A 57671-nucleotide genomic window follows, 5' to 3' on the forward strand; every position below is an offset into this window, starting at 1 on the left:
GCCGAAGGCTGCGATCTTTTAACCCCCTGTGATTCCCTCGAAACAATGCTAAACCGAAATATTCAGACTACTTTGTAGGATTCTGAGACATCCTGGCGTTTGGTGATCGGGGAGCTGGCACGTATGATGCTTCACAAACTTCCGCAGATTAGAAGCCTATGTCCCTGATAGTTCTACTGCTTCTGCCATTCATTGGCAGCTGTCTGGCAGCGGTGCTGCCACACAACGCGCGTAACACCGAATCCCTGTTGGCAGGTCTGGTCGCTCTGATCGGTACCGTCCAGGTCGCGATGCTGTACCCGCAAATCGCCCACGGCGGCGTCATCCGCGAAGAATTCATGTGGCTGCCCAGCCTCGGTCTGAACTTCGTGCTGCGCATGGACGGCTTCGCCTGGCTGTTCTCGATGCTGGTGCTCGGCATCGGCACACTTGTTTCTTTATATGCCCGTTATTACATGTCGCCGGATGATCCGGTGCCGCGTTTCTTCGCGTTTTTCCTGGCGTTCATGGGCGCCATGCTCGGCCTGGTCATCTCGGGCAACCTGATCCAGATCGTGTTTTTCTGGGAGCTGACCAGCCTCTTCTCGTTCCTGCTGATCGGCTATTGGCACCACCGCGCCGACGCCCGACGTGGCGCCTACATGGCGTTGATGGTCACCGGTGCCGGCGGGTTATGCCTGCTGGCGGGGGTCATGATTCTCGGCCATGTCGTTGGCAGCTATGACCTCGACAAGGTCCTGGCCGCCGGCGATCTGATTCGCGCACATGCCCTCTACCCTATCCTTCTGCCCCTCATTCTTATCGGCGCACTCAGCAAAAGTGCGCAGTTCCCGTTCCACTTCTGGCTGCCCCACGCGATGGCGGCGCCGACCCCGGTTTCTGCTTATCTGCACTCGGCGACCATGGTCAAGGCCGGGGTGTTCCTGCTTGCGCGCCTGTGGCCGTCGCTGTCCGGCAGCGAAGAATGGTTCTACATCGTCAGCGGCGCCGGCGCGTGTACGCTGCTGCTCGGCGCGTATTGCGCGATGTTCCAGAATGACCTCAAGGGATTGCTGGCCTACTCGACCATCAGCCACCTCGGCCTGATCACCTTGCTGCTGGGTCTTAACAGTCCGCTGGCCGCCGTCGCGGCGGTGTTCCACATCCTCAACCACGCCACGTTCAAGGCCTCGCTGTTCATGGCCGCGGGCATCATCGACCACGAGAGCGGCACCCGTGACATCCGCAAACTCAGCGGCCTGATCAAACTGATTCCCTACACCGCGACCCTGGCCATGGTTGCCAGCGCCTCGATGGCGGGCGTGCCGTTGCTCAACGGCTTCCTGTCGAAAGAGATGTTCTTCGCCGAAACCGTGTTCATCAACGCCACGGCCTGGGTAGAAATGTCGTTGCCGATTGTCGCGACCATCGCCGGCATGTTCAGCGTCGCTTACTCACTGCGCTTCACCGTTGATGTGTTCTTCGGCCCGCCGGCCACCGACCTGCCGCACACCCCGCACGAACCACCGCGCTGGATGCGCGCGCCGGTTGAGTTGCTGGTGTTCACTTGCCTGCTAGTGGGGATTTTCCCGGCGCAAATCGTCGGCCCGCTCCTTGCTGCTGCGGCGCTCCCCGTGGTCGGTGGCGTGCTGCCGGAATACAGCCTGGCGATCTGGCATGGCCTGAATGCACCGATGGTCATGAGCCTGATCGCCATGTCCGGCGGCATCGTTCTGTACCTGCTGCTGCGCAAGCAGTTCAAACTTGGCCGATTCAAATACCCGCCACTGGTGGGACGCTTCAACGGCAAGCGCCTGTTCGAACGCAGCCTGGTAGTGATGATGCGCATGGCCCGGCGCGTCGAGCGACGTTTGGGCACCAAGCGTCTGCAAATGCAATTGTTCCTGATGGTGCTGGCCGCGGTGCTCGCCGGTCTGATCCCGATGCTGCACAGCACGCTGAGCTGGGGCGACCGGCCGAAGATTCCCGGCTCCATCGTCTTCGTGACCCTGTGGCTGCTGGCGATCGCCTGTGCCCTCGGTGCCGCTTGGCAGGCCAAGTATCACCGTCTCGCCGCACTGACCATGGTCAGCGTTTGCGGCCTGATGACCTGCGTGACCTTCGTCTGGTTCTCCGCACCGGATCTGGCGCTGACGCAACTGGCTGTTGAAGTGGTCACCACGGTGCTGATCCTGCTCGGCCTGCGCTGGCTGCCACGACGGATCGAAGAGGTTTCACCTTTGCCGAGCACCCTGCGCAGGGCCCGCATTCGTCGTCTGCGCGACTTGTTGCTATCGATTGCCGTCGGCGGCGGCATGGCGCTGCTGTCCTACGCGATGCTCACGCGGCAGACGCCGAACGACATTTCCTCGTTCTACCTCAGCCGCGCCATGCCCGAGGGCGGTGGCAGCAACGTGGTCAACGTGATGCTGGTGGATTTCCGTGGTTTCGACACCCTCGGTGAAATCACCGTGCTGGTCGCCGTGGCGCTGACCGTATTCGCCCTGCTGCGCCGCTTCCGCCCACCAAAAGAAAGTATGCAGTTGCCGGCTCAGCAACGCCTGCTGGCACCCGACGTGGTCACCGATCTGGTCAACCCGCGTTCGGCCAGCGACACCGCGCTCGGTTTCATGATGGTGCCGGCGGTGCTGGTACGCCTGCTGCTGCCGATTGCGCTGGTGGTGTCGTTCTACCTGTTCATGCGCGGGCACAATCAGCCGGGCGGCGGTTTTGTCGCCGGTCTGGTGATGTCGGTGGCGTTCATCCTGCAATACATGGTCGCCGGCACGCAGTGGGTCGAGGCGCAAATGAGCCTGCGACCGTTGCGCTGGATGGGCACCGGATTGCTGTTCGCCACCGTCACCGGTTTGGGGGCGATGCTGGTCGGCTATCCGTTCCTGACCACGCACACCTGGCATTTCAGCTTGCCGGTACTGGGTGACATTCATATCGCCAGCGCGCTGTTTTTCGACGTCGGCGTATACGGCGTGGTGGTTGGGTCGACGCTGTTGATCCTCACCGCCCTCGCCCACCAATCGGTGCGGGGCCACAAGACCGCATCGCTGCCCAAGTCCGTCGCCAGCAAAGGAGCCGTCTGATGGAAGAAGTCATCGCAATCGCCATCGGCGTCCTCGCGGCGTCCGGCGTCTGGTTGATCCTGCGGCCACGGACGTTCCAGGTGGTCATGGGCCTGTGCCTGCTGTCCTACGGCGTCAACCTGTTCATCTTCAGCATGGGCAGCCTGTTTATCGGCAAGGAGCCGGTGATCAAGGACGGCGTGACTCAGGACTTGCTGCACTACACCGACCCGCTGCCACAGGCGCTGGTGCTGACCGCAATCGTTATCAGCTTTGCCATGACCGCGCTGTTCCTCGTCGTTCTGCTCGCTTCGCGCGGCTTGACCGGCACCGACCACGTTGATGGCCGGGAGCCTAAAGAATGATGGCGATGACTCACCTGATCGCCGCACCGATTCTGCTGCCGCTGCTGACCGCCGCCATCATGTTGATGCTCGGCGAACGGCACCGGCCGCTGAAGGCGAAGATCAATCTGTTCTCCAGCCTCGTCGGTTTGTTCATTTCGGTGATGCTGCTGCAATGGACACAAACCACCGGCGTGCCCGGCTCCATCGGTGTGTACCTGCCGGGCAACTGGCAGGCACCGTTCGGCATAGTCCTGGTGGTCGATCGACTGTCGGCGCTGATGCTGGTGCTGACCGGGATTATCGGCGTCAGCGCCCTGCTCTTCGCGATGGCGCGATGGGACGGCGCCGGTTCGAGCTTCCACGCGCTGTTCCAGATTCAATTGATGGGCCTGTACGGCGCCTTCCTCACGGCGGATCTGTTCAACCTGTTCGTGTTCTTCGAAGTCTTGCTCGCCGCGTCTTATGGCCTGTTGCTGCACGGCTCGGGTCGGGCGCGGGTGTCGTCGGGGCTGCATTACATCTCTATCAACCTGTTGGCCTCGTCGCTGTTCCTGATTGGCGCGGCGCTGATTTACGGCGTCACTGGCACGCTGAACATGGCGGATCTGGCGCTGAAAATTCCGCTGGTGCCGGAAGCCGACCGTGGCTTGCTGCATGCGGGCGCGGGCATTCTCGCTGTCGCGTTTCTGGCCAAGGCCGGCATGTGGCCGCTGAACTTCTGGCTGGTGCCGGCCTATTCCTCGGCCAGTGCGCCGGTGGCGGCGATGTTCGCGATCATGACCAAGGTCGGCGTCTACACCCTGCTGCGTCTGTGGACGCTGCTGTTCTCCGGGCAGGCCGGCGCTTCGGCGTACTTCGGCGGCGAATGGCTGATCTACGGCGGCATGGTGACCATCGCCTGCGCCGCGCTGGCGATTGTCGCGGCGCAACGTCTGGAGCGCATGGCCAGCCTGAGCATTCTGGTGTCGGCAGGGATTCTATTGTCGGCGGTCGGTTTCGCTCAGCCGAACCTGATCGGCGCGGCGCTGTTTTATCTGGTCAGCTCGACGCTGGCCTTGAGCGCACTGTTCATGCTGGCAGAGTTGATCGAACGTTCGCGCTCGGCCAACGAAATCCCGCTGGAAGACGAAAGCGACATGCTGCCGCGCCCGCAAGAATCCTTGCAACCGCCCAAAGGCATCAACCTCGACGACGAGCAAAAAGCCGTGGTCGGCCAGGTCATCCCGTGGACGATGGCGTTTCTCGGTTTGAGCTTCATCGCCTGCGCCCTGCTGATCATCGGCATGCCGCCACTGTCCGGATTCATCGGCAAACTCAACCTGATCAGCGCCCTGCTCAATCCATTGGGACTGGGTGCCGGGGAGCCGATTTCGATGGCCGCATGGGCATTGCTGGCATTGCTGATTCTTTCTGGGCTGGGCTCGTTGATGGCGTTCTCGCGCTTGGGTATTCAGCGTTTCTGGACGCCTGAGGAACGACCTTCGCCGCTGCTGCGCAAACTCGAATGCGCGCCGATTTTCCTGCTGCTGGGTTTGAGCATCGTCCTGACCTTTAAGGCTGAGCCGCTGATGCGCTTCACCCAGGCCACCGCCGATGCGCTGAACAATCCGCAGCAGTACGTGATGGCGGTGCTGGGCACCCGCGCCGTACCAAGTCCGGAAGCCAAAGCGGCGATGCTGGAGGTGCAGCCATGAAGCGCATTTTTCCTGCACCGTTGCTGTCGCTGGCGCTGTGGCTGCTATGGCTGGTGCTGAACCTGTCGGTCAGCCCGGGCAATCTGCTGATCGGTGCGATCCTCGGTTTTTGCGCGCCGTTGATGATGCGCAAACTGCGCCCGAAGCAGGTGCGCATTCGTCGTCCGCTGACAATTCTGCGCCTGCTATTGGTGGTAGGACGCGACGTGGTGGCTTCCAACCTGATCGTGGCCTGGGGCGTACTCAATGCCGGGCGCCGCCCACCTCGCTCCGGGTTTATCAAAGTGCCGCTGGATCTGCGCGACGCCAACGGTCTGGCTGCGCTCGCGGCAATCTGCACCGTGGTGCCCGGCACGGTGTGGTCGGAACTGGCGCTGGATCGCAGCATTCTGTTGCTGCACGTTTGGGATCTGGACGATGAGGCGCATTTCATCGAGCACTTCAAAACCACGTACGAGCGGCCGTTGATGGAGATCTTCGAATGAGCCCATTACTGTCGAACGCGATTTTGTTGACGCTGTTCCTGTTTTCGCTGGCCATGGTGCTGACGCTGATTCGCCTGTTCAAGGGCCCCTCGGCGCAGGATCGGGTACTGGCGCTGGATTACCTGTACATCGTCGCGATGCTGATGATGCTGACGCTGGGCATTCGCTATTCCAGTGACACGTATTTCGAAGCGGCGCTGCTGATCGCGCTGTTCGGCTTCGTCGGCTCGTTTGCCCTGGCGAAATTCCTGCTGCGTGGCGAGGTGATCGAATGAATGCTGAATTGTCTCTGTGGGTCGAGATTCCGGTGGCGATCCTGCTGGTACTCAGCGGTGTGTTTGCGCTAATTGGTGCGACCGGATTGCTGCGGATGAAGGATTATTTTCAGCGCATGCACCCGCCGGCACTGGCTTCGACACTGGGCGCCTGGTGTGTGGCGCTGGCCTCGATCATTTGCTTTTCGGCGCTGAAATCGGGGCCGGTGCTGCATGCATGGTTGATCCCGATTTTGCTGGCGATCACGGTGCCGGTGACCACGTTGCTGCTGGCGCGGGCGGCGTTGTTTCGCAAGCGTATGGCGGGGGATGATGTGCCGGCTGAGGTGAGTAGTCGGCGGACTGAGGGTGGTAGCTGATTCAGGATTTTGGTTGTCTGGACTGGCGCCTTCGCGAGCAAGCTTTGCTCCTACAGGGGCATGCATTCCGATGTAGGAGCAGAGCTTGCTCGCGAAGGCGTCGGGACATCCAACACAAATCTCAGAGCCCCGACTTCAACCGGCTAAACGCCCGAATCAACGCCCGGTTGAACGCCTTGCCATTGTCATTCTTGCTATACAACGTAGTCCGAACTTCAGCCGAGGGATACGTCCCCGGATCATTGCGAATCGATGCATCCACCAAACCATCCGCCGCCGTGATCGCATTGGCGTAATGGATGGTGTCAGTAATTGGCGCCATCACCTCAGGCGTCATCAGATAATCCATCAACGCCAGCCCGGCTTCGGGATGCGGTGCATCCTTGGGGATCACCATCGCGTCAAACCAGATCAAGGTGCCTTCTTTCGGAATCCGGTAACTGAGCTTGAACGGCTTGTTCGCCGCCTCCGCTTGCCCAGCGGCAATCGCCACGTTGCCGTTCCACGACATCGCCACGCAAGTGTTGCCGTTGGCGAGATCGCTGATGTTCAGGTCATTGTCGAAGTAGCGAATATACGGACGAATCTTCGCCAATTGCTGCTCGGCGAGTTTCAGGTCATCAAGGTTCTGCCGGTTGATGTCCAGGCCCATGTACTTCATGACCGCCGCAAACACTTCATTCGGATCATTGAGCAGGCTCACCCCGCAGTCGGCGAATTTCGACACCACCGCCGGATCGAATAACATCGCCCAGCTGTCTTCTGGCGCATCGGGCAAACGCTTTTTGACCGCCTCCTCCTGATAACCCACGCCCGTGGTGCCCCACGCGTAAATCCCCGCGTAACGATTGCCCGGATCGAACACCGCCATGTGCTGACGGAACTCTTCCCCGACGCCGGCAAAGTGCGGCACCCGCGCCTTGTCCAGCGGCTGGATCGCACCGCTGTCGATGGCTCGCGACAGATGCTGCCCAGCGGTGAGCACCAAGTCGTAGCCACTGCGCCCGGTGAGCAGTTTGGTTTCGACGGTTTCGAGCGAGTCGAAATGATCGGCAACCACATGGATGCCGGTTTTCGCCTCGAAATTCTTTAAGGTGTCCGGGGCCAGGTACTCGCCCCAGATGTATAGGTTAACCACCGGTTTGGCGGTGTCGGCAGCCTGCACACACAAGGGTGCAAGCACCAGCAATAACGCTTGAGTCAGTTTGTGCAGGCGCATGGTCACGCTCCCTTCTTATGGTCAGGGGTGCCGGCGTACTGCGGCATGGTGATGCACGCCACGTTGCCGCCGCCAAGGAGAATTTCCCGGGAGTTTTCAATGCCGACGATCTTGTGCTGCGGGAACAGTTCGGCCAGCGTCGCCATCGCGACTTCGTCCTGACGATCACCAAACAGCGGCACCACGATCGAGCTGTTGCCGGCGTAATAGTTGATGTACGACGCGCAGATTTTCGTGCCGGCCTGACGGGTGTGGGTGCTGTCCTGCTGATCCAGGCCTTCGGCTTCTTCGGCGGTCCATTCGAGCACGTTCGGTTGCGGCAGTTTGTGCACGATCAGTTCACGGCCACGGCTGTCGCGGGTGCTGCGCAGAATGTCGTAGGCCTCTTGATAGATTTCCCATTGCGGATCGTCGCGATTGTCGGTCCATTGCAGCACCACTTCACCGGGGCGGACAAAGCAGGCGAGATCGTCGACGTGGCCATCGGTTTCGTCGAACTTGCAGCCGCGTGGCAGCCAGATCACTTGTTCGGCGCCGAGGTAATCGGTGAGTCGGCGGGTGACTTCCTCTTTGCCCAGATGCTGATTGCGATTGCGGTTGAGCAGGCACTGTTCGGTGGTGAGGATGCTGCCCTGACCGTCGCTCTGGATGCCGCCGAGTTCAGCAATCAGTGGCGCGCGATAGCGGTCGAAACGTTCGATTTCGAGGATTTTGCTGGCGATCTGATCGTCTTTGTCCCACGGGTAATAGAGGCCGCCGTCGAGGCCGCCGTAAGCGTTGAATTCGAAATCAACGCCGCGCACTTCGCCACTCTGATCATTGACCACAAAGCACGGGCCGCTGTCGCGGAACCAGGTGTCGTTGCAGGTCATCTCGACCACGCGCACTTGCGGCGGCAACTGGCGACGGGCCGTGGCGAATTGTGCAGCGGAGGCGCAAACGGTGACCGGTTCGCTGTGGGAGATGGCGGTAACGATCTGCACCCAGACTTTCTGCGCAGGCTTGGCGCCGTTGCGCCAGACGTCAGTGCGCTCCGGCCAGCCGAGCCAGCAGCCGGACTTGCTTTCGAATTCGCCGGGCAGACGGAAGCCGTCGTGTTTTGGGGTGGAGTCGAGCAAACGTGCCATGGTCAAACCTCGTCTTCGCGATGGGAATGACCACACAGTACGGGCGTTGGCGAAGGGCCTGCCAACGATGAATATTGCGGAACAGTTGAATTCAACTCATCAATCAGCGAGCTGATCGTTGAACCATTCAAGCATCTGCGCCACGGCCGGACGCTCCATGCGCACCCGTTCGCAGACCAGCGCGTATTGGCCGAGCGCAGTCATGCTGGAGGTAAAGGGCCGCACCAGCCGCCCGCTCTGCAAATCTTCCTGCGCGGTGAGGTTGTCGCCCATCGCCACGCCCTGCCCTTGCGCCGCGGCTTCCAGCGCCAAACCCGCGTGAGCGAAATACAACTGACGTTGCGGACGCTGATCGCCGGCGTGACTCGTCAGCCACGCCGTCCAAGTCTTGCCGTCCTGATCGTCATGCAGCAGGCAGTGGCGGGCCAGATCCTTGGGGGTTTTAAGCGTGCCCTGGTTAAACAGGCCGGGGCTGCACACCGGGAAGAATTGCAGCGCCGGCAACGGTCGAACGAAGTAAGCGCTGCTGTCGACCGGGCCGGTGCCGTAGGTGATCGCCAGGTCGATGTCTTCGCCGGGGCCGCTGGCGTCGATTGGTTGTTCGTAGAGGTGCAACGTGATGTGTGGATAGCGCGCGTAGAAATCGGTGAGGCGGCTCATCAGCCACTTTTGCGCAAGTTCGGCGGTCACGGCCAGGCGCAGCACGGCCAGCGAGGATGGATCGCGCAACTCATCGCAGGCGTCGCCGATCAATTCGAAAGCTTGCTGCAGGCTTTGCATCAGGCGGCCAGCGGCGATGGTCGGGCGGATTTGCCGGCCTTCGCGGATGAACAGAGAGACGCCGAGTTGTTCTTCGAGCTGGCGGATCTGGTGGCTGACGGCGCTGTCGGTGACGCACAGTTCGGCGGCGGCGCGACCGAAATGCGCGTGACGAGCGGCGCACTCGAAGGTTCGCAGGGCGGCCAGTGAGGGGAGTCGTCGCATGGGTTGTTGATCCCTGTTTTTAGGCGGACATGCTGACCGGCCGGACTGCGCCAGTCCAGTAGGAGCTGCCGCAGGCTACGATCTTTTGATCTTGTTTGACTAACCAAAGTCAAAAGATCGCAGCCTGCGGCAGCTCCTACAGGGGGAATGCATTTCAAATTGTGTGCGGGCTTGCTCGCGAAGGCGGCGGCACATTCACCACAACTCTTCTAGGCTAACCCGAACCATCCCAGCCAACCGGAGGCCCCCATCATGCACCTCGAAGGCTCCTGCCACTGCGGCGCGGTCACGTTCAGTCTGACCAGCGCCCACCCCTACCCCTACCAACGCTGCTACTGCTCGATCTGCCGCAAAACCCAGGGCGGTGGCGGTTACGCGATCAACCTCGGCGGCGACGCGACGACGCTCAAGGTGCAGGGTCGCAAGAACATCACGATTTACCACGCAAAGATGAAAGACCCAGGCGAAAAACGCGCCCACCGCAGCACCGCGGAACGGCATTTCTGCGCATTGTGCGGCAGCGGTTTGTGGCTGTTCAGCCCGGAGTGGCCGGAGCTGATCCACCCGTTCGCCTCGGCCATCGACACCGCGTTGCCGGTACCGCCGGAACACACGCACTTGATGCTCGGCTCGAAGACATCGTGGGTCGAAGTCGACGCCAAAGCCAAGGACAAGCAGTTCGACGTCTACCCCGAAGAATCCATTGCGCAGTGGCATGAACGCCTCAACATAACCTGCTAACCACACCCTGTGTAGGAGCTGCCGAAGGCTGCGATCTTTTGATCTTGATTTTAAAGATCAAAAGATCGCAGCCTTCGGCAGCTCCTACACAGGGGGCATTAATTTTATGTACGCAGTTCCCCTTTGCCGTTCTCGTTCGGTTAACCCCTCAGAAGCACTTCAACTACCGATCGATTCGATGCAAAGGGATCTCCATGTCGCACGTCCGTTTTCGTTTTGCCTTGTGCCCGTTGGCGCTGGCCCTGCTGAGCCTCCACGCGCACGCCGCTGAAACTGTCGCTAAAACCGATGAAGCCCTGCAACTGGGCGCCACCAATATTTCCGCGCAAGGCCTCGGTGCGGTCACCGAAGACACCCATTCCTACACCACCGGCGCGACGTCGTCGGCCACCGGCTTGCCGCTGTCGATTCGCGAAACACCGCAATCGGTCACGGTCATCACCCGCCAGCAAATGGACGATCGCGGCGTGCAAAGTGTCGGTGATGCACTACGCAACACCCCCGGCATTTCCACGCAAAAGTACGACAGCGACCGCACCGAGTTTTCCGCGCGCGGCTTCGCCATCACTAACTTCCAGTACGACGGCGTGAACATTCCGTACGACGGTGTGTACGGCGAAAACCCGAACAACGGTGACGACGCCGCGAGCATTGATCGCGTCGAAGTGATCAAAGGCGCGACCGGCCTGATGACCGGTAACGGCGATCCATCGGCCACCGTCAATCTGATCCGCAAGAAGCCGACCAAGGAATTCAAAGCGTCAATTAGCGGCACCGTCGGTTCGTGGGATGCCTATCGCACCGTCGGCGATATCTCCGGATCGCTGACCGATTCGGGCAACGTGCGCGGGCGTTTTGTCGGTGCCTATTCGGACAAGAATTCCTACCTCGATCACTACAGCCAGAAGAAAGACCTGTTCTACGGCATCCTCGAAGCCGACCTGAGCGACGACACCCTGCTGACCTTCGGCATCGACAAATCCAGCACCACGCCGCGCGGCAGTTCCTGGACTGGCAACCCGGTGTACTTCAGCGATGGCGGCCGCACCGAATTCCCGCGTCATTTCAACTCCGGTGCTGACTGGAGCCGCCGCGATTTCGACAACATCACCTACTTTGCCTCGCTGGAGCAGGCGCTGGCGAATGACTGGAAATTCAAGGTCAGCCTCGACCAGAAAACTACCGATCACGATACGCAACTCGCCTCGGCCAGCGGTGGCAATCCTGATCGCGCCACCGGCGAGGGCATGTTCTTGTATTGGGGCCGCTGGGAAGGTCATCGCGTGCAGAACACCGCCGACGTCAACGTCTCCGGCCCGTTCACCTTGGGCGGTCGCGAGCATGAGCTGATTGCCGGCGTGATGACCGCGCACTCGCGCCAGACCGGTTCGACCTACGACACCAGCGCCTTCGCGCAAGTACCGGGAAGCATTTACGACTGGAACGGTGAACTGCCGAAACAGCAATTCCCGAAGAACGGTAAATACGAGCGCACCCAAAGCCAGAACGGTGTGTACCTGGCCACGCGCCTGCACCCGACCGATGATCTGTCGGTGATCCTCGGCAGCCGCTTGAGCACCTTCAAATACAACGAAGATTACGGCTACATCCCCGGCGCCGGGCTGGACGATACCCACGCCAGCTACAAGGAACACGGCGTGGTCACGCCTTACGCCGGGCTGGTCTACGACCTCAACGACACCTACTCGCTGTACGCCAGTTACACCAGCATCTACCAGCCGCAGACTTACAAGGACATCAACGGTTCGACCCTTGCCCCGGTCGAAGGCGACAGCTATGAGGCAGGCTTGAAAGCGGCGTATTTCGACGGTCGATTGAATGCCGCGCTGGCGTTTTTCCGCATCGAACAGGACGGCGTCGCCGAATCGATTGGCACCAACCCGGTGACCAACGAAGGCATCTACAAATCCATCGACGGCGCGACCACCCAAGGCGTGGAACTGGAACTGGCCGGCGAACTGGCCGAGGGCTGGAACGTCTCCGCCGGCTACACCTACGCGCGCACCCGCGATGCCGATGAGCAGCGCATCTATGGTTATCCACTGTCGACCACCAAGCCGGAACATGTGGTGCGCACTTTCACCACCTATCGACTGCCCGGTGTGCTGGACAAGGTTACCGTCGGTGGCGGCGTGAGCTGGCAGAGCGCGTTCTACGGCAACGTCTACAGCGCCCCGGCCGGCGATTACACGCGCATCAAGCAAGGCGGCTACACCCTCGTCGACCTGATGACGCGCTATCAGTACAACGAAAACCTGAGCTTCACGGTGAATGCCAACAACGTGTTCGACAAACAGTACCTGACGGGGCTGGGCAACTTCGACACCACGTTCTACGGCGAGCCACGCAATGTGATGCTGACGACGAAATGGGATTTTTGATCCAGGGCTGAATTGGTTTTTTCAGGGCTGGCCTCATCGCGAGCAGGCTCACTCCTACAGGGTTTGGTGGTGCCTACAATATTTGGACACGACAGATAACCCATGTAGGAGTGAGCATGCTCGCGATGGCGGTGGGTCAGTCAGAGTTGTTTTGACTGGGCTGACGCTTTCGCGAGCAAGCCCCACAGGGGGGATTTTGGTGTGTCAGGCTAGCCGCGCAGCAGGTGCTGTTCGGCTTCACACAACCCCACCACATAGTCCCAAACCACCCGCAGCCGCACCGACTTGTGCAGTTCCCGCCGTGTGCTGATCCAGTAGCTGCGCTCGATGCTTTCATCCGGCAGTAACGGCACAAGATCAGGATCCGACGCCGCCATGTAGCAAGGCAACACCGCAATCCCCAACCCCGACCGCGCCGCTTCCTGCTGGGCGATGACGCTGGTGCTGTGAAACACCACCCGAGGGCTGCGGCAGAAGCTGTTGAGGAACATCAGTTCCTGGCTGAATAGCAAATCGTCGACATAACCGATCCACGCATGCCTTCCCAAATCCTCACGGCTGTTCAATGGCGGCGCCTTGTCGAGGTAGCTTTGGCTGGCATAAAGCGCCAATCGATAGTCAGTGAGTTTGCGCGTGACCAGCATGTCCGCCGCCGGCCGTTCCAGATGAATACTGATCTCCGCCTCGCGGTTAAGAATGCTGACAAAACGCGGCACGGCGACCAGTTCCACTTCCAGTCCCGGATAGCGCTCGAACAAGCCGATCATGCGGCTGGCGAGGAATTTGATGCCGAGCCCCTCAGTCACGCCCACGCGAATCTTGCCCAGCGGCGCCGTCGATTGAGTGATCTCTTCCTGCGCCAGCAACGCCACGTTCTCCATCGCCTCCGCATGCTTGAGCAGCGCCTCCCCCGCCGGGGTCATCTCATAGCCCTGCGCATGCTGGACAAACAACGCAGTGCCGAGGCTTTTTTCAATGGCTTCGATGTGGCGGGCGACGGTGGCGTGGGTGGTGTTGAGGCGCCGGGCGGCGGTGAGCAGGCGGCCGCTGCGTTGCAGTTCGAGAAAAAACCGCAGGTCGTTCCAGTCGAACATGCTGTGTCCTTGTCGGCTATTGTCTAGTGTGGCTGTTTAAAAACGCACAGCGGCTGCGCAAAAACTAACATTCTTTTGACGAAAGCTAACAACTAGAGTGTCCGACAACAAAAACAATAAGTGAGGTCAGGGAATGCAGACTTTCCTCGATGAGTTCGACTACATCGTGGTCGGCGCCGGCCCCGCCGGGTGCTTGCTGGCCAATCGGCTGTCGGCCGATCCGCAGCAGCGCGTGTTGCTGCTCGAAGCCGGTGGACGCGACAACTATGCGTGGATTCACATTCCTGTGGGTTACCTGTTCTGCATCGGTAATCCGCGCACCGACTGGTGCTTCAAAACCGAACAACAAACCGGCCTGAATGGCCGCGCGCTGAGCTATCCGCGCGGTAAAGTGCTGGGCGGCTGCTCGTCGATCAACGGCATGATCTACATGCGCGGCCAGGCCAACGACTACGACGGCTGGGCGGCCGAGGGCAATCCGGGCTGGGCCTGGAACGACGTGCTGCCGCTGTTCAAACAGAGCGAAAACCACTATGCCGGCGCCGCTGATTTTCACGGCGCCAAGGGCGAATGGCGGGTTGAACAACAGCGCTTGTCGTGGCCGATTCTTGATGCGTTTCGCAGTGCCGCCGAACAGAGCGGCATCGCCAGCATCGATGACTTCAATCAGGGCGACAACGAGGGTTGCGGCTACTTTCAGGTCAATCAGAAATCCGGCGTGCGCTGGAACGCGGCGAAGGCGTTTCTGAAACCGGTACGCGACCGGGCGAACCTGACGGTGCAGACCGGGGTTGACGTGGATCGTGTTCTGCTGGAGAACGGTCGCGCCTCAAAAGTCAGTGCGCGGCATGAAGGTCAGGTCAAACAGTTCAAGGCGCGTAAAGAGATCGTGTTGTGCGCCGGATCGGTCGGTTCGCCGAGCATTTTGCAGCGCTCCGGGATTGGCCCGCGACCGCTGCTGGAACGCCTTGGTATCGGCGTGATTCATGAGTTACCGGGCGTCGGCGGCAATCTGCAGGATCACCTGCAATTACGGCTGATCTACAAGCTGGAAAACGCGCGCACCCTGAATCAGATCGCCGGCAGTGTGTGGGGCAAGATGGGCATGGGTCTGCGTTATCTGTATGACCGCAGCGGGCCGCTGTCGATGGCGCCGAGTCAGTTGGGCGCGTTTGCGCGTTCGGGGCCGGAGCAGACCTCGGCGAATCTGGAATACCACGTGCAGCCGCTGTCGCTGGAGCGCTTTGGCGAGCCGTTGCACAGCTTTCCCGCGTTTACTGCTTCTGTCTGCGATCTGCGTCCGCAGAGTCGTGGGCGCATCGACATTCGTTCGGCGGATCCGCAGGAAGCGCCGCTGATTCAACCCAACTACCTTAGTCATCCAGAGGATTTGCGTGTGGCGGCGGATGCGATTCGTCTGACCCGGCGCATCGTCAGCGCCCCGGCCCTGCAAGCGTTCAAACCGGTGGAATATTTGCCCGGCGCGAGTTTGCAAAGTGAAGAGGAATTGCATCAGGCAGCGGCGACGATTGGCACGACGATTTTCCATCCGGTCGGCACGTGTCGGATGGGTAACGACGGTGATTCGGTGGTCGATGCGCAGTTACGCGTGCACGGTGTGCCCGGATTGCGCATCGCTGACGCCTCGATCATGCCGCGCATCACCTCGGGCAACACCTGTTCGCCTACGCTGATGATTGCCGAGAAAGCGGCACAACTCATTCTCAACCCCAACACCAGGAGCAGCACCGCAAAACCGGAACTGGCCCAAACCCTGTAGGAGCTGCCGAAGGCTGCGATCTTTTGACTTTGAATTTTTGAAATCAAAACCAAGATCAAAAGATCGCAGCCTGCGGCAGCTCCTACAGGGATATGCGTTTGATTCATGGGCATCGAGCATCAGTGGAACAACAAAAACAATCACTGTGAGGGATACCGATATGTCAGAACACGCTCAGCCGCTGGCCGCTGCGAGCAGCGCCACAACCAGCAACGACACACAAAAAGTCATCTTCGCTTCATCACTGGGGACGGTGTTCGAGTGGTATGACTTCTTCCTCTACGGCGCCCTCGCGGCGGTGATCAGCAAGCAGTTTTTCGCCGGGGTCAACGACACCACGGCGTTCATCTTTGCGCTGATGGCGTTCGCCGCAGGCTTTATCGTGCGGCCGTTCGGGGCGCTGGTGTTCGGTCGGTTGGGGGACATGATCGGGCGTAAATATACCTTCCTTGCGACGATCATTTTGATGGGCGTGGCGACGTTCTGCGTCGGCCTGCTGCCGACCTACGCCAGCATCGGCATCGCCGCGCCGATCATTCTGGTGGTGCTGCGCATGCTTCAGGGCCTGGCGCTCGGCGGTGAATACGGCGGCGCGGCGACTTACGTGGCGGAACACGCGCCGATCGGCAAACGCGGTTTCCACACCAGCTGGATACAGTCCACGGCGACCCTCGGCCTGCTGCTGTCGTTGCTCGTCGTGCTCGGTTGCCGTTACTTCACCGGCGATCAGTTCGAAGTGTGGGGCTGGCGCATTCCGTTCCTGCTGTCGATCGTGCTGCTGGGCATTTCCACCTGGATTCGCCTGAGCCTGCACGAGTCGCCGGCCTATCTGAAAATGAAAGAAGAAGGCAAAACCTCCAAGGCGCCGATCCGCGAATCCTTTGGTAAATGGGAAAACCTCAAAGTCGTGTTGATCGCGCTGTTCAGCATCAACGCCGGGCAAGCGGTGACCTTCTACGCGGCGCAGTTCTACGTGCTGTTCTTCCTCACCCAGTTCCTGAAAATGGATCCGGCGGTGGCCAACACCTTGCTGATTATCAGCGTGGTGATCGGTGCGCCGTTCTTCATCATTTTCGGCTGGCTGTCGGATAAGGTCGGACGCAAACCAGTGCTGATGCTCGGCCTGCTGCTGGCGACGGCGCTGTACTTCCCGATCTTCAAATCGCTGGCGCACTACGCCAACCCGGCCATCGATCAGGCCAGCCGTCAGGCGCCGATCACGGTGATGGCGGACCCGGCGACCTGCACCTTCCAGTTCGATCCGGTCGGCAAGGCGAAATTCGACAGTCCGTGCGACAAGGCGAAAACCTTCCTGGTCAAGCAAGGCCTGCCCTACTCCAGCGTCGCTGCGCCGGCTGGCAGTGCGATACAAATCAGCGTCGGTGACGTGAAGCTCGACGGCTACGACGAAGCCGCTTTGCGCGGCGCGATCACCCTCGCCGGCTACCCGCAACAGGCCGATGCGCAACAGATCAACAAGCCGATGATTGTCGCGCTGATCGTGGCGCTGATCATTATTTCGGCCATGTGCTACGGGCCGCTGGCGGCGCTGATGGTTGAACTGTTCCCGACGCGCATCCGCTACACCTCGATGTCGCTGCCTTATCACATCGGCAATGGCTGGTTCGGCGGGTTTCTGCCAACGGTGTCGTTTGCGTTGGTGGTGTACACCGGGGATATTTTTTATGGGCTGTGGTACCCGGTGTTGATTACCGGCGTGAGCCTGGTGGTGGGGATGATCTTTTTGCGTGAGACCAAAAACATCGACCTCGATAAAAACTAACTCCACCCATTATTTCCCAATAGAAAGAAAACCTGTGGCGAGGGGATTTATCCCCGCTGGGGTGCGAAGCGCCCCCAAAACCTGCAACCAAGGTGTACCTGACACACCGAGTTGAAGGCATTGGGGCTGCTTCGCAACCCATCGGGAATGAATCCCCTCACCACAGAGGGCTCAGCTCGGCCATCGCGTTTCGCGCCCACCCGCCAAATCTCGTCTACGATAACCCTCACCCTTTTTAATCCCTGCGGCGCAGGACTGCGTTGGTGACGTGGGGTCGAATCGAGCACTCCATCATGCCCGCATCCCGTTTCGCCCTCGCGCAAACCACCATCACCCTCGACGCCCGTCCTGATCGCCTCGACCTGCGCGACCGGATTTTCACCGCGCGCGTGCAATCACTGCCCGCCTCGTTCCCGGCAGACGCTGAAGTCAGCAGCCAACTGGCCGATTATCTCGGCCGCGAAATGGTGCTGTACCAAGGCAAGGAAGGCGCCTGCACCGGGTTCGGCCTGTCCGCCGTGATCAACTATTTGCTGTGGCGCCGCGATCGCGATTCGGTGAAAACCAGCCCGCGCCAGCTCTACCATCTGGCCAAGCTCTACGACGAATGGCCTGGCGAGGATTACGCCGGTTCCAGTTGCCGTGGCGCGCTCAAGGGCTGGCACAAGCACGGCGTCTGCGAGAAAAGTCTGTGGCCCTACACCGTCGCCGCCGACGGCTCGGTGCCAGACTTCGAAGCCCCCGCGCCGAACTGGGCGGAAGACGCCGTCACTCGCCCGCTCGGGGTTTATTACCGCGTGGAAAAAGACGACATCACGTCGATGATGGCGGCGCTCTACGAAACCGGCGCGCTGTACGTGTCGGCCAATGTGCATTCCGGTTGGGCGCTGAAACCCAAGGCCAACACCAAAGCCTTCCAGAGCACGGCGCAATTGCCGGTGATCAAATGGAACGCCAAGCCTCAGGGCGGACACGCCTTCGCGTTGATCGGCTACACCCACGATGGATTTATCGTGCAGAACTCCTGGTCGACCGATTGGGGTTACTCGGGTTTTGCGATTCTCACCTACGAGGACTGGCTGGCCAACGGCACCGATGCCTGGGCCGTGGGACTTGGCGTGCCGATCAGACACGGCGCGATTTCGCGCAATGCGCGGCTCGATAAAGCGCAGGGAGAATCGGTGTTCCGCGATGCCTTGCCGACCTCCAGCGCCAAGCGTGAAGGCGTCTCGCTGTTCTCCGCTGAAGCACCGACAGCCGCCCGCAAAGGCCCGGCCGCGCTGACCAACGATCAGGCTTACGGGCTGACCATCGTCATGGAAAACAACGGCAGCATCGGCCCACGCTTGACCGATGTGGAAAACGTGCGCGCCGCCGTTGCGCGCATCGTCCGCGAATCGCCCAAGGCCTGGTTCGACAAACTCCCCGCCGGGCAAAAACCGAAAATTCTGCGCATCGCGATCTACGCCCACGGCGGGCTCAACTCGGAGCAGGATTCGATCAAACGCATTTGCGCGATGGCGCCGTACTTCCTCGAAAACGGCGTCTATCCGCTGTTCATCACTTGGCGCACCGGGGTGCTGGAGACGCTGACCGACATCGTCAAAGATGCCCTGCCCGGCCTGTTTCCAGATTCAGGTGGCTTGGGCGACGTGTTCAAAGTGATCAAGGACAAAGCCACCGAAGGTCTGGATCGCACGGTGGAAATGGCCACTAAAAAACTCGGTGGCGATCAGTGGAGCCAGATGAAGCAGAACGCCGAGGCCGCGTCGGTGGCCGGATTCACCCCGCGCGGGCTGATTGAAACGGCCGACAATCTGAAAAAACTCACGGCGGATGTCGGCGCCGACAAGATCGAATTGCACCTGATCGGCCACTCCGCCGGTTCGCTGATTAATGGCCACCTGATCCAGTTGCTCTGGGCGAGAGGCCTGCCGATTGCCACCTCAACACTGCTCGCGCCGGCTTGCACGCTCGACTTCGCCAACTCGACCTTCCGCAAAGTCATCGAGGGCGGCGGCCTCAAGCGCAAGGACTTCCACCTGCACATGATGTCGGACAACCGCGAGCAGGATGACAGCGTCATCGGCGTCTATCACAAGTCGCTGCTCTATCTGGTGTCGCGCTCCTATGAAGAATTGCAGCGCATGCCGTTGCTCGGAATGGCCAAGAGTCTCGACGGCGCGTATCAGGACTTCAGCAAACCTGATTTGTGCGAGTGGAACATCGCCGCGCAGGACATGACCGTGCAATGGAACAATTTCTACTGGGGCAACAAAATCCCCACAGGTTTTGCCCTGACCGGCAACGGCCTGAGTGCAGAGTCGGCGAAAACCCTGCACCTCTACAACGACGTGAAAATGACCTATGGGCCGGGCACTAAAGCAGACACCTCGCACGGTGGTTTTGATAATGACTTGAACGCGATGACCACCACGCTGAAGACGATTCTGCGGCTCGGCCCCGATGCGAAACTGGATCAGCCGTTTATTGACCTGAACTACTAGGGCTCGGCCTTGATCACTTCGAACTTCACTTGATCGGGGTAGAACGCCACGTAATCGCGGATCGGCGCGACCGAGACTTTCGGGTTTTCGTATGTCCACACGGCGTTGGCGCCTTCGTGTCCGGGGATTTGCAGACTGAAATAACTGGCGTCGCCCTTGTACGGGCAATAACTGGTGTGGTCGGTGCGGGCGAAATACTTTTCGTCGATGTCTTCGCGGGGGACGTAATAGACGGGCGGGTAATTGGCTTCGTTGAGGATCAGCACGTGTGAGGAAGCGGCGACCTGGATGCCGTGGAATTTCACCAGCAGGCAACCGACGAGTTGTTCGAGGTTGATGACAGGGCTGGGGCCGGAGGTTTTCATGGGGGTTTCTCCTGAGGACTGCGAAGAGACCGGTTCAGGTATAGCCCAAGTGATGTGTTTGCGGGTGGTGGACAGCCGAACGGCAAGAGCCCCTCACCCCAGTCCTCTGGGGCCAACCAAGTTGTCTTGCGTCAAGCGCCGACCTGGATGTGCTGTGTCGATTATGGATTCCCAACCGATCATTCAAGTCGGTGTACTTCCCTAATATCCCCCAATCAGTCCCCTCTACCTTTGGGAGAGGGCTAGGGTGAGGGCCAACAGACCCCGCAACACTTTTTATCTGTATATCCATACAGATAAAAGTTGCCCCCCAGCGCAACAAAAGCCATCCTGTGCACCTCCCAAACAACGATCAACGATGGTGGTTATGCGGCTGTACCTCTGTGAAAAACCTTCCCAGGCCAAAGACATTGCGGCCGTGCTCGGTGCCAAGCGCCGGGGCGACGGCTGCTGGCTGGGGACGGATGTCACAGTGACCTGGTGCATCGGCCATCTGCTGGAAACCGCGCCGCCGGATGCCTACGACGCGCGCTATAAACGCTGGGTGCTGGCCGATCTGCCGATCATTCCGGAAAAATGGAAGATGACCGTCAAGCCGCGCACCGCGAGCCAGTACAAAGCGGTGAAGCGTCTGCTCGGCGAGGCCAGCGAGCTGATCATCGCCACCGATGCCGACCGTGAAGGTGAAATGATCGCCCGCGAACTGGTCGAGCACTGCCGCTATCGCGGGCCGATTCGGCGCTTGTGGCTGTCGGCGCTGGACGAAGCATCGATCCGCAAGGCGCTCGCCGCGTTGAAACCGGGTGCCGAAACCTTCAGCCTGTATCACTCGGCGCTGGGGCGATCGCGGGCAGATTGGCTGATCGGCATGAACATGAGTCGGCTGTTCACGTTGCTGGGGCGTCAGTCGGGTTATCAAGGCGTGCTGCCAGTGGGTCGCGTACAGACACCGACCCTGCGTCTGGTGGTGGATCGCGACCGCAGCATCGCCGATTTTGTGCCGGTGCCGTTCTGGGCGATCGACGTGGATCTGCTGCACAACGGCACGCCGTTCACTGCGCAGTGGCGGGCGCCGTCGGATGCTTGTGATGATCAGGATCGTTGCCTCAATCAAGCGTTGGCTCAGCAAGCGGCGGCGGCCATCGGCAATGCGGCGACTGCCCGAGTGGTCAAACTGCGCACCGAACGTATGCGCGAAGTGGCCCCCCTGCCCTTCGATCTCGGCACGTTGCAGGAAGTCTGCTCGAAGAAACTCGGCCTCGGCGCGCAGGAAACCCTCGACATCGCCCAGGCACTCTACGAAACCTACAAAGTCGTCACCTACCCGCGCAGTGATTGCGGTTACCTGCCGCTGAGTCAGCACAGCGAGGCGCCGGGGATTCTTGCGGCGTTGCGCCAGGCCGACTCGAGCCTTGAAGCGTTGAACGGCTTTCTCGAGCCTCAGCGCAAGTCGCGAGCATGGAACGACGCCAAGGTCAGCGCTCACCACGGCATCATTCCCACAGCAGCAGCGAAGAACCTCGAGCGCCTGACCGGCAAACACCGAGCGGTCTACACGTTGATTCGCGCGCGCTATCTGGCGCAGTTCCTGCCCAACCACGAATACGATCGCACTCAGGCCGACTTCGATTGCGCCGGTGAAGCGTTGCGCGCGGTGGGCAAGCAGATCATTGAACCGGGCTGGAAGCGCGCATTGCCCGAAGCACTCGCGCCGGCCAAGGGACGTGAGGCGCCAGCGCCGCAAACGCTTCCAGCGCTGAGCCAAGGTGTTGAGTGCGCGGTGGCCGACGTGAAGTTCAAAGATCTGTGGACGCAGCCGCCCAAGCCTTACACCGAAGGCGATCTGATCAAGGCGATGAAGAATGTCGCCAAACTGGTGGAAGATCCGCTACTCAAGCAGAAACTCAAGGACACCACCGGAATTGGCACCGAGGCCACTCGCGCATCGATCATTCAAGGATTGCTCGATCGTGGTTATCTGGTGAAGAACGGCAAGGCGCTGGCCGCCACACCCGCCGCGTTCAGCCTGATCGACGCCGTGCCCCGCGCGATTGCCGACCCCGGCACCACGGCGATCTGGGAACAGGCGCTGGACATGGTGCAAAGCGGCGAGATGAGTCTGGAAGAATTCGTCACCAAACAAGCGGCGTGGATGAGCAAGCAAGTGACACGCTGCTCGGCGCTGAGCCTGACCATCAGCGGCCCACCGCCGACCGGCAAAGCGGCGACACCGTGGAAGAAAAAGCGCAAATCCACCCGCAGCCCGGCTAAACGCACAGCCAAAGCCATCACTAAATAATCGAGCTTTGTGAAGAACCTGTGGTGAGGGGATTTATCCCCGCTGGAGTGCGCAGCAGTCCCCTGCTTTTATGAGTGAAAAGAGGGGCTGCTGCGCAACCCAACGGGGATAAATCCCCTCGCCACAGGTCTGTTCAATTCAGACTACTGTGTCATGAGTCATATCGCCGGGAGTGAATACCCAATGCCCACCATCCACCTGCACCCCGCCCAACGGGATGACCTCGACACCGTCAACAATCTCATGCAGTTCTACCTGCACGATCTCAGCGAATGGCTCCCGCTAAAATTCGCCCACCACGGCTTCTTCCCCAACCAACTCGAAGAAAGCTACTGGCGCCACCCCGCCACCCAACCCTTCCTGATCCACGTCGACGACGAACTCGCCGGTTTCATCATCGTCGACAACCAGACCCACCTCCCCAGCGCCGAGCACAACATCAGCTATTTCTTCCTCGCCCGACGCTGGCGTGGCCAAGGTGTCGCCCAGTTTGTCGTCTCCACCCTCTTGAGCCGGATCCCCGGGCAATGGCAAATTTTCCATATAGACGCCAACCTGCCTGCGCAACGCTTCTGGGCCGGACTCATCCCTCGATTGAGCGGTGGTGAATTCACCCGACGGCAGGGTGAAGTAGACGGTTACCCGTGCACCTTTTACGTCCTGCACGCACCTTTTTCCGTTGCTTGAACGGATCCTTTCTCATTCCAAAACAGCTTTGTCCGACAATATGTAGTGACCAAAAATAATCACTACATAACTGTTGACGGCGTCGTTTTGCTTTTGCATGATGAAGACGTTCCCCGATCGGGAACATCGGTAACACGCTTGAGCAAACTCGTCTGACCGCCGAGTTGTTTTCCGGATACACGCTGCCCACAAGGCAGATTGAAGAAGCTGACCTGGCCTGAACGTCCAGTACAAGGACGAGAAGCGCTGGCGAAAATTCTCAAGACGCTTGTGGTCGACGCTGCACAGGTCGGCAAGGAGCCTCCCGGTTTTCGCTGCTTCTCCTCGTTGTGACGCTATTGCGTAGCAGTTATTCAACACGACTACATGCAACAGATGCACGACCCCGTATTTCAACGGGCGAGCGCTGACGTCCTGGTTTCGGTGCCAGGGATCAACTAACCGATGGGCTACCTGTATTAGCGAATCAACTTTGAAAGATAACCAGACTGGTCAAGGGGCAACAATATGAATCTGAACAATCAACCAACTATCGAAGAACTGGCTCGTATGTTCGCTGCGCAAAAAGACAGCCACGACAGCCACATTCTGTGGATCAGCAAATCGGGTCAGGTGCATATCGACTGCCTGGCGCCGCACGCTGGTGAAGAAGAGTTCGACCAGAACAACCAGAACCTGCTGGCCCGCCTGAAGATGTACCGCCGCGGCCACGGCTATGTCGGCAAGAAAGCCGCGGCCGATCGGGACTTCATCGGTAATGTTCTGCAAACGCTGAAACAGGCGTGGGACTCGATGCAGAACAAGAACGAAGTTCGGGTGATTGATCGGTTCTGCTGATTCACTACTTTAATAATTGAAAGGGCCTGCTTCCTTATAAAGAAGCGGGCCCTTTTTTGTTCGCTTTATTGATATGGCTTGACTGGAATTGTAGCCCCTCACCCCCAGCCCTCTCCCGAGGGAGAGGGAGCCGATTTGTGGTGCTTTCAAAATATGAGTTCGGCACAGCATTTTCAGGTCGGCGTAACTTGCACAAACACCTCGGTCAGTCCCCTCTCCCTCCGGGAGAGGGTTAGGGTGAGGGCATCTCCCGCTCCAACACCATTTCAACAAACGCCAACGCCGCCGCACTGTGATAATTATTCCGTCGCCGCAACAACGCCGCGCCCCGCTGCGGCGCCTCACTCACCACCCGCAACCGGCGTAGCGCTCGATCCTCCGTGGCAATCGCCTCCGGCAACATCGTCGCCATCGGTGAATGCCGAACCACTTCCAGCAACGTACTCACCGAATTCACCTCAATCCGCACTTTGGGCGTAATCCCGTGCTGACGAAAATACTCATCCACCGATAACCGCGTGATGAAATCCGACGCCAGCAACGCGAAATCCAGCTGCGCAATGTCATCCGGCGCCAGCACCGCAGTGCTCTCATACAGGGGATGCTCACGCCCGACCATAACCCCCAACGTCTCAGTAAATGCCGGAATGCACTCTATGTCCGGACTGCGCACCGGCGTAAATGCGATCGCAATGTCCAGCGAGTCATCCGCCAAGCCCGTTTCAATGTCGTCCATCGACAATTCGAAAATCTGCAGATGAATCCCCGGATACCGCGCCGTAAAGTCGCGCACCAACGGCCCGACCAGATACGCCATAAACGTTGGCGTCATCGCCAGGCGCAAGCTGCCGCGCGACAGATCTTTCACGTCATGCAACGCGCGCTGCCCCGCCTCCAGCTCAACCAACACCCGCCGCGCGCATTCGATGTAAGCCTCGCCGGCATCGGTGGGTTTGACCGTGCGCGACGTCCGATCAAACAGCGTCACGCCAAGAGTTTCTTCCAGTTGGCGGATTTGCTGCGACAGCGTCGGCTGCGACACATGCAGCGCCTCGGCCGCACGGGTAAAGCCGCCGTGATCGGTAACGGCCAGCAGGTATCGCAAATGTCGCAGCAGCATGGGGCACACCATCTATAGGCAGGGCTTATGCGAAGCATTGTATATCGGTCTTGGACGCTATGGATCAATCGGCAGAAGATTGCTCCCACACAGCAAGCCAACCCTGAAAGGAGTGACACCATGCAACAGTCCCACGCCTACAACGACGCAAGCCTGGCCCTGACCACCCGCATTCTCGACATCAAGGCGCGCAAAAATCTCTCGTGGCAGGATCTTGCCGACGGCACTGGCCTGAGCCTGGCCTACGTCACCGCTGCCCTGCTCGGCCAGCATCCGCTACCGGAAAATGCTGCTCAGGTCGTCGGCGACAAACTGGAGCTGGACGCCGACGCGGTTGCAGCGCTGCAAATCATCCCGCTGCGTGGCAGCCTCAGCGGCGTGCCGACCGACCCGACCATCTACCGCTTCCACGAGATGATTCAGATCTACGGCACCACCCTCAAAGCGTTGGTTCACGAGCAGTTCGGCGACGGCATCATCAGCGCAATCAACTTCAAACTCGACATCAAAAAAGTCGAAGACCCGGAAGGCGGTTCTCGCGCCGTGGTTACCCTCGACGGCAAATTCCTGCCGCTGCGTCCGTTCTGATCTGCCCCGGCCCGCACCCCGCGTGCGGGCCATCCGATCGCCCCTGAAGAGGACACGCACATGAAAGCCCTGATCGACGGTTTCTTGAAATTCCAGCACGAAGCCTTTCCGCAACGCAGCGAACTGTTCAAACACCTGGCGACCACCCAACAGCCCGGCACCTTGTTCATCACCTGTTCCGACAGCCGAGTCGTGCCGGAACTGCTGACCCAGCAAGAGCCCGGCGAGCTGTTTGTGATGCGTAACGCCGGCAATATCGTGCCGTCCTACAGCCCGCATCCGGGCGGAGTTTCGGCCACGGTGGAGTACGCGGTTGCCGTACTGGGTGTGACCGACATTGTGATTTGCGGGCATTCGGATTGCGGCGCGATGACCGCGATCGCCCAGTGCAAATGCATGGATCACCTGCCCGCCGTCAGCGGCTGGTTGCAGCATGCCGAGTCGGCGAAAGTGGTGAATGAAGCGCGAGCGCATGCCAGTGATGCGGCGAAGTTGAGTTCGATGGTGCGCGAAAATGTCATCGCGCAACTGGCGAATATTCAGACGCATCCGAGCGTGCGCCTGGCCCAGGAGAAAGGCCTGCTGAATCTGCATGGCTGGGTGTACGACATCGAGACGGGATCGATCGATGCGCTGTCGTCGGATCGGCGCACGTTTGTGCCGTTAGCGGAACAGCCGGCGACGTGTGCGGTTTACGCTAACAGCGCTGACGCAGCCTGAAACACCCCTGTAGGAGCTGCCGAAGGCTGCGATCTTTTGATCTTGATCTTAAAAAACAAGATCAAAAGATCGCAGCCTTCGGCAGCTCCTACAGGAAGCGTATCGCGGCGGTGCGGACTAGCGTTTTACGCTGAGGTCGATTTGGCTCATGCGGCTGAGCACCGTGAACACGCCATCCCCCGAAAGAATCGCGCTGCGTGCAAACAAGCGCCCGCTCTCCCAGTTCGAAAGCCCCAGTTCCGGCTTGTTCAGCGCGTACTGCCCATCGACCCAACGGGTGATGCCATTGCCCACAAACGGCGCATTCACCGCGTTGTAAAAACGCTCTTGAACCGCCGCATCTTCACTGATCAACGACACCGTGAACTGCGGGCTATAGCGGTTGAACAGCGCAATTGCCTGATCCAGATCGTCAACGATCATCAGGCTGACTTCCGGGGTTTCTTCCCATTCCCACTCGCGGCCCAATGCCAATTGCGCCAGCGGTTCAGCCAAGGCTTCAGTCTGATAACCCTCGGCGCGATACACCTCGACCGTCGCGTTCTGCCATTCACTCGGCAGGTAACTTTCACTGCCCTCGACGATGTGCAATTTGCAGCCCTGACCGCGTGCGGTGCCGGCCTGCTGCAGCGCATCAAGAAACAGCGGCACCAATTCTGCTGCACGCTCACGCTGGATCAGGCAGACGTTCAGCGTGTTGCACACTTTGCGATCCAGCGAATTCCGCACCACCGCGGCGAAGCGTTTGGCGTCTGCGTCACGATCGGCAATCAGCCACGCCCCGCCCGTACCGTGCAGGCTGACGGCGGTGCCGGCCTGCTGGGCGATGCTGCCCAATTGACTCACCGCACGGCCCGAGCCGCGCGCCACGGCCAGCGACAAACGCCGGTCGGCAAACATCGCCCAACCGGCGGCGTGGTTGACGCTTTCCACCAACGACACCGCACCGGCCGGCAAACCTGCCTCGGCCAGCGCTGGATTCAAGGCGTGGGTGACGATGGCTTGCGCGGTGCCCAAGGCATCGCTGCCAATGCGCAGCACGGCGGTGTTGCCGGTGCGCAATACGCCGGCTGCGTCGGCGAACACGTTCGGTCGACCTTCAAAGACAAATGCGACGATGCCCAGCGGTGAGACCACTTGCTCAACTTTCCAGCCATCGTGCTCGACGCTGCTGATGACTTTGCCACGCGTCGCGGCGGCATCACGCCAGGCGCGCAGGCCGGCGATCATGTCGCCGCGCATGCGTTCATCGGCGAGCAATCGGGTGGTGGAACGGCCGCGCGCCTTTGCACGTTCGATGTCGGCCAGGTTCGCCGCTTCGATCTGCGCCCAGCTCTCTGCGGTTTCCAGACGCTGTGCGAACAGGTCGAAAAACTGGCTGATGGCTTCATCAGAGACTGCCGACAACGCAATGAAAGCCGAGGCCGCGCGTTCGATCGCCACCGAGGCGGCTTGTTGATCGACTACGGGAATCAGCAGCAACTCGCCACTCACCTGCTCGACCAGCAGGTGGTCTCCGGGCTGAAACCGCGCGGCCAGTTCGGGGCTGACCACGGTGACGCGGTTGCCAGCGAAAGGGATCGGGGTGCCAGCGACGAGACGTTCGAGTGCAAGAGACATGAAGCGGATTCACCATGCAGGGAGCGGCCGGAAAATGTATAGGAACACCCTCCTCCCAGGCAACACAAAACCCTTGTAGGAGCAGAGCTTGCTCGCGAAGACGGCTTGTCAGGCAACGGGTTTGTTGAATGTCAGGACGCTTTCGCGAGCAAGCTTTGCTCCTACAGATTGAGGTGTTTGGGTTAGAACACTGACCAGCCAATTCTGGCGCTAAGCATCTCCAGCGCCGCCATCCCCGCCAGCGAGTTACCCGCAGCATTCAGCTCCGGCGACCACACGCACACCGTGAACTGCCCCGGCACCACCGCGACAATCCCGCCGCCGACGCCGCTCTTGCCCGGCAACCCCACGCGATAAGCAAAATTGCCCGCCTCGTCATACAGCCCACTGGTGGCCATGATCGAGTTGACCTGCTGAGTCTGCCGCCGCGCGAGAATCTGCTCGCCGCTGTGTTTGCAAAAACCGTCGTTGGCCAAAAAGCAAAACGCCCGCGCCAGATCGATGCAGTTCATCCGCAGTGCGCAGTGGCTGAAGTAACTGCGCAGCACTGCTTCAACGTCGTTGTGAAAGTTGCCGAACGATTGCATCAGATACGCCATCGCCGCATTGCGCGCGCGGTGCTGGTATTCGGAGTCTGCGACTTTACTGTCGATCATGATCTGCGGATTGCCCGAAAGACGCCGGACGAAGTCGCGCATCGACAGGGTCGGCGCGGCGAAGCGTGATTGATTGATGTCGCAGATCACCAGCGCACCGGCATTGATGAACGGGTTGCGCGGGCGGCCGCGTTCGAATTCCAGCTGCACCAGCGAGTTGAAGGGCTGGCCCGACGGCTCGTGGCCGAGGCGTTCCCAGATCGCTTCGCCGGAATGTTCGATGGCCTGCACCAGGCTGAACACCTTGGAAATACTCTGCACTGAAAACGGCGTTTCGGCGTCGCCGGCGCAGTACATTTCGCCGTCGTTGCCGTACACGGCGATGCCCAATTGATTGGACGGCACAGTGCCGAGGGCGGGAATGTAGTCAGCCACCTTGCCTTGCCCGATCAGAGGACGGACAGCGTCAAGGATCTCGTTCAACAGCGCTTGCATGCCGGGTTCCGAAGTCTCGCCCCATGGGATTGCGGGGACACTGGGGCTAGACGCTGCGCAGGCAAATCAAATCACAGTTGCCCGTGTAGGAGCTGCCGCAGGCTGCGATCTTTTGATGTTGCCTTTAAGAGACAAGATCAAAAGGTCGCAGCCTTCGGCAACTCCTACAGGGAGAATTGTTGAGTCAGTGTGCGCGGTCGAGGCCGGCGAGCAAGGCGCTGTCGCGGCTGTAGATGTCTGGCGCGTAGCGCACGTGGCCGTCGCTGCCGACTTGCGCCGTCCAGTAGGTCATCAGGATCGGCACTGGCGCGGAGAGGCGAAATTCATGCGTGGTGCCAGTCGCCAACAGCGTTTCGGTACGGGCCTTTTCCGCAGGGCTCAGCAACAAATCCCGCAGCTGCATCGGGTGCTCGACCCGCACGCAACCCGAGCTGAACGCACGCGGCCCCTTGTCGAAGAGCGCCTTGCTCGGCGTGTCGTGCAGGTACACCGAAAACGGATTGGGAAAACGAATGACCATCTGCCCGAGCGGATTGCGCGGGCCGGCGTCCTGACGCAAAAGGATGTTGCCGGGATTGTCCCAGTCCACATCCGCCGCGGCCAAAGGCTGGCCGTTGGCATCGAGCACTTGCAGGTTCTGACGACTGAGGAAGGTCTGATCCTTGCGGATCGCCGGCAGTTTGTCTTCTTTCCAGATGGTCGGTGGTACCGTCCAGGTCGGGTTGAGGGTCAGGCGCGTGACGCGGGATTTCAGCAGCGGAGTCTGCCGTTCGGCGCGTCCGACCTGGGTGCGGGTCTGCCACACCGGTTGGCCGCCCTGATACAGGGTCAATTCGGCAGCGGCGACGTTGACCAGCAGCCCATCGGGCTCCATGTCTTGCGCCATCCAGCGGAAACGTTCGAGGTTGACCCGCAGCTGTTCGCGGCGCGTCAGCGGGCTGATATTGAGTTCAGCAATCGTCCCCGGCCCGACCACGCCGTCGGCCTGCAACGAATGGTTGGCCTGAAAACTTTTCACCGCCTCGACCAGCACGCCCTCGTAAGCGTTGCCCGGCGTGCTGCCGGCGTGGGCCAGATAGCCTTCGCTGTACAGACGCTGCGCCAGTTCCGGCACGCGTTTGTCTTCCATGTCCGGACGCAACAACGGGCCATTGCCGACCGATTGCCACTGCGGCAAGGCCTTGAGACGTTGTGCGGCGTAGAGGTGACGCAGGCTCTGATATTGCGCGAGGTGTGGACGCGCGCGATCGAAGGCGCCCGGAATGTCCTGCATGCCCGGCACGGCAATCGCCAACAATTCCGCCTGACGGTCACGCGGGGTGTCATCGGCATGCCACAGCGGTTCGAAGTGCGACTGCAACAGGCTGCCGTAATGCAGATCCTGCAGGGCTTGCAGGTAGTAGCGGCTGATGTCGATGTCGGCGCAGAGTTCGCCGTCCTGCGGAGGAATGCTCGCTACTGGGTAGCGTTTTGGATTCAGGCCATCGTCGGCCAACAGCGGCAATTGCGCTTGTAAAGCCTGCAAACGTCCGGATTCGCTGGCCCACACTGGCATCCAGTCCTGCTGTTCATAGAACGCCTGCAACTGGGTCATTGCCGCCACGCTCAGCCGCGCAGCAATCGCCGGACAGGCCTGCGGCAGACTGATCAAAACAGCCTGCAACGGACTCTGCGGTTCGACCGGCAACTCGGCCGGTGGCGTCGGCAGCGTCTGCAAGGGCGGCAGCGGCTCATCGGCACAAGCGACAAACGGCGCAGCGAGCAAACAAATGCTCAAGTAGCATGCGTACTTTTTGAACAACTGCTTTACTCCAATCCATGGCCGTCCAGATGACGGTCAACCTTACATCAGGTGTGCTGAACAGTCAGGCTCGATCTTCGGGCGTGGCGGTTATGACTGGGAGTCAGGAGCCAAAGTGCCAAATGAGTAGCAAGTGAGGACACTTTATAAATGTTGACGTTTTTGCGCCGACTTCTGCTGTCCACCGCGACCCTTGTCGCTGTGACCAGTCCAGTTTTTGCCGCCGGCAAACCATCGCCGGTTCTCTACAACAGCCTCGCCCACGCCGCGCCAGAACTCAATCCCCAGGCGCTGAAAGGTGCATTAAGCGCCATGCAATGCGCGGTCAACAATGGGGCGAAGCCGTCCCGCCATCTGGCCGTCATCGATTATTCGCAACCGTCCACAGAACGCCGCTTGTGGATTTTCGACCTGAGCAAACAGAAGTTGGTTCTACGCGATTTGGTGGCGCACGGTTCCAATTCCGGCGAAAACTTCGCCACGCAGTTTTCCAACCGTGAAGGCAGTTACCAATCCAGCCTTGGTCTGTTCCGCACCCAGGAAAGTTACAGCGGCGCCCACGGTTATTCGTTGCGCATGGACGGTCTGGAACCGGGCTTCAATGACATGGCCCGCGATCGCGCGATCGTCATTCACGCCGCCAGTTATGTGAATCCGTTGTGGAGCAAGAAACAAGGACGCATCGGCCGCAGCCAGGGTTGCCCGGCGGTGCGGCCGCAGATTGCCAAGCAAGTGATTGATCGATTGAAGGATGGCCAGTTCATGTTTTCCTGGTACCCGGATCAGCGCTGGCTGAAATCCTCGCCGTACCTCAACTGCCAACCGCAACAGGTGGCGAGCATCCTCAGCACCCACGCGAGTTAACCCCTCACCACAAAACCCCTGTAGGAGCTGCCGAAGGCTGCGATCTTTTGATCTTGCTTCTAGAAAACAGATCAAAAGATCGCAGCCTTCGGCAGCTCCTACAGGGGTGTGTTTCATTACAACTTTGTCATTCAGCTGTCGGTTTGCCGTGCGGATCGCTCGGTAGCCTGATGTTGTCCCGGCGCCAACGCCGATCAACACCAACCACTGAGTGACTGACCATGAAAACCCTCCTGCTCGCCCTCACCACCCTCCTCGCCACCGGTTCCGTGTTCGCCGCGAACATGCCCGACACCGCCGTCATCCATGACAAATCCGCCTTCTACGTCAATCTGGATGTCGACAAAGTACTCTCCAGCACCGATATTTCTCAGGCCTGCGGTGTGGTTCCGGCGCAACTCAACTACCTCGACCATCAGGGCCGCGAACATGTGCTGAACTATGACGTGCAAGGCAGCGGCTGCATCAATGACCATTGAGAGTGATCGATGAATATTCTGGTTGTCGAAGACGAACCCAAGGCCGGCAATTACCTGCTCAACGGATTGCAGGAACTCGGCTACAGCGTAAGCCTGGCGCGCAACGGCGCCGACGGTTTGCACCTGGCGCTGGAGCACAGCTTCGACGTGATCGTGCTCGATGTGATGATGCCGAAAATGGATGGTTGGGAAGTCCTGCGCCGGCTACGCAAGGAGGCCGACACGCCGGTGCTGTTCCTGACTGCCCGCGACGATATCGCCGACCGCGTCAAAGGCCTCGAACTGGGCGCGGACGATTACCTGATCAAACCGTTTTCCTTCGCCGAACTGGTGGCGCGTCTGCGCACCCTGACCCGACGCGGGCCGATTCATGAAGATGAACAACTGCAAGTCGCCGACCTGCAAATCGACGTGCTCAAACGCCGAGTAAGTCGCGGCGGAATGCGCATCACCCTGACCAATAAAGAGTTTGCCTTGCTGCAACTGTTCGCCACGCACACCGGGCAGGTGCTCGCGCGTTCGCTGATCGCGTCGCGGGTGTGGGACATGAATTTCGACAGCGACACCAACGTGGTCGACGTCGCCGTACGCCGCTTACGGGCGAAAATCGATGACCCGTTCCAGCTCAAGCTGATCCACAGCGTGCGCGGCATCGGCTACCGTTTCGACACGCAGCCATGAGCGCGAACCGGGCGTATTCCCTGACCCTGCGCCTGGCGCTGGTGTTCGCCCTGCTCGCCTTCGCGTCGCTGGCCGGGCTCGGCGCGGCGCTGTACAGCGAGCTGGAAGAACAGCTGATTCGCCGCGACGACATTTCGCTGGTCAGCCGCGTCGACCAGTTGCGCACCTTCCTTAACGACAGCAACACCCTCGAGCTGATCAAGAATAAACCGGCGCTGTTCCAGAACATGCTCGGCAACCGCGAGGCACTGCTGACCATCGGCGCGCCGGGTGAACCGCCATTGCTGGTGGTCAATCCGGGCAACCTGACCACGCCGACATTGCCAGCGGTGCCGATCAATCACACGATGACGCTGAACGATGTACAGCATCTGCCGAACGTTAACGGCGTACCGTTTTCGGCGGTGGCGGCTGAGATCGACTCTGGTGAACTGGGCAATCTGCAAGTCACAACCGGACGCCTGATGAGCGAACGCACGGCGATGCTCGCCAATTACCGTTTGAGCGTTTATGGCCTGGCGACGTTGGCGGCGCTGCTGCTCGCGGTGATTGGTTGTTTGCTGGTGTATCGCGGTTTGCTCCCATTGCGCCGAATGGCCAAACACGCTCATGGCATCGGTGTCGGCAATCTCGGCGAACGCCTCGACAGCCAGGGCGCGCCACGGGAATTGCTGCCGATGATCGATGCGTTCAACGCCATGCTCGATCGCCTCGCCAAAGGTTTTGCGCAGTTGAGTCAGGTGTCCACCGACATGGCTCACGAACTGCGTACGCCGATCAATAACCTGCTTGGCGAAACCCAGGTCGCCCTGCATCAGAACCGCAGCATCGAAGCCTATCAACAGTTGCTCGCCTCCAATGTCGAAGAGCTGGAACGGCTGACGCGGATGCTCGACAACATGCTGTTTCTTGCGCGCACTGATCCGGCGAGTGCGCTGAGCCAGCGTCAGGAGCTCGATGCGGCGGACGAGATGCAGCGCATTGCTGATTATTTTGAAGGGTTGGCGGCGGATGTGGGCGTGTGCATTGAGGCGCGTGGCAGCGGTGTGATCTGGGCGGAGCCAATGTTATTGCGGCGGGCGCTGGCGAATCTTTGCGCGAATGCGATCAAGTACGGTGCGGCGGATTCGACGCTTCAGGTTGAAGCCATTGCTGAACCTGAGGGCAGTTATCTGCGGGTGCGCAACCACGGCGCGACCATTGCGCCTGAGCATCTGGCGCGGTTGTTCGAGCGCTTTTATCGCGTGGATCAGTCGCGCGAGCGTTCAGCGCAATCGAACGGTTTGGGCCTGTCGATTGTGGCAACGATCATGCAGTTGCATCAGGGCCGGTATAGCGCCAACAGTGCAGATGGCGTGACCTGCTTCGAACTGTTCTTCCCTGCCCGACAAACCCGAGACTAACGATCACCGCCATTCCCCTGTGGGAGCGAGCCTGCTCGCGAAGGCAATGTGTCAGTCACTGGAGATGTTGATTGTGCCAATCTCTTCGCGAGCAGGCTCGCTCCCACAGGGGAATTGCGTTCGGCTTATGATCAATGCCATGAACGCTATTGCCGTGGCGACCGCGAAGGTGATGTGTAAACCACTGGCAACTGCTGCTGCCGGCGCCTCCGTCGGATCCCCCGCCGCCAGTGCAAACACCGCGCCCATCACCGCCGCCCCGGTGATCAATCCCAGATTGCGCGCCAGCCCCAACAGCGCCGAGACCACCCCGCGCTGATCCTGACTCACGCCGGCCATCAACCCGGTGTTATTGGCTGCCTGAAACAACGCATAGCTGACCGCAACCATCGCAATCGGCAACACGTACGCGAACACGCCAAGGCTCATCGGCAACGACGCCAACAGTCCACAACCACAAGCCAAGCCCAGCAACGCACCCGGCACGATCCGGCGCGCGCCAAAGCGATCCACCAGACGCCCGGCCGGCACACCGCCAAACGCCGACAACAACGGCCCGACCGACAACACCAGTCCAACCATGGCGCTGCTCAAACCCAAACCCCGGCTCAAGTAAAACGGCCCAACCACCAATGTGGTCATCATCACGGTAGTCACCAATAACGTCAGCAAGAGGCTGCTGCTCAATCGCCGGTCGGCAAACAGCGACAAGCGAATCAAAGGCACCTTCACCCTCATCTCGATAAAAACAAACAGCCCCGCACCGCACGCGCTGACCAGCAACAACGGCAGGGTCAGCCCTGTCAGCGTCATCGCCAGCGCATAAGCCGCCAGCGTCAACACCAACACCCCGGTGCCGAAATAATCAAAGGCAACCCGTGTGCTGATCGCTCGATCTGCCGGCAGATAGCGGAACACCAACCACGCATTGAGCAAACCCAGCGGTACGTTGAGCAGAAAAATCGAATGCCAGCCGAGATGCGCCATCAACAATCCGCCCAGCGACGGCCCGAGGGTGGTGCCGGTCGCTGACATGGTCGCCAACAAACCCATCGCACTGCCCGCCCGTGACTTCGGCACCGCATCGGCCACCAACGCGACCGTCAAGGCAAACATGATCGCCGCGCCAACGCCTTGCACCGCTCGCGCGCCGATCAGCCAACCCAGTCCCGGTGCCAACGCACAACACAACGAGGCCGCGGTGAAAATGCCGATGCCGATCAATAGCAATCGGCGCCGACCGATGCCGTCGCCCAGCCGCCCGACGCTGACAATCAGCGTGGTGACTGTCAGCAGGTAAGCCAGAACGATCCACTGCACCTGTTGGAACGTCGCATCAAACGCCGTCGCAAGTATCGGTAAGCCGGCATTGGCAATGCTGGTGTCCAGCGACGGCATCAACATCGACAGGGCCAGACTGGTCAGCGCCCAGCGGGCTGAAGTGGTCAGGGGTTCTCGCGGCATCTTTCGCTCACTTGGCAGAGGTGATGCTGCTTAGCCTGAGCCTCGACAATACAAGGCACAAGACGCATGCTTTGCACTCGATACCTGCATGGAACGCCATGTCATGTCTGCGCCCGATCTGAATCTGTTGATCACCCTCGACGTGCTGCTGCGCGAAGGCAGCGTCGCCCGCGCGGCCAAATGCCTGCGATTGAGTCCTTCGGCGATGAGTCGCGCCCTGGCCCGTCTGCGCGAGACCACCGGCGATCCGCTGCTGGTGCGAGCCGGTCGCGGTCTGGTGCCGACGCCGCGTGCATTGGAATTACGCGAACGCGTCAGTCATCTGGTGCAGGAAGCCGAGGCGGTTTTGCGCCCTGCCGAGGTGCTCGACCCGAGCCGCTTGCAACGCACCTTTACCCTGCGCAACACCGACGGTTTTGTCGAAACCTTCGCCGCCGCCCTGCTCGCACGCATCGCTGAAGAAGCGCCCGGCGTGCGCCTGCGCTTTGTGCAGAAGGCCGACAAGGACAGCACGCCGCTGCGCGAGGGCCGCGTCGATCTTGAAACCGGCGTGATCGACGACAGCACCGACCCGACGCTGCACAGCCGCATTCTGTTTCAGGATTACTGGATCGGTGTGGTGCGTGAGGGGCATCCCTTGAGTTCGGGAAAAGTCAGCAGCAAGCGTTTTGCCGGTGGCGAGCACATTCTGATTTCCCGACGCGGGCGCAGCAGCGGCCCGGTAGACGAAGCGCTATTTGCGCTCGGGCTGACGCGGGACATCGTCACCTCATTCGGCGGTTTTTCGGCGGCGCTGACGCTGGTGCGTGAATCGGATTTGATCGCCACTGTCCCGGAGCGCCACACCAGCAAACTGCGCAGCGGCCTGCACAGTTTCGCCCTGCCCTTCGAGATGCCGCCGATCAGCGTCTCAATGCTTTGGCATCCGCGCATGGACGCTGATCCGGCACACCGCTGGTTGCGCGATTGTGTGCGACAGGTCTGCGCCTAACGCGCGTCGCCACCGGCCGGTTTATAGAAGAGGAATTTTTTCGTTTCGGCGGTTTTGCGGTACTCCTTGGCCCAGCTCGGGTGGACGTTGCGGTCGTGGAAGTACAGCGCGCCGCGGGTATGATCCGGGAGCTGACGGTTGAGCGCTTTGCCGGCGATTTCCTTGGCCAGCGCGTATTCGGAGTCCTCCTTGACCTGATCCGCCTTGCCATCGCACCACCAGGAAAACTGGCAGCTCTTGGTTTCCGATCCCTGTTTGACCACTGCGCATACGGTGTCGGGGAAACCTTCGTGGCCGAGACGATTCATCACCACGTTGGCCACCGCTTCCATCTCCGGGGTGTCTTTGCCTTTGGCTTCCCAATAGATACTGCGCGCCAGGCAGGTCAGCGGATCATCCAGCGGTGCAGCGCCGGCTGGGTCGACCGCTTGCGCTTCGGTCGGGGTAATCGCTTCGGCTTTCGGCGCCGGTGCGCTGCTGACTTTGTCCGCCGCTTTTTCCTCCAGCACCTGCGCTTTCTCTTCAGCCTTCGCCTTGATCGGGGCCTGATCGGTGGCCCATGCGGAGCCCGCCAACAGGATGCAAACCATACAGCCAGCCAAGCCTTTCAATCCCATGTCAGTTCTTCCGGCAGCGCCCGCTAAGGGCAACGTGTTGCGTGGGTGAGACGCCCGGATCCCGGGGTCTTCGGTGAGTGTAGACGGCAAAACGCCAGACAAAGTTGCGCAGAAAAAACCGCCGAATGAAGAAAAAGACATTGCACCCACCGGGGGCCTTTCGCGCATCATGGACGCATTCAGCTCAAGGGAGATTTCCATGCGCTTCATGCCATTCGTTTTGCGTTGTGCCGCGTTGTCCGCCGGCATTGTGTTGGCCATCCCGGCGCTGGCCAGCGATGAATCGCAACTGATCGAGTCGATCAACAGCTACCGCAGCCAGCCGCAACGTTGCGGTTCGCAGGCCTCCAATGAGTTGCCGCCGCTGTCGGCCGATCCCCGCTTGCGACTGCCGGCCAGTGGCGCGGTGGATTTGCAGCAAGCCATGGCCAGCGCCAGTTACCCGATGGTTAATGTGCAGGCGATCACGCTGAATGGCCCGCGCGATGCGGCGTCGGCGATGCAGGCGATTCAGGAAAGTTTTTGTCAGGTGGTGCTCGACCCGCAGTTCGTCGATGTCGGCGTCAGCCGCGCCGATCGCGATTGGCGCATTGTGCTGGCGCGACCGCTGTTGTCGGCCAAACTCGGCGATGCGCAAAGTGAAGGGCAGAAACTGCTGGAGCAACTCAACGTCGCCCGCAGCCAGCCGCGCCAGTGCGGTGGTCAGGCCTTCGCCGCTGCCGCACCGTTGGCCTGGAATGCTGCGCTGGGCACGATCGCCCAGGATCACAGCCGCGACATGGCCAACAACAATTATTTCGACCACAAGGATCGCGACGGCCGCACCCCCGGCGACCGCGCTGAACTGGCCGGTTACAGCGGTCAACTGGTCGGCGAAAACATCGCCGCCGGGCAAGACACCGTGCGCAAAGTCGTCGACGGCTGGATCGCCAGCCCCGGCCACTGCGCCAACCTGATGAACCCACAATACAAAGAACTCGGCGCCGCCTACGCCACCGACCCGAAAAGCAGCGCAGGCATCTACTGGACCGCCATGTTCGGCGCGCAGTAACTCCGCGTCCTCAAACACCGCAAAATCCGTAGGAGCAGAGCTTGCTCGCGAAGGCGTCTATCCAGTCGAAATATGCATTGACTGTATTTACGCCTTCGCGAGCAAGCTCTGCTCCTACAGGGGGTTCAGGGGTCATCAATTTGATCAATCGTGCGGTCATTCAAACTGATTGGACGCGCCTTTCTGGCGCTCTTACTCTGCGCCGCCATTGCAGCCAACTAGACTCATCGGCGTGGCGCTGCACAACCCGTTGATCCGCCACGCCCCCATGCATAACCAGGGCAGAACAGCATGATCGTCCGACCCAAGATTCACCCCATTGCCATCCTGTTCACCCTCAAGGGTTCGATCGCCAAACGCATCGCGTTGCGCGCGCTGATGATCACGCTGTTGGCGTCGGCCATTGTGCTGGTGGAAATCCTCCACCCGAGCTATTTCGCCAGTGTCAGCGCGACGCCGTTTACGCTGCTCGGTTTGTCGCTGTCGATCTTCATGAGTTTTCGCAACAACGCCTGTTATGACCGCTGGTACGAAGCGCGCAAGGCGTGGGGCGAGGTGATCGTGCACATTCGCTCGATCATTCGCGAAACCCACGTCATCCGTGACTCCGCCGAGCGCAAACCGTTGCTGCTTAATCTGTGCGGCTTCGCCCATGCGCTGAACGCCCGGTTGCGCAAAGAAAGCGAAGCGCATGCCAGCAGCCAATGGGTCATGCCCAAGCCGGATCCGCAGACGCCCGATTACAGCGGACGAATTCTGCAAACGGTCGGCCAGCAGTGTTCCGACTTGCATCAAAACGGTGAGCTGACGGAGTGGCGCTACATGCTGCTCGCCAATCACCTGACCAGCCTGACCCAGGCGCAGGCGGTGTGCGACCGGATCAAAACCACGCCGCTGCCGTTTCCCTACACGCTGTTGCTGCATCGCACGATTTATCTGTTCTGCATCCTGTTGCCCTTCGCCATGGCCGAACCGTTGGGCTGGTTGACGCCACTGTTCACAGCGATTGTCAGCTACACGTTTTTCGGCCTCGATGCGATTGCCGATGAGCTGGAAGACCCCTTCGGCCGCGACGAAAACGACCTGCCAACGGATGCGCTGGTGCGCACGCTGGAGCGAGATATTCTCTGGGAGCTCGGCGCAGAAATGCCGCCGGCGCTTAAGCCTGTGGACTATGTCTTGAGCTGACCCCAAATTCCCCCCCCCAATATAGACGAGCACCACAAAACCCTTGTAGGAGTGAGCCTGCTCGCGAAAGCGGATTGCCAGCCAACATCGTTGTCGCCTGACTTGCCGCGATCGCGAGCAGGCTCACTGCTACAGTTGTGTTTTTTGCAGGGCTTTGAAGAGTTCGCTGTCCGCCAGACGCTGCGTATCGGCCACTTTGCCGGCGGTCGATAAGCCTTTAAACACTTCCGATTGGACGAATACGCCCTCAAATGAGATCGTCGCGCCCTGCACCTTTGGTGCGCGGTACGCATCTGCGTCAATACTCCACCCAGAAATCCCATCGAGCAGGTGCCGTCGTGGACATCAAACAACTCAAATTCCTGATCGCCCTCGACGAAACCCGTCACTTCGGTCAGGCCGCCGCCCGCTGCCACATCACTCAGCCGACCCTGTCGATGCGCCTGCGCAATCTCGAAGAGGAGCTGGATCTGGTGCTGGTCAATCGTGGGCAGCGCTTTGAGGGGTTCACCGAGGCTGGCGAGCGCGTACTGGCCTGGGCCCGCACGTTGCTGGCGGCGCATGATGGTTTGTTCGCCGAAGCGGCGGCCTGTCGCGGGCAACTGGTCGGCAGTCTGCGCCTCGGTCTGGTGCCGCTGAGCAGCTTCAATCCTGTCGATTATATTCAGCGATTGTCGGGGTCTTATCCCGAGTTGAAGTTCAGCCTGTCCTCGCTCAGCTCCGACGAGATCATCGCCAGTCTGGGCAACAATCAACTGGACTTGGGCGTGTGCTATCTCGATCACGTCAATCCGGCCTATTTCGAGTTTTTCGAGATCGGTCAAACCCGCGTCGGATTGCTCTACGACAACCGGCATTTCCAGTTCGAAGGCACTCAGATGAGTTGGGAAGAAGCCGCGCAATTGCCGCTGGGCATGATCACCACCGGCATGCATTACCGCAAATCCATCGACCTGAGTTTTCGCAGTCGCGGCTTGAGTCCGCAGCCGATCATGGAGAGTGATTCGACCTATCAGTTGTTACAGGCGATTCACCAGGGTTTCTGTTGCGCGATCATGCCGCTGGACAGCGGAATGGAGGAGCCGATTGAACACCTGTCGTTCATGACCCTGCCGGACGCCAGCGTGCTCGCACCGTTGGGGATGGTGATGCGCAAGACCGAACCGCGCTCGGCGATTGCTGAAAAGTGTTTTGCTGAAGCGCGGAAGATGCTTGAGGGCTGATGTGCACATCTGACCCAAGGCCAAATACAAAACCTGTGGTGAGGGGATTTATCCCCGATGGACTGCGCAGCAGGCCCAGATTTTTTGGGGCTGCTGCGCAACCCGTCGGGGATAAATCCCCTCACCACAGGGTTTTTGGCAAACCTGCACAAGAGGGGTTGTCAGAAGCAGGTGTTCAAGATATTTCACATTGATCGTTTACACGCCCGCGGATTCCCCCTTACTATCCGGGCACACCGGTCGACGGGTCAGCCCCGCGTCCGACGTTTTCCGCCAACGGAAACACGCGTTATGAGTACGTATCTACAACAACTAAAATCGTTGAACGTCTCCGCTGTGTGCGCCCTCTGTCATAGGGGCCGCGCATGAATCGTATCGTCAATCTCCCCATGGCCCTGCGCCGTTCCAAGTTGCGTCACTCCGCACGCCCGCCGGATGTCTGCGTTTCTGCCTGATCACGTCTGAAAAACGTGTAGGCCTTTTCTCTTTCGATATCCCTGCCAGGACACCTGGGCTTTCGCCCATTACTGTCTCTTGGCCCGAATCTGCGCGCCTGTGCGGCGCAACTCTGAGTGATTGCCATGAAATTCGCAGCGATTGAAGACGCACGCCTGTTCCTCGACCAAAACCCTGATATCGACATGATCGAGCTGTTCATTCTCGACGCCAACGGAGTGCCGCGCGGCAAGCTGTTGCACCGTGAAGAACTGCTCGCCGTTTACGAAAGTGGTCGGCCGCTGCCAAGCACCATCCTCGGTCTGACCGTGCAAGGTGAAGACGTTGAAAACTCCGGTCTGGTCTGGGACGTCGGCGATATCGACTGCCGTGCCTATCCGTTGGAAGGCAGCCTGGTGCGCCTGCCATGGCGGCAAATTCCGACCGCCGCCGTGCAAGTCAGCATGCACCCGAAGGAAGGCATGCCAGCGAGCATCGCCGACCCGCGTCACCTCTTGATCAAAGTCATCGACGGCCTCAAGGCCGAGGGATATCACCCGGTGATGGCCTGCGAGTTGGAGTTCTATCTGCTCGACGCCAAACGCGATCACAACGGTCGTCCGCAACCGGCACTGGATGCCGACGGTGGGCGACCGCGACACACACAGGTCTACGGTTTACGCGAGCTGGAACAGATCGAACCGTTCCTCGCCGACCTCTACAGCGCCTGCAAACTGCACGGCATTCCGGCGCGCACGGCGATCTCCGAATACGCCCCGGGCCAGGTGGAAATCACCCTCGAACACGGCGACGCGCTGGAAGCGATGGATCAAGCGGTGCGCTACAAGCGTCTGGTCAAAGCGGTCGCGCACAAGCACGGCATGCAAGCAACGTTCATGGCCAAACCGTTCGATGATCTGGCCGGCACCGGCATGCACATGCACGTCAGTCTGGCGGATGCCGAGGGGCGCAATCTGTTCGCTTCCGAAGACCCGGCCGGCACGCCGCTGCTGCGCACGGCGATTGGCGGCATGCTCGCGTCGTTGCTCGACACGCTGCTGATGTTCTGCCCGAACGCCAACTCGTACCGCCGTTTCCAGGCCAACAGTTACGCGCCGTTGGCGCCGACCTGGGGTGTCGACAACCGCACGGTCAGCCTGCGCGTACCCGGCGGCCCGGCGAATACCCGCCACATCGAACACCGCATTTGCGGCGCCGATGCCAACCCATATCTGGCGGCGGCGGCGATCCTTGCCGGCATTCATCGCGGCATCAGTGAAAACCTTGATCCCGGCGCACCGGTTGAAGGCAACGGTTATGCGCAGGCGAAGGAATTGCTGCCGACTGATTGGCTGACGTCGCTGCAGGCACTGGAAAAATCGGCGTGGGCGCGGGATGCCTTGGGGCAGGAGTTTCTTGGGGTGTATCTGGCGGTGAAGCGTGCCGAATATCGGCAGTTCATGGCTGAAGTGGGTGAGCAGGATTGGCGTTGGTACCTGACCGAAGCCTAAAGCCTCACCCATAACCCTGTAGGAGTGAGCCTGCTCGCGATAGCGACCTGTCAGCTAACAATGATTTGCCTGACACACCGCTTTCGCGAGCAGGCTCACTCCTACAAGGGATCGCGTACCGACCTTGAAATTTGTGGACACTGACATGACCGAACGCTGCAATTCCTATTACACCGCCACCCTCAACCAGGACACCGACTACCCGACCCTGCAAGGTCGACACACGGTCGACGTGGTGATCATCGGTGGCGGGTTCACTGGCGTTGCCACCGCCGTCGAGCTCGCCGAAAAAGGCCTCAAAGTCGCCATTGTCGAGAGCAACAAAATCGGCTGGGGCGCCACCGGGCGTAACGGCGGGCAAGTCACCGGCAGCCTCTCCGGCGACGGTGCGATGCGCAGACAGATGCGCGCGAAACTCGGCGATGACGTCGACGATTTCATCTGGCACCTGCGTTGGCGCGGACACGAAATCATCAAGCAACGCGTGGCGAAATACGCCATTCAGTGCGACCTCAAACACGGTCATTTGCACGCGGCCTACAAGCCGAGCCACATGCCCGATCTGCGCAACGATTACGAAGAAGCCGTGCGGCGCGGACTGGGCGATGAAGTCAGCCTGCTCGACCGTAGCCAGGTGCGCGATCTGCTGCAAAGCGATCTCTATCACGGCGCCATCAAGAACACTCGCAACATGCACCTGCACCCGCTCAATCTGTGCATCGGCGAAGCGCGGGCAGCGGAAAGTCTCGGCGCGCTGATCTTCGAAAACAGCGAAGTGCTGGAGATCATTCATGGCGACAAGCCTGGTGTCAGAACCGCTCACGGCCAGATCGACGCCAAGCAAGTGATGCTCGCCGGTGACGTCTATCACAAGCTCGAACCGGGCAAGCTCAAGGGCAAGATTTTCCCGGCCATGGGCGGCATCGTCACCACCGCGCCGCTCGGTGATCTGGCCAAACAGATCAACCCCGAAGACCTCGCGGTCTACGACTGCCGCTTCGTCCTCGACTATTACCGCCTCACCGCCGACGGGCGCCTGTTGTTCGGCGGCGGCGCCAACTACAGCGGCAAGGATTCACGCGACATCGCCGGCGAACTGCGCCCGTGCATCGAGCAAACCTTCCCGGCGCTCAAAGGCGTACAGATCGATTACCAGTGGAGCTGCGCGATGGGCATCGTCATCAACCGCATCCCGCAACTGGGTAAACTCTCGGACAACGTCTGGTACTGCCAGGGCTACTCCGGCCACGGCATCGCCACCACGCACATCATGGGTGAAATCATGAGCCGCGCGATCACTGGGCAGATGGAGCAGTTCGACACGTTTGCGGGTTGCCAGCACATTCGTGTGCCGATGGGCGATTTGCTCGGGAATCCGATGCTGGCTGCGGGGATGTGGTACTACCAGATGCTTGAAAAGTTGCGTTGAACCAACACCTTCCCTTGTAGGAGCTGCCGAAGGCTGCGATCTTTTGATCTTGTTTTTAGAATCAAAATCAAAAGATCGCAGCCTTCGGCAGCTCCTACAGGAGGCGGCTTCAGTCTTGTAGTTGCTCCACAACAATCCCCAACCGTCGATAATCCTCAACACTCCCCGCCGCCACATGCCGTTCGGTAATCAGCGTATGCAGGCGCGTACAAGGCGCCACCACAAACGGCTCCACCGCGCCCAACTTGTCCGCCGTAGTCACGGCAATCACCCGCGTCGCGCCATCGAGCATCGCCTGCTTCACCGGCACTTCATCAAAATGCAGCGAAGTAATCCCCACCTCCGGATGAATCGCGCAGACGCCGGTAATCGCCAGATCCGCCTTGATCCCCGCCAGCAAGCGCAGCGCCTCATGCCCACCCGCCGACATCGTTCGCGGATTCAACGTCCCGCCTGCCAGAATCACTTTCACACCCTTGAATTCCGCCAGCGCAATCGCCGTCATCGGCGCAGCCGTCACTGCCGTGATCTGGATATCCGCGCGCAGCGACCGCGCGACCTGCAACGTCGTCGAACCGGAATCAAACAGCACAATCTGCCCGTCTTCGACCTGCTGCGCCGCCAGTTGCGCCAGACGGATTTTCACCTCATCGGTCTCATCCAGCCGCGTGAAGTAATCCTTGCCGGAATCTTTCGGACGCGGCAACGCCCCTCCATGAACCCGCTGCACGAGGCCGGCGTTATCCAGCTCGGCGAGGTCGCGGCGGATGGTGTCTTCGGAGACGGCGAAGTGTTGGCTCAACTCGGAGGCCATGACTTTGCCGTCGCGTTCGAGGAGCAGGAGAATTTTTTGCCGGCGCAATGAAGGCAGTTCGGCTGCGGAATGATCGTGCATGTATTTGCCTGTTTATGCTTGTAGTTGCAGGTTTCTGCGAGACTAGCGAAACCCTCGAGCAAATACAAACCGGCGGGTATCAATTACTTCGATCATTGCAATCAACAAGGCGAATTTTTTCTTTGCTTTCAGCCTGTTCAGAATGGCCCCACTTTAAAAGGCTCAGGATGAACACCTCATGAATCTCAATTTTGCGTTTGCATGCATGATCGTTGTGTCGTTTGCGGTGGCTCTCGGTCACGCCTGACAGCGTCTCAGACCGACGCCAACAAGTGCTCACGCAGCCATTTGTGCGCCGGATCGCGATGCGCGCGTTCGCCCCAGAACATTGCCATTTCGTAACCGGGCACTGCCAGCGGTGCGTCGACCACTTGCAATGCCGGATTGTCGCGCACCAGACGTGACGGCAACATCGCCACCAGATCGGTGCTGACCAGCACCGACATCGCCATCAGAAAATGCGGCACCGACAGCACCACTTTTCGTTGCAAACCGACCTCTGCCAACGCCTTGTCGGTCACCCCGAAAAACCCTCCGCCCTCCCGCGACACCAGGACGTGTTCCAACGCGCAGAACTGTTTGCGCGTTGGCACGCGCTGCAAATCCGGATGACCGACGCGACCGGCCAGCACATAGCGTTCGGTGAACAATGGCCGCGAGTGCAACTCCAGCGGCGCGTCTTCGCTGATGTGCAGGGCGATGTCGAAGACGCCCTGCTCCGCCTGTTTCACCAACTGCGCAGGTGTCAGATCGATCACGGCCAATCGCGTGCCCGGTGCCTGTTTGCGTAATCCGCTGAGCGCCGGTAACACCACCGTCGTTTCACCGTAATCGGTGGCAGCGACTTTCCAGGTGTGCGTCGCCTGCGCGGGATCAAACGCGCTGGCCGGCGCGACCGCCCTTTCCAACGCCTCCAACGCTTCGCGCAACGGCTCGCGCAATTCATCGGCGCGCACCGTCGGGCGCATTCCGCGCGGCCCGGGCAGCAGCAACGGGTCGCCAAAAATGTCGCGCAACTTGGCCAGATGCACACTCACCGAGGGCTGCGACAGGTTCAGCCGTTGCGCGGCGCGGGTGACGTTGTGCTCGGACAGCAACACGTCGAGGGTGAGCAGCAGATTGATATCGAGGCGTCTCAAATTATTCATGGCTATACCAGACATATCAGACATTCATTTCCAATATACCGCTTGAACGCTGATCCTGCAGTCCTCAGCCAACGGAGCTACAGCATGAATGTCTTACTGGTTTACGCCCACCCTGAACCGACTTCCCTCAACGGCTCGCTCCGCGACTTCAGCGTCCAGCGCCTGCAAGCCGCCGGCCACACCGTGCAGGTCTCCGACCTCTACGCGATGAATTGGAAAACCACCCTTGACGCCAACGACGCCCCGGAGCGCGACACCACAAAACCGTTCCACGCCTCGCTCGACTCAAAAGTGGCGTACGCCGAAGGCAGCCAAGCCGCCGACATCGCTCGCGAACAGGAAAAACTGCAGTGGGCCGACGCGCTGATTCTGCAGTTCCCGATGTGGTGGTTTTCGATGCCGGCGATCCTCAAAGGCTGGGTCGAACGCGTCTACGCCTACGGTTTTGCCTACGGCGTTGGCGAACACTCCGACAGCCGCTGGGGTGAGCGTTATGGCGAAGGGAAAATGCAAGGCAAGCGGGCGATGTTGATGGTCACCACCGGCGGCTGGGAGTCGCACTACGCTTCACGCGGGATCAACGGCCCGATGGATGATCTGCTGTTTCCGATCCAGCACGGGATTTTGTATTACCCCGGTTTTGAAGTGGTGCCGCCGTTCGTGGTGTATCGCACCAGCCGCATGGATGAGGCGCGCTATGCCGAGACGTGTGAAGAATTGGGGCGGAGGCTGGATGAATTGTGGAGCACGCGGCCGATTGCGTTTCGCCAGCAGAATGCCGGGGAGTACGAGATTCCGGCGTTGACGTTGAAGGATGATGTCGCGCCCGATCAACAGGGTTTTTCCGCGCACATTATTTGATGTTTGCCGCAAACCTTTGGAGGGTATTTGTCCCCGCTGGGCTGCGCAGCAGCGCCAAACCCTGCAAACGGATTTTTCCAGACAGACCGAGTTGTATGGTTTTGGGGCTGCTTCGCAGCCCAACGGGGATAAATCCCCTCGCCACAGGCGTCCGATCGCCCGCAAAACCGATTGAACCTCCTTCCTCCGGACTGCCTCGAAACTCTATAGCGCCCATTCATCGTTAGACGCGGCGCCCTCTTCGAGGAAATTCCGATGAACATTCGATTTCTGTTGCTGATCGCCACGTTCGCCATCATCCCGACTTGCGTCATGGCCGAGGGTTGCGACGTCCAGACCCAATCTTCCAGCGCCTCGGTGCCGGCCATCGAAACCCATAGCTGCTACGAATACGAAGGCATGCCGGTGAATGCCATCGACTGGTCGTGCAGCAACGAAAGCAAAGACATGCTCAGCAGCACAAAAAACAAAGTGGAAAACTGTGCGGATCACTATCAGGCCGCGTGCATCGCGACCATCACTCAGGAATCGCTCGCCAACCCGCACTCCACCAGCAAGGACAAAAACGCCAAGGCGCTGAACATCCCCGACAATGCGCAAGTGACCACGTATTACTACGACGTTGAGCATTTGGCCCAAGCGCGGATTGATTGTGAGAATGGCGGCGGGCAGTGGAAGGCGAAGTAGTTAAACGTTGAAACTTTGATCGCTCGATTTGTGCCAAAAAAAAAACCGCATCGCTGCGGTTTTTAGTGTGCTTCGAGTGACTGCCTTAGAAGTTCGCCGGCGTGTTCGCACTGATGATCTCGGCTTCATCGGCGCCGATATTGCGGAACTTGTGCGGTAACGTGGTGGGAAAGTAGTAACCATCCCCCGCGCCCAAAACGCTCACCTGGCCGTCGACGGTCAACTCGACAGTGCCGCGCGTGACCAGCCCACACTCCTCGCCTTCGGCGTGCACGATCGGCTCTTCACCGGAACTTGCGCCCGGCGCGTATTGCTCGCGCAGCAAACGCATCTGGCGGCTTGGCACCGAGGCACCGATCAGCAGCAGGCGCAGGCCATGACGGCCGAGATCCGGCTGTTCATTGGCACGGAAGACGTATTGATGTTCGCGCGGCGGCTGGTCGAAGGTGAAGAAGTCGGCCAGGGACATCGGGATGCCTTCGAGCAGCTTTTTCAGTGAGCTGACGGAGGGGCTGACGCGATTCTGTTCGATCAGGGAAATGGTGGCATTGGTCACGCCGCTACGCCGGGCCAGCTCGCGCTGGGAGAGTTTGTAGCTTTCGCGTACTAGTTTGAGTCGAGAACCCGTATCCATGACAGCCTTATGTGAGAACGACTTAAGGGCGATGGGGGTGGGTGGCGGGTGACGCGCCGAGGGCGCGGATCACGTTGCTCCCGTGTCCCGGAACCGTGAAAGGCGGCTATTAAATCACGTTTGGTGGTGTTGCTCAGCAGGTTCGATGGACGGTGGGGCAAATGCACCCGCCGAAATCTGTAGGAGCAAGGCTTGCCCGCGAATGCGGTGTGTCAGGCGACAGGGATGTTGCTTGAAATGGCCCCTTCGCGAGCAAGCTCAGCTCCTACAAAAATAGCGGTGGAGCAGCCGAATCGTACATTCAGCACGATCTGCACATCATGTAAAAACCGGCGCGGTCTTGGCGACCGTCGCCGGGGAGGTAACTTTAGATGCCGAAACGGTCGCGCAGCGAGTAGTACACGGCGCCAAGAGCGGTCAACGGCGCGGAGAACATGCGGCCGCCGAGCATTGGCATGTGCGGCAACGAGGCGAACGCATCGAAACGCTCGGCATCGCCACGGATCATTTCCGAGATCAGCTTGCCGGCGAGGTGCGAGCAGGTCACGCCGTGACCGCTGTAGCCCTGCATGTAGTAGGCGTTTTTCTCGATGCGACCGAATTGCGGCATACGCGACATGGTCAGCAGGAAGTTGCCGGTCCAGCGGTAGTCGATTTTGACGTCTTTGAGCTGCGGGAAGGTCTTGAGGATCTTCGGACGGATCAGTTGTTCGATGTCGTCCGGTTCACGCGCGCCGTAGACCACGCCGCCGCCGTAGAGCAGACGATTGTCGGCAGTCAGGCGGTAGTAATCCAACAGGTAATTGCAGTCTTCGACGCAGTAATTGTTGGTGATCAGGCTGCGCGCCTGCTTTTCAGTCAACGGTTCGGTGACAACGATCTGCGAGCCGCACGGCATGCTTTTCGCGGTCACGCGGTTGTCCAGACCTTGCGGTAGGTAAGCGTTGCCAGCGATCAACAGATACTTGGCGCGCACCTGGCCTTTGGCAGTACGGATAACGTTCGGCTCGCCGTATTTGATTTCCACGGCAGCCGATTGCTCGTAAATCTTGCCGCCCAGACGCACGATGGCTGCCGCTTCACCGAGTGCCAGGTTCAACGGATGAACGTGGCCGCCTTGCATGTCGAGCAAGCCGCCAACGTAAGCGTCGGAACCGACTTCGCGACGAATCTCAGCCGCGTCGAGCATCTTCAGGTTGTTGTTGCCGTAACGTTCCCAGCCGCGTTTTTGCTCGGCCAGACCGTTGAGTTGTTTCTTGTTCATCGCTGCGAAGATGCCGCCCGGGCGGTAGTCGCATTTGATGTCGTAATCCTTGATGCGCGAACGGATGATGTCGGCGCCTTCGAAAATCATGCTGCCGAGGATCTCTGCGGTCTTGTCGCCATAGCGCGCTTCGATCACGTCGACGTCGCGGCTGTAGGAGTTGACCAGTTGGCCGCCGTTGCGACCGCTGGCGCCGTAGCCGACTTTCGCCGCTTCGAGCACCGTCACTTTATAGCCGGCTTCGGTCAGGAACAGCGCCGAGGACAGGCCGGTGTAGCCGGCGCCGATGATGCAGACATCGCAGTCCACCGCTTCTTCGAGAATCGGAAAATCGATGACTTCGTTGCGGGTGGCGGCGTAGTAGCTGTTGACGTGTTGCTGTTTCATGTTTGTTCTCCGAAGGTCGCCGATCACTGCCGGCGACCGCCGCGGTAAAAGAGTTAGAGCTTGATCCAGGTCGCTTTCAGCTCGGTGTACTTGTCGAACGCGTGCAGCGATTTATCGCGACCGTTGCCCGACTGTTTGAAGCCACCGAACGGTGCGGTCATGTCGCCGCCGTCGTACTGGTTGACCCAGACGCTGCCGGCACGCAAGCCGCGTGCGAAGGTGTGCGCCTTGCTCAGGTTGCTGGTCCAGACACCGGCGGCGAGGCCGAAGATGCTGTCATTGGCGATCTGCAGCGCTTCTTCAACGGTGTCGAAGGTGATCAGCGACAGCACCGGGCCGAAGATTTCTTCCTGAGCGATGGTCATCGCGTTGGTCACGCCGTCGAACAACGCCGGTTGCACGTACAGGCCACCGGTTTCTTCGAGGGTGCGCTCGCCGCCGGCAATTAGCTCGGCGCCCTGCTCACGACCGATGCTGATATAGCGCAGCACGTTGTCGAGTTGACGCTGATCGACCACGGCACCGACGGTGGTGGCTGGATCGAGGGCGTGCCCCGGTTTCCACGCTTGCAGTGCTTCCACCAGCAGCGGAATGAATTGCTCGCGGATCGAACGCTCGACCAGCAGGCGCGAACCGGCGGTGCACACTTCGCCCTGGTTGAACGCAATGGCGCCGGCCGCTGCTTGTGCTGCCGCGCGCAAATCCGGTGCGTCGGCAAACACCACGTTCGGGCTCTTGCCCCCTGCTTCGAGCCAGACGCGTTTCATGTTGCTTTGGCCGGCATAAATCATCAGTTGCTTGGCAATCGCCGTGGAGCCGGTGAAGGCCAGCACGTCGACGTCCATGTGCAACGCCAACGCTTTGCCGACGGTGTGGCCGAAGCCTGGCAGCACGTTGAACACGCCTTTCGGAATGCCGGCATCCAGCGCCAGTTGCGCGATGCGGATCGCCGTCAGTGGCGACTTTTCCGAAGGTTTCAGAATGAACGAGTTGCCCGCTGCCAGCGCCGGGGCGAATTTCCAGCTGGCCATGATCAACGGGAAGTTCCACGGCACGATGGCCGCTACGACGCCGGACGGCTCGCGGGTGATCAGGCCGAGTTGGTCGTGTGGGGTCGCGGCGACTTCGTCGTAAATCTTGTCGATGGCTTCGGCGCTCCAGCGGATCGCGTTAGCGGTCGCCGGGATGTCGATGCTCATCGAATCGCTGATCGGTTTACCCATGTCGAGGGTTTCCAGCAGCGCCAGTTCCTCCTGGTTCTGCAGGATCAGATCGGCGAAGCGAATCAGGATGCGCTTGCGCTCGGCCGGGGCTTTGTGCGCCCACACGCCGGATTCAAAAGACTGACGCGCGACTTCAACGGCGAGGTTGGCGTCGGCTTCATCGGTGCTGGCCACGGAGGCGAGGAAACGGCCGTCAACAGGGCTCAGGCATTCGAAGGTGTCGCCGCTGATAGCCGGGCGATATTCACCGTTGATGAACGCGCGGGACTCGATGGTCAGAGACTGGAAGCGTTGTTCCCAGTCGTTGCGGGTAGTTGTCATTGTTGTGGCTCGACAAGGGGGATTGGGTGATCGGCGGACGAACGCCGCCGATCAAAATCTGGTAACCCGATCCCCTGTAGGAGCTGCCGAAGGCTGCGATCTTTTGACTTTGATTTTTTAAAAGCAAGATCAAAAGATCGCAGCCTTCGGCAGCTCCTACAGGGTTACGGCGGTGGGTCAACCGTCAGACCGTATGCAGATACCAGTTGTACTCAAGGTCAGAGATCGAGTTTTCGAACTCGGCCAGTTCGCTTTCCTTGCACGCGACGAAGACGTCGATGTACAGCGGGTCGATGTACTTGGCCATGACTTCGCTGTCGTCCAGCTCGCGCAGTGCGTCGCGCAGGTTGTTCGGCAGGCTCTGTTCGTTCTGCTCGTAGCTGTTGCCTTCAACCGGCGCGCCCGGCTCGATCTTGTTGGTCAGACCGTGGTGAATACCGGCCAGAACAGACGCCATCAGCAAGTACGGGTTGGCGTCGGCGCCAGCAACACGGTGCTCGATGCGCACGGAGTCCGGTGAGCCGGTCGGTACGCGCACGGCCACGGTGCGGTTGTCGATGCCCCAGCTTGGCGAGTTCGGTACGTAGAACTGCGCGCCAAAGCGGCGGTAAGAGTTGACGTTCGGGCACAGGAAAGCCATTTGCGCAGGCAGGGTCTCCAGCACACCGCCGATCGCGTGACGCAGCGCGGCGTTCTGCTCGGGATCCTCGCTGGCGAAGATGTTGTTGCCTTCTTTGTCCAGGATCGAAATGTGTACGTGCAGACCGTTGCCCGCCTGGCCCGGATACGGCTTGGCCATGAAGGTGGTGTCCATCTCGTGGTCGTAGGCGATGTTCTTCACCAGACGCTTGAGCAGGACGGCGTAGTCGCACGCCTTGATCGGGTCGGACACGTGATGCAGGTTGACTTCGAACTGCGCCGGGGCGCTTTCCTTGACGATGGCGTCAGCAGGAATGCCCTGCTCTTTCGCGCCTTCGAGGATGTCTTGCAGGCAGTCGACGTATTCGTCGAGATCGTCGATCAGGTACACCTGAGTCGACACCGGACGCTTGCCGGAGACTGGCGAACGTGGCGATTGTGGACGGCCGTTCACGTTGTCCTGGTCGATCAGATAAAACTCGAGTTCGAACGCGGCGCAGATGGTCAGGCCCATTTCGTCGAACTTGCGCACGACGTTGGCCAACACTTCACGCGGGTCAGCGAAGAACGGCTGGCCTTCCAGTTCGTGCATGGTCATTAACAGTTGTGCGGTCGGGCGCTTTTGCCAAGGCTCGATGCTCAGCGTGCCGGGGATCGGATAGCAGATGCGGTCAGCATCACCGATGTCCAGGCCCAGACCGGTGCTTTCCACCGTGGAGCCATTGATGTCGAGGGCGAAAAGCGAGGCCGGCAGGTTGATGCCTTTCTCGTAAACCTTATGAAGACTGGTGCGTTCGATGCGCTTGCCGCGCACCACACCGTTCATATCCGCAATCAGAAGGTCGACGTACAAAACCTCAGGATATTTCTTAAGGAATGCGTTTGCTTCGTTGAGTTGAACGGTACGCAGAGGGACCGACATGATGCACCTATTTAGCTGTTAATTATTATGTTCACTACCGTGTTGCGCAGCCAGTCAATCCGAAAGGCAAAGTGAAGTCAATAGCGAACAGCTGGCCTCCAAGGGTTTATTTTTAGGGCTTTTATTAACACTCTCGTGCCAACACAGGCGCCAAAGCCCCTAGATTCATGAAGATTTGATGAACGGCGTTTAGAATTTTTTACATGGCAGTTGTTAATTAAAATAAACGCGGATAAGCTCCGGAAAAGCTCGTTCAAGTGTCAAACTTCGAGGTGAATAAAAATGGCATTCAAGCCATTGATCGGCGTTACAGCGTGCGTCAAACAGATTGGCCTGCACCCCTATCACATCAGCGGTGACAAGTACTTACGTGCTGTCAGCGTTGGCGCCAACGGGTTGCCAGTGGTCATTCCTTCCCTTGGCAACCTGACTGAAATCGATGACCTGCTCGGTCAACTCGACGGTCTGTTGCTGACCGGCTCGCCCTCGAACGTGGAACCTTTCCACTATCAAGGCCCGGCCAGCGCACCCGGCACGGATCACGATCCGGCGCGGGATGCCACGACTCTTCCTTTATTACGTGCAGCCATCGCGGCGGGCGTTCCGGTGCTCGGCATCTGCCGTGGTTTCCAGGAAATGAACGTGGCGTTCGGTGGCAGCCTGCACCAAAAGGTGCACGAGCTGCCGGGCATGCTTGATCACCGCGAGGCCGACAGCCCGGAACTCGCCGTGCAGTACGCGCCGGCGCATGCCGTGACGGTGCTGGGCGGTGGCGTGTTCGAAGCGCTCGAGTTGCCGGGTGAGTTTCAGGTCAATTCGATTCACAGCCAGGGCATCGACCGCCTCGCGCCCGGCCTGCGTGCCGAAGCCGTGGCACCGGACGGTTTGATCGAAGCGATCTCGGTCGCCGACAGCCCGACCTTTGCCCTCGGCGTGCAATGGCACCCGGAATGGCAGGTGCTGGACAACCCGAACTACCTGAAGATTTTCCAGGCATTCGGCGCGGCTTGCCGGCAACGGGCGGCGCAGCGCAACCAGCGCTGATCCAACCCAAGAATATGTAACGATTCACTGCCCCCTCGGATGTCGGGTGTGCCTGCGCACATCCGTCATTCGTGAACAGCAACACCCGTAATAACAACAAGTACGACCCAGGCAGCCAGGACGGCGGCGCCGAACAAGCCAGGACAACCCACTGAAAATGTGGCCCCTGCAGGAGCTGCCGAAGGCTGCGATCTTTTGATGTTGATTGTAAAAAACAAGATCAAAAGATCGCATCCTTCGGCAGTTCCTACAGGGATATGTGTGAGGGGGATGGTTGTTCCTGGCTTGCAATCCACTTAAGCCCGGCCACGTTGGCTGAGCGAACGAAACCTGTTGGGAGTTTCACATGGCAAACGCCTCCAGCACTTACCGGAAGGCACTTGAAGGTCATCAGCAACCGAAAAAGGTTCTGGTGAAAGTCGATCGTGTCACCAAGAAGTTCGACGAAACCACGGCAGTGGACGATGTGTCCCTGGAGATCCATCAGGGCGAAATCTTCGCCCTGCTCGGCGGCTCCGGCTCGGGCAAATCGACCCTTCTGCGCATGCTTGCCGGTTTCGAGCGGCCGACTGAAGGGCGGATTCTGCTCGACGGCGTGGACATCACCGACATGCCGCCGTACGAGCGGCCGATCAACATGATGTTCCAGTCCTATGCGCTGTTCCCACACATGACCGTCGCGCAGAACATCGCCTTCGGCCTCAAGCAGGACCGTTTGCCGGCCAGTGAAATCGATGCCCGCGTCGATGAAATGCTGCGCCTCGTGCACATGACCCAATACGCCAAACGCAAACCGCATCAGTTGTCCGGCGGTCAGCGTCAACGCGTCGCCCTCGCCCGCTCGCTGGCCAAACGTCCGAAGCTGTTGCTGCTCGACGAACCAATGGGTGCGCTGGATAAAAAGCTGCGTTCGCAGATGCAACTGGAGCTGGTGCAAATCATCGAGCGCGTCGGCGTGACCTGCGTGATGGTGACCCACGACCAGGAAGAAGCCATGACCATGGCTGAGCGCATCGCCATCATGCACTTGGGCTGGATCGCGCAGATCGGCAGCCCGATCGACATTTATGAAGCTCCGGTCAGCCGCATGGTTTGCGAATTCATCGGCAACGTGAACGCCTTCGACGGCACCGTGGTGGAAGACCTTGAAGGTCACGCGATCATCCACAGCCCGGACTTGCAGCAGAAGATCTACGTCGGTCACGGCGTCAGCACCTCGGTGCAGGACAAGTCGATCACCTACGCGATCCGTCCAGAAAAAATGCTGGTCAGCACTACTAAACCGGAGTTCCGCTACAACTGGTCCGAAGGCAAGGTGCATGACATCGCTTACCTCGGCGGTCACTCGGTGTTCTACGTCGAACTGCCGGGCGGCAAAATCGTCCAGTCGTTCATGGCCAACGCCGAACGCCGTGGCGCGCGTCCGACCTGGGACGACAAAGTCTACGTCTGGTGGGAAGACGACAGCGGCGTGGTACTGCGCTCATGAGAACCTTCAATCAGCAATTCCTGCGCCTGGTGCCCAGCGGACGAAAACTGGTGATCGGTATTCCGTTCATCTGGCTGTTCCTGTTCTTCATGCTGCCGTTCTTTCTGGTGATGAAGATCAGTTTCTCGGAAGCCGCGCTGTCGATCCCGCCGTACTCGGAGATCTACACCTACGCCGAACAGAAATTCCAGTTGCTGCTGAACATCGGCAACTACACCATGCTCGGCGAAGACGAGCTGTACCTGTCGGCCTACCTCGGTTCGCTGAAAGTCGCGGCGCTGAGCACGATGATGTGCCTGCTGATCGGTTTTCCGATGGCCTACGCGATCACCAAGACCGGCAAGGAAACGCAAAACGTCCTGCTGCTGTTGATCATGATGCCAACCTGGACCGCGATCCTGATCCGCGTTTACGCGTGGATGGGCATCCTCAGCAACAACGGTCTGCTCAACGCGTTTCTGATGTGGACGGGGCTGACCGATCACCCGATCGAGATCCTCAACACCAACACCGCCGTCTATATAGGCGTGGTTTACGCCTACCTGCCGTTCATGGTGTTGCCGCTGTACGCCAACCTCGTCAAGCACGACGGCAGCCTGTTGGAAGCCGCGTCGGATCTGGGTTCGAGCAACTTCAACAACTTCTGGAAAATTACCGTGCCGCTGGCCAAGAACGGGATTATTGCCGGTTGCATGCTGGTATTTATTCCGGTGGTCGGTGAGTTCGTGATCCCAGAACTGCTGGGTGGCCCGGAGACGCTGATGATCGGTCGCGTGCTGTGGCAAGAGTTCTTCAATAACCGCGACTGGCCGGTGGCGTCTGCCCTGGCGGTGGTGATGCTGTTGATTCTGATTGTGCCGATTCTGCTGTTCAACCGCAGCCAGGCCAAAGAGATGGAGGCACGGGGATGAAACGCTTCGGTTTTTCCAAGTTCATGTTGATCTTCGGCCTGATGTTCATTTATCTGCCGATGCTGATTCTGGTGATCTACTCGTTCAACGCCTCGAAACTGGTGACGGTGTGGGGTGGCTGGTCGATCAAGTGGTACGTCGGCCTGCTCGACAACACGCAACTGATGGGCTCGGTGGTGCGCTCGCTGGAAATCGCCTGCTACACCGCGATTGCTGCCGTGGCATTGGGCACATTGGCGGCATTCGTGCTGACCCGTGTAACTCGCTTCAAGGGCCGCACTCTATTCGGTGGCCTGGTCACCGCGCCGTTGGTGATGCCTGAAGTGATCACCGGTCTGTCGCTGTTGCTGCTGTTCGTAGCGATGGCGCAGTTGATCGGCTGGCCGCAGGAGCGTGGCATCGTCACCATCTGGATCGCCCACACCACGTTTTGTGCCGCTTATGTGGCAGTGGTAGTCTCCGCCCGCCTTCGCGAGCTGGATCTGTCGATCGAAGAAGCGGCGATGGACCTCGGTGCGAAGCCGTTCAAGGTGTTTTTCCTGATCACCATCCCGATGATCGCGCCGTCGCTGGCCGCGGGCGGCATGATGTCGTTCGCTTTGTCGCTGGATGACTTGGTGTTGGCGAGCTTCGTGTCCGGGCCGGGTTCGACGACCTTGCCGATGGAAGTGTTCTCGGCCGTGCGTCTGGGCGTGAAACCTGAGATCAACGCCGTGGCGAGCCTGATTCTGCTGGCGGTGTCGCTGGTGACCTTCCTCGTCTGGTACTTCGGCCGCAAGGCAGAAGCCAACCGCAAGCGTGCGATTCAGGAAGCAATGGATCAGACCGCGAATGAGTCGTGGCAGCCTCAGCAACAAGCCGCCACCGCATAACCCTGTAGGAGCTGCGGCACGCTGCGATCTTTTGACTTTGCATTTGAAGATCAAAAG

The 57671-nt window shown here is 59.9% G+C and carries 49 protein-coding genes; 32 read left to right on the forward strand and 17 right to left on the reverse strand.

All coding sequences use genetic code 11. The features are described 5' to 3' along the window. Nucleotides 1-158 precede the first annotated feature (158 nt). From ACP3TY_RS14265 to ACP3TY_RS14290, 6 genes are read left to right on the forward strand one after another with little or no spacing between them, the layout of a single operon-like run. On the forward strand, nt 159-3077 hold the full coding sequence (locus ACP3TY_RS14265; protein ID WP_426620388.1) for a monovalent cation/H+ antiporter subunit A: 2919 nt from the start codon (nt 159-161) through the stop codon (nt 3075-3077). After that, nucleotides 3077-3421, forward strand: coding sequence for a Na+/H+ antiporter subunit C (locus ACP3TY_RS14270; protein ID WP_007910763.1), 345 nt, complete (start codon nt 3077-3079; stop codon nt 3419-3421). Before ACP3TY_RS14265 ends, ACP3TY_RS14270 begins: the two co-directional genes overlap by 1 nt. Further along, complete coding sequence (locus ACP3TY_RS14275; RefSeq protein ID WP_053121321.1) at nt 3418-5097, forward strand: monovalent cation/H+ antiporter subunit D; 1680 nt, start codon at nt 3418-3420, stop codon at nt 5095-5097. The genes ACP3TY_RS14270 and ACP3TY_RS14275 overlap by 4 nt, the downstream gene beginning before the upstream one ends. Then, nucleotides 5094-5582, forward strand: a complete 489-nt coding sequence (locus ACP3TY_RS14280) for a Na+/H+ antiporter subunit E (protein WP_053121323.1) — start codon at nt 5094-5096, stop codon at nt 5580-5582. Before ACP3TY_RS14275 ends, ACP3TY_RS14280 begins: the two co-directional genes overlap by 4 nt. Continuing rightward, the gene (locus ACP3TY_RS14285; protein WP_003225959.1) at nt 5579-5857 is read left to right on the forward strand and encodes a K+/H+ antiporter subunit F; all 279 of its coding nucleotides are present in this window, start codon (nt 5579-5581) and stop codon (nt 5855-5857) included. Before ACP3TY_RS14280 ends, ACP3TY_RS14285 begins: the two co-directional genes overlap by 4 nt. After that, a complete protein-coding gene (locus ACP3TY_RS14290; RefSeq protein WP_053121325.1) occupies nt 5854-6216 on the forward strand; it encodes a Na+/H+ antiporter subunit G in 363 nt (120 codons plus the stop codon). The genes ACP3TY_RS14285 and ACP3TY_RS14290 overlap by 4 nt, the downstream gene beginning before the upstream one ends. A 121-nt stretch (nt 6217-6337) precedes the next feature. Here ACP3TY_RS14290 and ACP3TY_RS14295 read toward each other — a convergent pair whose 3' ends face one another. From ACP3TY_RS14295 to ACP3TY_RS14305, 3 genes are all read right to left on the reverse strand, one after another. Next, a complete protein-coding gene (locus ACP3TY_RS14295; RefSeq protein ID WP_426620389.1) occupies nt 6338-7435 on the reverse strand; it encodes an extracellular solute-binding protein in 1098 nt (365 codons plus the stop codon). Between the two features lie 2 nt (nt 7436-7437). Next, nucleotides 7438-8562 (reverse strand): agmatine deiminase, encoded by a 1125-nt coding sequence (aguA, locus tag ACP3TY_RS14300; RefSeq protein ID WP_426620390.1) that lies wholly within the window; start codon nt 8560-8562, stop codon nt 7438-7440. Between the two features lie 99 nt (nt 8563-8661). Continuing rightward, nucleotides 8662-9546, reverse strand: a complete 885-nt coding sequence (locus ACP3TY_RS14305; protein ID WP_159814128.1) for a LysR substrate-binding domain-containing protein — start codon at nt 9544-9546, stop codon at nt 8662-8664. A gap of 252 nt (nt 9547-9798) precedes the next feature. Here ACP3TY_RS14305 and ACP3TY_RS14310 point away from each other — a divergent pair, with 252 nt between their 5' ends. Both ACP3TY_RS14310 and ACP3TY_RS14315 read left to right on the forward strand, forming a co-directional pair. After that, entirely contained in the window at nt 9799-10287 is a 489-nt protein-coding gene (locus tag ACP3TY_RS14310; RefSeq protein ID WP_426620391.1) for a GFA family protein, read from the forward strand. A gap of 194 nt (nt 10288-10481) precedes the next feature. Further along, nucleotides 10482-12689, forward strand: coding sequence for a TonB-dependent siderophore receptor (locus ACP3TY_RS14315; protein WP_426620392.1), 2208 nt, complete (start codon nt 10482-10484; stop codon nt 12687-12689). 209 nt (nt 12690-12898) lie between these two features. Here the strand turns inward: ACP3TY_RS14315 and ACP3TY_RS14320 are convergent, their stop codons facing one another. Continuing rightward, nucleotides 12899-13783, reverse strand: a complete 885-nt coding sequence (locus tag ACP3TY_RS14320) for a LysR family transcriptional regulator (protein WP_212549216.1) — start codon at nt 13781-13783, stop codon at nt 12899-12901. A gap of 133 nt (nt 13784-13916) precedes the next feature. Between ACP3TY_RS14320 and ACP3TY_RS14325 the strand changes: the two genes are divergently transcribed. From ACP3TY_RS14325 to ACP3TY_RS14335, 3 genes are all read left to right on the forward strand, one after another. Further along, complete coding sequence (locus ACP3TY_RS14325; protein WP_426620395.1) at nt 13917-15563, forward strand: GMC family oxidoreductase; 1647 nt, start codon at nt 13917-13919, stop codon at nt 15561-15563. 160 nt (nt 15564-15723) lie between these two features. Then, nucleotides 15724-17346: an MFS transporter gene (locus ACP3TY_RS14330; RefSeq protein WP_053121012.1), complete on the forward strand. Its 1623-nt coding sequence runs from the start codon at nt 15724-15726 to the stop codon at nt 17344-17346. A gap of 293 nt (nt 17347-17639) precedes the next feature. Next, nucleotides 17640-19853: a C1 family peptidase gene (locus ACP3TY_RS14335; protein ID WP_426620396.1), complete on the forward strand. Its 2214-nt coding sequence runs from the start codon at nt 17640-17642 to the stop codon at nt 19851-19853. On the opposite strand, the gene ACP3TY_RS14340 is transcribed toward ACP3TY_RS14335, so the two are convergent. Next, nucleotides 19850-20218 carry a DUF427 domain-containing protein gene (locus tag ACP3TY_RS14340; protein WP_159815188.1) on the reverse strand — a complete coding sequence of 123 codons (369 nt, stop codon included), beginning with the start codon at nt 20216-20218 and terminating at the stop codon, nt 19850-19852. The genes ACP3TY_RS14335 and ACP3TY_RS14340 overlap by 4 nt on opposite strands. Nucleotides 20219-20585: 367 nt before the next feature. On the opposite strand from ACP3TY_RS14340, the gene ACP3TY_RS14345 reads away from it, so the two are divergent. The 3 genes from ACP3TY_RS14345 (at nt 20586) to ACP3TY_RS14355 (ending at nt 24041) form a co-directional block, all read left to right on the forward strand. Continuing rightward, complete coding sequence (locus tag ACP3TY_RS14345; protein ID WP_426620397.1) at nt 20586-22517, forward strand: DNA topoisomerase III; 1932 nt, start codon at nt 20586-20588, stop codon at nt 22515-22517. Nucleotides 22518-22700: 183 nt separating this feature from the next. Then, nucleotides 22701-23204, forward strand: coding sequence for a GNAT family N-acetyltransferase (locus ACP3TY_RS14350; protein ID WP_426620399.1), 504 nt, complete (start codon nt 22701-22703; stop codon nt 23202-23204). Nucleotides 23205-23711: 507 nt separating this feature from the next. After that, a complete protein-coding gene (locus tag ACP3TY_RS14355) occupies nt 23712-24041 on the forward strand; it encodes a hypothetical protein (RefSeq protein WP_053121022.1) in 330 nt (109 codons plus the stop codon). A 232-nt stretch (nt 24042-24273) separates the two neighbouring features. Here the strand turns inward: ACP3TY_RS14355 and cynR are convergent, their stop codons facing one another. Beyond that, nucleotides 24274-25161, reverse strand: coding sequence for a transcriptional regulator CynR (cynR, locus tag ACP3TY_RS14360; RefSeq protein WP_426620401.1), 888 nt, complete (start codon nt 25159-25161; stop codon nt 24274-24276). Between the two features lie 120 nt (nt 25162-25281). Between cynR and cynS the strand changes: the two genes are divergently transcribed. Together cynS and ACP3TY_RS14370 are read left to right on the forward strand one after the other, a co-directional pair. Next, entirely contained in the window at nt 25282-25749 is a 468-nt protein-coding gene (gene cynS, locus ACP3TY_RS14365) for a cyanase (protein WP_426620403.1), read from the forward strand. Between the two features lie 60 nt (nt 25750-25809). Beyond that, entirely contained in the window at nt 25810-26469 is a 660-nt protein-coding gene (locus ACP3TY_RS14370; RefSeq protein WP_401238954.1) for a carbonic anhydrase, read from the forward strand. Between the two features lie 117 nt (nt 26470-26586). Here the strand turns inward: ACP3TY_RS14370 and ACP3TY_RS14375 are convergent, their stop codons facing one another. The 3 genes from ACP3TY_RS14375 to ACP3TY_RS14385 form a co-directional block, all read right to left on the reverse strand. Beyond that, a complete protein-coding gene (locus ACP3TY_RS14375) occupies nt 26587-28089 on the reverse strand; it encodes an aldehyde dehydrogenase family protein (RefSeq protein WP_426620405.1) in 1503 nt (500 codons plus the stop codon). A 182-nt stretch (nt 28090-28271) separates the two neighbouring features. After that, nucleotides 28272-29180, reverse strand: a complete 909-nt coding sequence (glsB, locus tag ACP3TY_RS14380; protein WP_426620407.1) for a glutaminase B — start codon at nt 29178-29180, stop codon at nt 28272-28274. Between the two features lie 184 nt (nt 29181-29364). Continuing rightward, the gene (locus tag ACP3TY_RS14385; RefSeq protein ID WP_426620409.1) at nt 29365-30981 is read right to left on the reverse strand and encodes a L,D-transpeptidase family protein; all 1617 of its coding nucleotides are present in this window, start codon (nt 30979-30981) and stop codon (nt 29365-29367) included. A 150-nt stretch (nt 30982-31131) separates the two neighbouring features. Here ACP3TY_RS14385 and ACP3TY_RS14390 point away from each other — a divergent pair, with 150 nt between their 5' ends. From ACP3TY_RS14390 to ACP3TY_RS14405, 4 genes are all read left to right on the forward strand, one after another. Continuing rightward, entirely contained in the window at nt 31132-31845 is a 714-nt protein-coding gene (locus tag ACP3TY_RS14390) for a murein L,D-transpeptidase catalytic domain family protein (RefSeq protein ID WP_053121034.1), read from the forward strand. Nucleotides 31846-32066: 221 nt separating this feature from the next. After that, nucleotides 32067-32324, forward strand: a complete 258-nt coding sequence (locus tag ACP3TY_RS14395; protein ID WP_053121035.1) for a DUF2790 domain-containing protein — start codon at nt 32067-32069, stop codon at nt 32322-32324. 9 nt (nt 32325-32333) lie between these two features. After that, on the forward strand, nt 32334-33005 hold the full coding sequence (locus tag ACP3TY_RS14400; protein ID WP_426620411.1) for a heavy metal response regulator transcription factor: 672 nt from the start codon (nt 32334-32336) through the stop codon (nt 33003-33005). After that, nucleotides 33002-34408, forward strand: a complete 1407-nt coding sequence (locus tag ACP3TY_RS14405) for a heavy metal sensor histidine kinase (RefSeq protein ID WP_426620412.1) — start codon at nt 33002-33004, stop codon at nt 34406-34408. The genes ACP3TY_RS14400 and ACP3TY_RS14405 overlap by 4 nt, the downstream gene beginning before the upstream one ends. Nucleotides 34409-34459: 51 nt before the next feature. Here the strand turns inward: ACP3TY_RS14405 and ACP3TY_RS14410 are convergent, their stop codons facing one another. Then, the gene (locus ACP3TY_RS14410) at nt 34460-35872 is read right to left on the reverse strand and encodes an MFS transporter (protein WP_426620413.1); all 1413 of its coding nucleotides are present in this window, start codon (nt 35870-35872) and stop codon (nt 34460-34462) included. Nucleotides 35873-35975: 103 nt separating this feature from the next. Between ACP3TY_RS14410 and ACP3TY_RS14415 the strand changes: the two genes are divergently transcribed. Then, a complete protein-coding gene (locus ACP3TY_RS14415) occupies nt 35976-36863 on the forward strand; it encodes a LysR family transcriptional regulator (protein WP_426620414.1) in 888 nt (295 codons plus the stop codon). Here ACP3TY_RS14415 and ACP3TY_RS14420 read toward each other — a convergent pair. Beyond that, nucleotides 36860-37480 (reverse strand): cell wall hydrolase, encoded by a 621-nt coding sequence (locus ACP3TY_RS14420; protein WP_426620416.1) that lies wholly within the window; start codon nt 37478-37480, stop codon nt 36860-36862. The genes ACP3TY_RS14415 and ACP3TY_RS14420 overlap by 4 nt on opposite strands. Nucleotides 37481-37688: 208 nt before the next feature. On the opposite strand from ACP3TY_RS14420, the gene ACP3TY_RS14425 reads away from it, so the two are divergent. The 5 genes from ACP3TY_RS14425 (at nt 37689) to ACP3TY_RS14445 (ending at nt 44317) form a co-directional block, all read left to right on the forward strand. Beyond that, nucleotides 37689-38531 carry a CAP domain-containing protein gene (locus ACP3TY_RS14425; protein ID WP_426620488.1) on the forward strand — a complete coding sequence of 281 codons (843 nt, stop codon included), beginning with the start codon at nt 37689-37691 and terminating at the stop codon, nt 38529-38531. Between the two features lie 291 nt (nt 38532-38822). After that, the gene (locus ACP3TY_RS14430; RefSeq protein WP_426617779.1) at nt 38823-39719 is read left to right on the forward strand and encodes a bestrophin family protein; all 897 of its coding nucleotides are present in this window, start codon (nt 38823-38825) and stop codon (nt 39717-39719) included. 338 nt (nt 39720-40057) lie between these two features. Beyond that, a complete protein-coding gene (locus tag ACP3TY_RS14435) occupies nt 40058-40942 on the forward strand; it encodes a LysR family transcriptional regulator (RefSeq protein ID WP_212549198.1) in 885 nt (294 codons plus the stop codon). Between the two features lie 581 nt (nt 40943-41523). Beyond that, nucleotides 41524-42888, forward strand: a complete 1365-nt coding sequence (locus ACP3TY_RS14440) for a glutamine synthetase family protein (protein ID WP_401238987.1) — start codon at nt 41524-41526, stop codon at nt 42886-42888. 145 nt (nt 42889-43033) lie between these two features. Next, nucleotides 43034-44317, forward strand: coding sequence for an NAD(P)/FAD-dependent oxidoreductase (locus ACP3TY_RS14445; RefSeq protein WP_426617780.1), 1284 nt, complete (start codon nt 43034-43036; stop codon nt 44315-44317). A gap of 109 nt (nt 44318-44426) precedes the next feature. Here the strand turns inward: ACP3TY_RS14445 and ACP3TY_RS14450 are convergent, their stop codons facing one another. Together ACP3TY_RS14450 and ACP3TY_RS14455 are read right to left on the reverse strand one after the other, a co-directional pair. Continuing rightward, nucleotides 44427-45212, reverse strand: coding sequence for a DeoR/GlpR family DNA-binding transcription regulator (locus ACP3TY_RS14450; protein ID WP_426617781.1), 786 nt, complete (start codon nt 45210-45212; stop codon nt 44427-44429). 254 nt (nt 45213-45466) lie between these two features. Next, a complete protein-coding gene (locus ACP3TY_RS14455; protein ID WP_426617782.1) occupies nt 45467-46360 on the reverse strand; it encodes a LysR family transcriptional regulator in 894 nt (297 codons plus the stop codon). An 84-nt stretch (nt 46361-46444) separates the two neighbouring features. Here ACP3TY_RS14455 and ACP3TY_RS14460 point away from each other — a divergent pair, with 84 nt between their 5' ends. Together ACP3TY_RS14460 and ACP3TY_RS14465 are read left to right on the forward strand one after the other, a co-directional pair. Continuing rightward, the gene (locus ACP3TY_RS14460) at nt 46445-47221 is read left to right on the forward strand and encodes an NAD(P)H-dependent oxidoreductase (RefSeq protein WP_212545959.1); all 777 of its coding nucleotides are present in this window, start codon (nt 46445-46447) and stop codon (nt 47219-47221) included. 255 nt (nt 47222-47476) lie between these two features. Continuing rightward, a complete protein-coding gene (locus ACP3TY_RS14465) occupies nt 47477-47908 on the forward strand; it encodes a hypothetical protein (protein ID WP_159812434.1) in 432 nt (143 codons plus the stop codon). An 85-nt stretch (nt 47909-47993) separates the two neighbouring features. Here ACP3TY_RS14465 and ACP3TY_RS14470 read toward each other — a convergent pair whose 3' ends face one another. From ACP3TY_RS14470 to ACP3TY_RS14485, 4 genes are all read right to left on the reverse strand, one after another. After that, complete coding sequence (locus ACP3TY_RS14470) at nt 47994-48542, reverse strand: cupin domain-containing protein (RefSeq protein WP_053121083.1); 549 nt, start codon at nt 48540-48542, stop codon at nt 47994-47996. A 367-nt stretch (nt 48543-48909) separates the two neighbouring features. Further along, nucleotides 48910-50193: an NAD(P)/FAD-dependent oxidoreductase gene (locus ACP3TY_RS14475; RefSeq protein WP_426617783.1), complete on the reverse strand. Its 1284-nt coding sequence runs from the start codon at nt 50191-50193 to the stop codon at nt 48910-48912. Nucleotides 50194-50246: 53 nt separating this feature from the next. After that, the gene (locus ACP3TY_RS14480; protein WP_053121086.1) at nt 50247-51737 is read right to left on the reverse strand and encodes an aldehyde dehydrogenase; all 1491 of its coding nucleotides are present in this window, start codon (nt 51735-51737) and stop codon (nt 50247-50249) included. Between the two features lie 184 nt (nt 51738-51921). Continuing rightward, on the reverse strand, nt 51922-53298 hold the full coding sequence (locus tag ACP3TY_RS14485; RefSeq protein WP_159812436.1) for a glutamine synthetase family protein: 1377 nt from the start codon (nt 53296-53298) through the stop codon (nt 51922-51924). A gap of 282 nt (nt 53299-53580) precedes the next feature. Here ACP3TY_RS14485 and ACP3TY_RS14490 point away from each other — a divergent pair, with 282 nt between their 5' ends. The 4 genes from ACP3TY_RS14490 (at nt 53581) to ACP3TY_RS14505 (ending at nt 57614) form a co-directional block, all read left to right on the forward strand. Further along, on the forward strand, nt 53581-54342 hold the full coding sequence (locus ACP3TY_RS14490; protein WP_212545961.1) for a gamma-glutamyl-gamma-aminobutyrate hydrolase family protein: 762 nt from the start codon (nt 53581-53583) through the stop codon (nt 54340-54342). A gap of 346 nt (nt 54343-54688) precedes the next feature. Continuing rightward, nucleotides 54689-55831, forward strand: coding sequence for an ABC transporter ATP-binding protein (locus ACP3TY_RS14495; RefSeq protein ID WP_053121089.1), 1143 nt, complete (start codon nt 54689-54691; stop codon nt 55829-55831). Nucleotides 55832-55860: 29 nt separating this feature from the next. Beyond that, on the forward strand, nt 55861-56742 hold the full coding sequence (locus ACP3TY_RS14500; protein WP_163005261.1) for an ABC transporter permease subunit: 882 nt from the start codon (nt 55861-55863) through the stop codon (nt 56740-56742). Beyond that, nucleotides 56739-57614 carry an ABC transporter permease subunit gene (locus tag ACP3TY_RS14505; RefSeq protein ID WP_426617784.1) on the forward strand — a complete coding sequence of 292 codons (876 nt, stop codon included), beginning with the start codon at nt 56739-56741 and terminating at the stop codon, nt 57612-57614. Before ACP3TY_RS14500 ends, ACP3TY_RS14505 begins: the two co-directional genes overlap by 4 nt. Nucleotides 57615-57671: the final 57 nt, after the last annotated feature.

The organism is Pseudomonas rustica (genome assembly GCF_049959085.1).
Classification (GTDB): Bacteria; Pseudomonadota; Gammaproteobacteria; order Pseudomonadales; family Pseudomonadaceae; genus Aquipseudomonas; species Aquipseudomonas rustica.

Coding starts and splice junctions, on each gene's coding strand:
- ACP3TY_RS14265 (WP_426620388.1), top strand. CDS start 159: ATGTCCCTGATAGTTCTACTGCTTCTGCCATTCATTGGCAGCTGTCTG.
- ACP3TY_RS14270 (WP_007910763.1), top strand. CDS start 3,077: ATGGAAGAAGTCATCGCAATCGCCATCGGCGTCCTCGCGGCGTCCGGC.
- ACP3TY_RS14275 (WP_053121321.1), top strand. CDS start 3,418: ATGATGGCGATGACTCACCTGATCGCCGCACCGATTCTGCTGCCGCTG.
- ACP3TY_RS14280 (WP_053121323.1), top strand. CDS start 5,094: ATGAAGCGCATTTTTCCTGCACCGTTGCTGTCGCTGGCGCTGTGGCTG.
- ACP3TY_RS14285 (WP_003225959.1), top strand. CDS start 5,579: ATGAGCCCATTACTGTCGAACGCGATTTTGTTGACGCTGTTCCTGTTT.
- ACP3TY_RS14290 (WP_053121325.1), top strand. CDS start 5,854: ATGAATGCTGAATTGTCTCTGTGGGTCGAGATTCCGGTGGCGATCCTG.
- ACP3TY_RS14295 (WP_426620389.1), bottom strand. CDS start 7,435: ATGCGCCTGCACAAACTGACTCAAGCGTTATTGCTGGTGCTTGCACCC.
- aguA (WP_426620390.1), bottom strand. CDS start 8,562: ATGGCACGTTTGCTCGACTCCACCCCAAAACACGACGGCTTCCGTCTG.
- ACP3TY_RS14305 (WP_159814128.1), bottom strand. CDS start 9,546: ATGCGACGACTCCCCTCACTGGCCGCCCTGCGAACCTTCGAGTGCGCC.
- ACP3TY_RS14310 (WP_426620391.1), top strand. CDS start 9,799: ATGCACCTCGAAGGCTCCTGCCACTGCGGCGCGGTCACGTTCAGTCTG.
- ACP3TY_RS14315 (WP_426620392.1), top strand. CDS start 10,482: ATGTCGCACGTCCGTTTTCGTTTTGCCTTGTGCCCGTTGGCGCTGGCC.
- ACP3TY_RS14320 (WP_212549216.1), bottom strand. CDS start 13,783: ATGTTCGACTGGAACGACCTGCGGTTTTTTCTCGAACTGCAACGCAGC.
- ACP3TY_RS14325 (WP_426620395.1), top strand. CDS start 13,917: ATGCAGACTTTCCTCGATGAGTTCGACTACATCGTGGTCGGCGCCGGC.
- ACP3TY_RS14330 (WP_053121012.1), top strand. CDS start 15,724: ATGTCAGAACACGCTCAGCCGCTGGCCGCTGCGAGCAGCGCCACAACC.
- ACP3TY_RS14335 (WP_426620396.1), top strand. CDS start 17,640: ATGCCCGCATCCCGTTTCGCCCTCGCGCAAACCACCATCACCCTCGAC.
- ACP3TY_RS14340 (WP_159815188.1), bottom strand. CDS start 20,218: ATGAAAACCTCCGGCCCCAGCCCTGTCATCAACCTCGAACAACTCGTC.
- ACP3TY_RS14345 (WP_426620397.1), top strand. CDS start 20,586: ATGCGGCTGTACCTCTGTGAAAAACCTTCCCAGGCCAAAGACATTGCG.
- ACP3TY_RS14350 (WP_426620399.1), top strand. CDS start 22,701: ATGCCCACCATCCACCTGCACCCCGCCCAACGGGATGACCTCGACACC.
- ACP3TY_RS14355 (WP_053121022.1), top strand. CDS start 23,712: ATGAATCTGAACAATCAACCAACTATCGAAGAACTGGCTCGTATGTTC.
- cynR (WP_426620401.1), bottom strand. CDS start 25,161: ATGCTGCTGCGACATTTGCGATACCTGCTGGCCGTTACCGATCACGGC.
- cynS (WP_426620403.1), top strand. CDS start 25,282: ATGCAACAGTCCCACGCCTACAACGACGCAAGCCTGGCCCTGACCACC.
- ACP3TY_RS14370 (WP_401238954.1), top strand. CDS start 25,810: ATGAAAGCCCTGATCGACGGTTTCTTGAAATTCCAGCACGAAGCCTTT.
- ACP3TY_RS14375 (WP_426620405.1), bottom strand. CDS start 28,089: ATGTCTCTTGCACTCGAACGTCTCGTCGCTGGCACCCCGATCCCTTTC.
- glsB (WP_426620407.1), bottom strand. CDS start 29,180: ATGCAAGCGCTGTTGAACGAGATCCTTGACGCTGTCCGTCCTCTGATC.
- ACP3TY_RS14390 (WP_053121034.1), top strand. CDS start 31,132: ATGTTGACGTTTTTGCGCCGACTTCTGCTGTCCACCGCGACCCTTGTC.
- ACP3TY_RS14395 (WP_053121035.1), top strand. CDS start 32,067: ATGAAAACCCTCCTGCTCGCCCTCACCACCCTCCTCGCCACCGGTTCC.
- ACP3TY_RS14400 (WP_426620411.1), top strand. CDS start 32,334: ATGAATATTCTGGTTGTCGAAGACGAACCCAAGGCCGGCAATTACCTG.
- ACP3TY_RS14405 (WP_426620412.1), top strand. CDS start 33,002: ATGAGCGCGAACCGGGCGTATTCCCTGACCCTGCGCCTGGCGCTGGTG.
- ACP3TY_RS14410 (WP_426620413.1), bottom strand. CDS start 35,872: ATGCCGCGAGAACCCCTGACCACTTCAGCCCGCTGGGCGCTGACCAGT.
- ACP3TY_RS14415 (WP_426620414.1), top strand. CDS start 35,976: ATGTCTGCGCCCGATCTGAATCTGTTGATCACCCTCGACGTGCTGCTG.
- ACP3TY_RS14420 (WP_426620416.1), bottom strand. CDS start 37,480: ATGGGATTGAAAGGCTTGGCTGGCTGTATGGTTTGCATCCTGTTGGCG.
- ACP3TY_RS14425 (WP_426620488.1), top strand. CDS start 37,689: ATGCCATTCGTTTTGCGTTGTGCCGCGTTGTCCGCCGGCATTGTGTTG.
- ACP3TY_RS14430 (WP_426617779.1), top strand. CDS start 38,823: ATGATCGTCCGACCCAAGATTCACCCCATTGCCATCCTGTTCACCCTC.
- ACP3TY_RS14440 (WP_401238987.1), top strand. CDS start 41,524: ATGAAATTCGCAGCGATTGAAGACGCACGCCTGTTCCTCGACCAAAAC.
- ACP3TY_RS14445 (WP_426617780.1), top strand. CDS start 43,034: ATGACCGAACGCTGCAATTCCTATTACACCGCCACCCTCAACCAGGAC.
- ACP3TY_RS14450 (WP_426617781.1), bottom strand. CDS start 45,212: ATGCACGATCATTCCGCAGCCGAACTGCCTTCATTGCGCCGGCAAAAA.
- ACP3TY_RS14455 (WP_426617782.1), bottom strand. CDS start 46,360: ATGAATAATTTGAGACGCCTCGATATCAATCTGCTGCTCACCCTCGAC.
- ACP3TY_RS14460 (WP_212545959.1), top strand. CDS start 46,445: ATGAATGTCTTACTGGTTTACGCCCACCCTGAACCGACTTCCCTCAAC.
- ACP3TY_RS14465 (WP_159812434.1), top strand. CDS start 47,477: ATGAACATTCGATTTCTGTTGCTGATCGCCACGTTCGCCATCATCCCG.
- ACP3TY_RS14470 (WP_053121083.1), bottom strand. CDS start 48,542: ATGGATACGGGTTCTCGACTCAAACTAGTACGCGAAAGCTACAAACTC.
- ACP3TY_RS14475 (WP_426617783.1), bottom strand. CDS start 50,193: ATGAAACAGCAACACGTCAACAGCTACTACGCCGCCACCCGCAACGAA.
- ACP3TY_RS14480 (WP_053121086.1), bottom strand. CDS start 51,737: ATGACAACTACCCGCAACGACTGGGAACAACGCTTCCAGTCTCTGACC.
- ACP3TY_RS14485 (WP_159812436.1), bottom strand. CDS start 53,298: ATGTCGGTCCCTCTGCGTACCGTTCAACTCAACGAAGCAAACGCATTC.
- ACP3TY_RS14490 (WP_212545961.1), top strand. CDS start 53,581: ATGGCATTCAAGCCATTGATCGGCGTTACAGCGTGCGTCAAACAGATT.
- ACP3TY_RS14495 (WP_053121089.1), top strand. CDS start 54,689: ATGGCAAACGCCTCCAGCACTTACCGGAAGGCACTTGAAGGTCATCAG.
- ACP3TY_RS14505 (WP_426617784.1), top strand. CDS start 56,739: ATGAAACGCTTCGGTTTTTCCAAGTTCATGTTGATCTTCGGCCTGATG.